The sequence below is a fragment of the Acinetobacter tianfuensis genome, assembly GCF_003611465.1.
In the GTDB taxonomy this organism is placed as follows: Bacteria; Pseudomonadota; Gammaproteobacteria; order Pseudomonadales; family Moraxellaceae; genus Acinetobacter; species Acinetobacter tianfuensis.
In genome coordinates this window covers 1-55,944 of record NZ_RAXV01000024.1, presented here as the reverse complement: position 1 = coordinate 55,944, position 55,944 = coordinate 1, and the positions used below count along the sequence as shown (strand labels likewise).

Genomic DNA, 55,944 nt, shown 5'->3' with positions numbered 1-55,944 from the left:
TATTGAAGACTCAATTACTTGGCTAAGTGGTGCAATTGGCCCCTTGATTTCGCATCCATTATTAAGAAGTTTGATTGTTGATGGTGTGATTGCGGGTGCAGGCAGCGTTCTAGCTTATATGCCTCAAATTCTTATCCTTTTCTTCTTTATTTTGATCTTAGAGGAATCGGGTTATTTGCCAAGAGCAGCCTTCTTATTAGACAAGCTTATGTCTAAAGCAGGGTTAAGCGGTCGTTCATTCATTCCATTACTTTCCAGTTTCGCTTGTGCTATTCCCGGAGTCATGGCAACAAGAAGTATTAGCTCTGAACGAGATCGTTTAGCAACGATTATGATTGCGCCATTAATGACATGTTCTGCTCGACTGCCTGTATATGCTTTATTAATAGCCGCGTTCATTCCTAATAAGTTGGTTTATGGGTGGCTCAGCTTACAAGGTTTAGTTCTGTTCGGACTTTACATGTCAGGAATCATATCTGCGCTATTGGTTTCTTTATTTTTAAAGTTAGTTCGAAAAGATAAAACTGAAAGTATTTTTATTTTTGAATTGCCGACTTACCGTTTACCAGATATTAGAAATGTGGCATTAGGCCTATATGACAGAGCAACAATTTTCTTAAAGCGAGTTGGTGGAATTATTGTCGCTTTATCAATTTTGTTATGGGTACTCGTGACATTCCCTCAGCCACCAGATAACGCCACAATGCCTGCAATTAATTACAGCCTAGCAGGGCAGTTGGGGCACATCATTCACCCTATTTTTGCCCCAATCGGCTTTACATGGGAAATTTGTATTGCGCTCATTCCGGCAATGGCAGCCCGTGAAGTAATTATTGCTGCATTAGGTGTGATTTACGCTATGTCTGGGGATGAAGATACAGTCACACAAACTCTGCTCAGTCAAATTTCTGGGCCTGATGGATGGGGACTTGCAACAGGCTTATCACTTTTGGTTTGGTTTGTTTTTGCACCTCATTGTCTTGCAACATTAGCAACAATCAAGCGTGAAACAGGTAGTTGGAAACAACCAATTATTATGGCTACCTATCTGTTTTCACTAGCATATTTCTTCTCTTTTGTTACGTATCAGATTGCTAGCCGCATATAGTTAAGTTGAATATCGAACAGCGGTGAAATTATCGCTGTTTGTATCTTCATAATTAAAGTTAGAATTTTGAAGTAGAAGTTTTATTATGAAAATGGGTATATTTGGAATTGCATATATATGTTTATTCGTATATAAATATATTCAAAGATCCTGTTGAGTTTGAGCAAATGTCTGCTACTCCAAACGTTAAGATTTATCACAATCCTGAATGTGGTACGTCACGTAATACATTGGCATTAATTCGTAATGCCAATATTGAACCTGAAGTTATTGAATATCTTGTTAATCCTCCATCTAAAAGTGAGCTTATTCAGCTGATTGCGGATGCGGGTTTAACGGTGAGAGAAGCGATTCGTAAAAATGTTGCTCCATATACAGATTTAGGAATTGATCAAGAGGATTGGACTGAAGATCAATTGCTTAACTTTATGCTTCAGTATCCAATTTTGATTAACCGTCCATTCGTGGTGACTGAACTAGGAACTCGTTTAAGTCGTCCGTCAGAACTGGTTTTAGAAATTCTGCCACTCCCGCAAAAGGGTGCTTTCACTAAAGAAGATGGTGAACAAGTACTGGATGCAAATGGGCAGCGATTGAAATAAAAATTTCATGGATATATGTGAATATTGATATATCCATATGTTTGAGTGAGTAAAAAATATGGATCAAATCAATTTTTTTAAATGCTTAGCTGATGAAACGCGATTCAATATCGTCATGTTGGTTCTTGGAAATAATGAACAGTGTGTTTGTGATTTGACTGAAAAACTAGAGTTGAGCCAACCCAAGATTTCACGGCATTTAGCTTTACTGCGTTCTTCTGGTCTTTTACAAGATCGACGCCAAGGGCAATGGGTCTATTACAGTCTCAATCCCAATTTACCCATTTGGTGCGTAGAAGTACTTAACACCCTTAAAAATGCTGATTTACAGCCAAAAGTTGCTCCATCATTTCAACAAATCAATAGTTATTGCGAGTAGAACAACATGAAATTCCTTTTTTTGTGTACTGGAAATAGTTGCCGTAGCATCCTGTCAGAAGTGCTGTTTAATAGTCGTGCCCCAGAGGGTTGGAAAGCCTTTAGTGCAGGTAGTAAGCCATCAGGGCAAGTACATCCATTGACCATAGAAACTTTAGAAAATCTAGGTCTTTCAACAGATGGTTTGTGGAGTAAAACCATTGATGACTGCGAACAATACCAACCTGACGTTGTGATTACCGTCTGTGATTCGGCAGCACAAGAAGCATGTCCACTGTATTTAGGTGGTGCAATCAAAGCACATTGGGGTTTGGCTGATCCTTCACATTTGGATTTACCTAAAGAAGAAAAGCTCAAAGCATTCCAAGTCACTGTTGATCATATCAACCGTCGCTTAGACGCTTTATTGGCACTCGATACAGCGCATATGCCTCGCCCAGATTTGATTGCTGCAATCAATCAAATTTCGCATATTGAATGAGAACATCATGGCTCAACAAAGATTATCCTTTTTAGATCGTAACCTCACGCTATGGATTTTTATTGCTATGGCGTTGGGGATTGCGATAGGCGTGTTCTTTCCGCAAGCCTCTGTCGCTTTGGATAAAATGAGTGTGGATTCAGTCAATATTCCTATTGCGATTGGTCTTATTCTCATGATGTATCCGCCACTGGCAAAAGTGGACTATGCGACGTTACCGCAAGTATTTAAGGATAAGAAAACACTGACTTTATCCTTAGTACAAAACTGGCTGATCGCTCCCGTGCTCATGTTTGCATTGGCAATCATATTTTTGCAGAGTTATCCCGAATACATGACAGGCGTAATCCTGATTGGCTTAGCACGATGTATTGCGATGGTTCTGGTCTGGAATGGTTTGGCCTGTGGTGATAACCAATATGTCGCAGCACTGGTCGCTTTTAACAGTATTTTTCAGATTTTGTTCTTTAGTACTTATGCTTGGCTATTCCTGACCTTTCTACCGCCTTATTTTGGCGTTGCAGGACAAGTGATCAATGTTGATTTCTGGACTATTACCCATGCTGTTTTGGTTTATCTCGGTATTCCGTTTTTATTTGGTTTCTTGACGCGCTTAATTTTGGTGAAACAAAAAGGCGTGGAGTGGTATCAAACCAAGTTTATTCCGAAAATCAGTCCTCTAAGTTTGATTGCTTTGCTGTTCACGATTTTGGCTATGTTTAGCCTAAAAGGTGGTGATGTTGTAAGCCTGCCAATGGATGTTTTACGAATTGCGATTCCTTTAACAATTTACTTTGTCTTGATGTTCTTTATTAGCTTCTTTATGAGCAAATGGATGGGCAATGATTATCCGAAGACAGCAGCAATCTCTTTTACTGCGGCTGGAAACAACTTTGAATTGGCACTTGCTGTAGCGATTGCAACTTTTGGTTTAGCTTCACCTGTGGCGTTTACCACGGTAATCGGCCCATTGGTTGAAGTACCAGTGTTGATTGCTTTAGTCAGTGTGTCTTTGTGGCTCAGAAAAAAGTTTTTTAAAGCAGAGGTGTAATTTCTATGACTCTCCCAAATGTAGATATGAATCTTTTGGATCAACCGACTTTAGAAAAGGTACAAGCTAAAGAGTTGGATCATCCACCACGTATTTTGCTGCTCTATGGCTCTAACCGTGAGCGTTCATACAGCCGTTTGGCCGTAATGGAAGCAGGACGTATCTTGGAGCACTTTGGTGCCGAAGTAAAAATCTTTCATCCTAAAGGGCTGCCTTTACCTGAAGATGCGGACACTGAACATCCAAAGGTTAAAGAGTTGCATGATTTACTCGCTTGGGCAGAAGGAATGGTGTGGTGCTCGCCTGAGCGTCATGGCTCCATGAGTTCAATTTTCAAATCGCAAATTGACTGGATACCATTGGCAGGCGGTGCAATTCGTGCAACGCAAGGTAAGACCTTAGCTTTGATGCAGGTCAGTGGTGGTTCGCAGTCCTTTAACAGCCTAAACCAGATGCGTATTTTAGGCCGTTGGATGCGGATGATCACCATTCCAAACCAATCGTCTATTCCCAAAGCTTTTTTAGAGTTTGAAGAAGATGGCAGGATGAAACCTTCATCCTTCTATGATCGAATTGTCGATGTCATGGAAGAACTATATAAGTTCACCTTGCTCACTCGTGGGCAGAGTCAGTACCTCACGGACCGTTATTCAGAGCGAAAAGAGTCGGCAGAAGAATTATCTAAGCGTGTCAATCAACGTAGCTTATAAACTTTAGGTGATCAGAAATGCAAAAGAGACATTCTAAATTAGTGATCTTAGGTTCAGGGCCTGCGGGTTATAGTGCTGCTGTGTATGCAGCACGTGCAAACTTAAAACCTACATTGATAGCGGGTATACAACTTGGTGGTCAATTAACAACGACCACTGAGGTAGATAACTGGCCGGGCGACCCAGAAGGTTTAACTGGTCCTGCACTTATGGAAAGAATGCAAGCCCATGCTGAACGCTTTGGTACAGAGATTGTGTATGACCACATCAATGAAGTTGATTTAAGCGTCCGTCCATTTGTGCTAAAAGGCGACATGGAAGACTTTACTTGTGATGCACTGATTATTGCAACAGGTGCGACAGCACAATACTTGGGTCTTGAATCTGAAGCTAAATTCATGGGTCAAGGTGTCAGCGCATGTGCAACTTGTGATGGTTTCTTTTATAAGAATCAAAAAGTCATGGTCGTGGGTGGTGGTAACACAGCAGTTGAAGAAGCACTTTATCTTTCAAATATCGCTGAACATGTCACCTTAGTTCACCGTAGAGACAGTTTACGTTCAGAGAAAATTCTACAAGATCATCTTTTTGCCAAAGAAAAAGAAGGCAAAATTAGTATTCTTTGGAACAATCAAGTTGATGAAGTCTTAGGTGATAATACTGGTGTTACTTCAGTTCGCTTGAAGTCAACTTTGGACGAAAGCATACAAGATATTGAAGTTCAGGGCTTATTTGTTGCTATTGGTCACAAACCGAATACAGGTATGTTTGACGGCCAACTCAACCTACGTGATGGCTACATTCAAGTACAAAGTGGTACTTCAGGCAATGCAACAGCAACTTCTGTGGCAGGGGTATTTGCTGCGGGTGACGTTGCGGACAGCATTTATCGCCAAGCAATTACTTCGGCAGGCTCAGGCTGTATGGCAGCTTTGGATGCCGAAAAGTATCTTGATCAATTGAGCAATTGAAAGGCTCATTTAAACGCTTGAAAATTTTATAAAATACGCCCAGTCTGTTGAGTAGACTGGGCGTTATTTTGATTATGACTATAAATAATAGGAGAGAAGCTTTGACTCAATTACAAACTGAAGTCGATGTAATCATTATTGGTGGTGGTCAGGCAGCCCTTGCCACAGCTTATTTCCTCAAACGTAAGAAAATTCCATTTATTATTTTAGATGACCAATCTCAGGCAGGTGGTGCATGGTCACATGCTTGGGAATCTCTTCGTCTTTTTTCTCCAAATACTTGGAGTTCATTGTCAGGTTGGATGATGCCCACAACTGAGCAGACTTACCCAACGCGAAATGAAGTGATTGGCTACTTGTCAGCATACGAGCAACGATATCAATTTCCAATTATTCGACCAATTCATGTCGACCATATAGAACAAAAAGATGGCTATTTAGATGTGTATGCTGGCGATCAATATTGGCGAGCTAAAGCGGTGGTCAGTGCTACTGGGACATGGAGTCAGCCTTATATTCCCCATTATGAAGGATATGAACGATTTGAAGGATTACAAACGCATTCAGCACATTATGTAAATCCAGAGCCTTTTATCAACAAGAAAGTGATTGTAGTTGGTGGTGGTAACTCAGGGGCACAAATTCTTGCCGAAGTCTCAAAAGTTGCAGATACCACTTGGGTCACAGTAACACCACCTCAATTTTTATCGGATGATGTTGATGGGCGTGTTTTATTTCTTCGGGCAACTGAACGTTTAAAAGCCCAACAGGAAGGTCGTGTGATTGATCAACCCGTTGGTGGTCTGGGTGATATTGTCATGATAGACAGTGTCAAAGAGGCCCGCGAACGTGGCGTACTACATAGTAGAGAGCCTTTTACCTCATTTGAGGAGCATTCCGTTGTTTGGGCTGATGGTACAAGACAAGCAGTAGATGCTGTGATTTGGTGTACAGGGTTCAAAGCTTCATTGACTCACTTAAGAAGTCTTGATGTGGTAGAGCCTGATCAGACAGTTACTGTGAATGATGGGCGCTCAGTAAAAATAAATAACCTTTGGTTGGTTGGCTATGGGGAATGGACAGGCATGGCATCCGCAACACTCATTGGGGTTTCTAGAACAGCAAGAGCAACTGTAGATCAAATAGCTGCTTATTTGGCTAGGATCAATTACTAAAGTTAAGGACTGAAGGAACTATTGGTCAAGTGATAGATCATTTAAAGACTACAAAACGGCCATTACCACCAGATCGAATAATTAGAAGGGAGGAGGAGCTTCTTTCATTTATAGATACACCTAAAGAGGAATGGTCTTCAACACTACAACGTTATAATAAATTAAGAGAAATCGAATATAAGGAAGTTATCGAGGTTACAAGGTTTATTGAAAAACAGACTCCTTTTGCAACGCAGCATAGTGTAAAGGGGGCTGAGTTTGAGAATGTATTAGTGGTCTTAGGTGGTGGCTGGAATCACTATAAGTGGCCACAGCTTTTAGAGTTACTTGAGACTAAAAAATTGACTAAAGCAAATACGAAAGGTTTTTTATAGAGCACGTAATCTTTTTTATGTTTCCATTTCTCGCCCAATGACGAGGCTAGCTGTGTTAGCTACTCAAACACTATCTGATACAGCTCTTGTAACTGTGAATAATCTATTGGGGAGTGAAAATATTGAAGATTTATGTTTTGATACATAAAAATAAAGTTTACTCCAAATTTACACCTTAACTTAATTTTTTTATTTTAAGTTGCTGTAAATTAAAGGATTATTTTATCTTGTTGTCCAATCCATCATCGGGGCAACAGAAATGCGGGGGTGGAGTTTATTTTCAATGGTATGAAGATTCGTCATTAAAAATGATGCCTCGAAAACAATGCAATGGACAATAGGGGATCAAATTGAATTTGGGAGTGTATTGAAATGGCTGGAGATGCCCTTTCAAAATAGGGCGCCATACTATCATAAAATAGGCGGATTTCGTGCGGAATTGTACAGAGCTGCAGATGCAATACGCTCTTATTTTAAATGCAGTGAATGCGGGCATTGTTTGAAAATTTATTTAAATAAATGATCAAAAAGGAAATAAAGCGCATATAGTGAATGCATCACTATAAAAGAAAGATTATGATTATTTTGCTAAGAACTAAAAAAATTAGATCATCTGCTTAGAAAATAAAGGAACGATATGTACAAAATTATTGGGGCCATAGGATTGGTATTGAGCTTAAGTTCCACCTCAGGCTGTGCTGTAGTCATGGCCAGCAAGCAGCCGACAAAGAAAAATACGGCAATGATTCAGCAGGGGGTATCTAGAAGTCTTGTTATTGCAGAGTTTGGCGCGCCTGTGACGTCGGAATTTAAAAATGGCAAGCGCTATGAAATATATACTTTTATACAGGGGTATTCGACTGCCAGTAAAATTGGCCGCGCATTTTGGCATGGGGCAGCAGATGTAGCTACAGTCGGCTTGTGGGAGCTGATTGGCACACCTGCAGAAACTGTATTTAATGGAGAAAAGATGTCTTATGAATTTATTTTTGATGAAAATGATTTGCTTGAAAGCCATAAATTATTAACTTTAGAAACTGAAAAAAATCGGCAGTAACAGAATAAAGAGGGGGCGTACCGATTTTTGTATGCATGGTAAATATGATCAGCATCAAGGTTGCTGTTTAACAGAAAAATCGCGGTGCTGTTTTATTGCTTGCCAAGCATGCCGCTAGAAAAAATTATCATCAAAGTCAATTGAGCAGTATCTTGTTTGAGCCGTGAATATTGCGCAAAGTGAGTGTTCAGCTTGGCTCATAAAAATCCAGAAAAAGAAAAAAGGATTCATAAATATGTTGATGCTTGAAGAAATTTTTAAGATAAAAAAGGCTGAAAACTCAGAGGCATTTAATTTGCGTATGATGCGCGGACTCAGCTGGCTTAAGAAAGCATATGATTTAAATGAAACACCTGATTTGCAGTACATGAGTTTATGGATTGCATTCAATGCATTATATGCACAGGGTACGAAGCCGAATGAAGAATGCTTGCCGCAGTTTTTACAGATGCTGTGTCAAAAAGATGCGGAAGGAAAGCTTGGCCAAGTTTTATGGGGGAAATTCTGCCAGCCTGTACAGATGCTGCTTCAGCGGCATGCGCTTTATCAAGGATTTTGGGATTATCAAAATGCTAAAATTTCGATAGAACAGTTTAAGGCGGAGCTGGCTCAAGATATGGAATTGCAGCGTTTAGCTATGCAGCAGCAGGATACTTCCGCGATGTTAATACTGCTGTTTAAACGCTTAAATACCTTGCATATTCAGCTGATGCAAGGCGGGATGAGTTGCGGCAGCGCCGTGAACCGTAAATATATGCAGGATTGCTGCCGTGTTTTGGACGCTTTAGTGCCAGTTATGATCCTGCTGCTGCTGGAAAATGCCAGTACGCTGGATTTAGGCAAGCCTTTTTATCCTGTTGTACAGGTCTGTTGATATGATTGTGAGCCTGCCTTTTAGATTAAACGGCGGCTTGAGCTGCGCGGTAACGCTGATCAACCACAACAAATGCTGAGGCAACCAGCACCAAAGCTGCGCCAGCCATGCAGGCAGCAGGCCAGCCGCCATGATGCCATGCATATACACCTAAGGCTGAACCGCAGGCTCCGCCAATAAAATACATGGTCATATAAATTGAATTAATGCGTGAACGGGCCTCGGCATTCAGTTTGAAAATAATATTCTGATTGCAGCTGTGCACTATTGCGAGTCCAAGGCTAATCAATGCATAGCCAAAAGTGTAGCTGATGAGAGAATGCCCGCCCCAATACAGCAGCAGCCAGCTGAAGGTTAAAATGCCGCAGCCGGTCCATGTCAGCAGCGGGTTATAGCCTCGGTCTGCAAGTTTGCCTGTCCACTGTGCAGAAAGCGCGCCAAATACACCGACAAGAGTAAGTGCGCCAACCCAAACGTCAGGTAAGGAGAACGGCGGGGCGGTAAGCAGCATAGCAATTGTTGAAAATAAAATACTCATGGCCGCAAAAACACAGCCGCCAATAATAGAGCGGAAAACTAAGCGGCGCTCTTTTAGCAGCAGCTGTCCCATTGAAGCAAAGACTTCACCGTAACTGATATGGCGGATACTGACCTTCGGCAAATGGTGTTTGAGCAGCACTGCTAAAATCAGCATGAGGACTGAACTGAAGATATAAATGACATTCCAGTGCCATAGGTTTGAAAATAAACCAGACAAGCTGGTTGAGAGCAAAATGCCGACCAGCAGCCCGCTCATAAGAAATCCGACAGCCTCGCCAGTTTTATCTGGATGTACTGAAAGCGTGACCAGCGGAATCAGAACTTGCGCTGCAACTGAAAAGAGTCCAGCAATAATGGTTCCAATCCACAGCATTGGCAGATTGACCGCAAAAGCGCAAATGCCTAGGCCAATGGCTGCACCAATCATCAGCAGCGGAATGAATTTAGTTTTGTTGACAATATCGCCCATCGGCACAATAAACAGCAGTCCTAAAGCATAAGAAATTTGCGCAAAAGTAACCGTCAGCGCCACTTGTGACAGCGGTACATTAAAGCTTTGCTGAATAGAGTAAATCAGCGGCTGGCAATAGTAGTTCGCGCCTGCACATAACCCGCAGGCAATTGCCATGAGCCATAGAAGCATGCGGTTTTGGCTGATATCTAACGTGCTGTTCATAATATTGATGCTGCTTGGCGTTGGGTGGTGTAGGGCTGTGAAATACAGGCAAGTGAATAAAATATTTTCGAAGACGGCTCAACCGTCATCATATTGCTTCTTTGAGAGTAAAGCTGCAGTACTATGGCGGCTGTACTCTCTTACCCTGTTCATTTGGCTGCGGTTTTATTTAAACTAATCATGAGTACGCCCGCAATATTCAACGCACAGCCAAACCATTGTACGGCATTTAACTGTTCACCTAAAAAAGCAACGGCAAGTAAAATGGTTAAAATTGGGCCGATAGATGCAATCATGGCGGAACGGCCAGGCCCTAAGCGCAGGATGCTTTGCATGAGTAAAAGGGTAGGCAATACTGTGACAAAAAAACCAATCGCTAAACCATAGCCAAATACACCGGCAGGCAAAGACTGCAGCAGCTGCAGCGGCGCAGGAATAGCAATAAAGAAATGCACAAGTGTCCCAATACAGGCAATACTGAGCGCCAAACCATTAAAATGCCAAGAACCGAATTTGTGCATCAGTTTAGGTGTCATCAATAAGTAAGCCGCAAAAGCAATAGCGCTGGCAAAAACCAAACTTGCACCTAGCCAAAAATTACTGTCATGTGCAGTCCCGCTCTGTTCTTGCAGCATGACAATAATGGTGCCGCCGTAACTGAGTATAATCGCGCAGATGGTTTTTAAGCTCAGCGGCTGCTTATAAATGATGCTGGAGGCAAGCACCGTTAAAGTTGGATATAAAAATAAAATAATCCGTTCAAGAGAGGCACTGATATACATCAGGCCTAAAAAATCCAGCCAGCTTGCCAAATAATAGCCCAGTAGGCCCGAAATGATCAGCAAAACCCAGTCTGATGTTTTGATCTCTGCATATGACTTGCGGGTAAACCAGCTGATGAGCAGAAAAAAAGGCAAAGCGCAGCCCATCCGAAGCGCCATTAATACTGTTGCATCTACAGCAGGGGAAAGCGCATAAGCTTGCTTAATAAAAATGGCTTTGGTGCTGAATAAAAAGGCGGCAAAAACTGCGCATAAAGCGCCAATTTGACTGCGGTTAAGCTGGAGGGCGGGCATGAAGCTCCCTGCATATATAAAAGGGCAAGCCTATTATAGGAAGTCTAGCGCTTGATATGAAACTCAAAAAATGAATCTAGTTTTAGATGAGGAGGTTTTTTACTGCCTATGATTTATGCAAATCACATAAAAAACAAAACAAAGTCTGAGCGCTGCTGTATGGCAAGCGGCAGATTATCGTCAGCAGCCATCAAAATATACGCTGATGCTGTCAATTCAATAGATATATGCACCAATGTGGTGCCAATTGTTTCATAATTGAAAAATGATTGCTATGTCTATCATGGTGCAAAATATGCTTAAAAAAAAATTTAAAAATAATTTGCATCAAATAGGACGAAAGTCGCAATAAAATGTGAGTTTTATTTTGAGCAAAAAGCAGTCATTTCTATGTTCGGGAGCCGCTAAGAGCATTGGCTGAAAAAACACAAGTCTTTAAATTTTAGGTCAATTTAGTCTAAAGCTAATTTTTATTATTTTGTCAGAAATGCCAACTGAGAAGTTTTAAGCGTTTAAATGCACTGAAATAACACAAGATTATAGGCCGAAAAAGCAATCAGAGAATGGATTTTGGGCAGATAGAAACTGTCACTAAGATCAATTGAGTCTTAATTAAGATGTAAATGAGTTAAATTGGCAGCTCCTCAAGTGAATTGTCGTATAAAAAAGATTCATACCATTAAAAATAAAAACGAATAACACCTAGATGGCATCATATTTTTTATGAATCATCAGTTCAAAATATGGGTATTTATTAAATAAATATTGGGTGGTAATTTAAAAAAGTTCAATTAGAATCCAAAAATTCTACAAAAAACATCCTGAGGGGAAGCATCGCTTTAAGCGGTGTTTACTTAAGAAAAATTAGCTTGAGGAACGCTCATGCAGATCGGAATTCCAGCCGAAACTGTCGTCGGTGAAAATCGCGTCGCTGCGACGCCAGAGACAGTAAAGAAGTTGATCAGCGCTGGTCATAATGTGGTTATTGAACGCGGAGCAGGTGTGAACGCTGCTTACATCGATAGCGCCTATGAACAGGTTGGTGCCAAAATTACAGATGATGCCTATACGGGCAGCCAAATCGTTTTGAAAGTACGTGCCCCTAAGGGTGACGAAATTCAAAAGCTAGCGCCGAATACAGCAGTCATCGCAATGTTTGACCCACACCGCAATCCAGAGTTGGACCAATTTGCTGCACAGCAAGTGTCTGCATTTGCGCTGGAACTATTGCCGCGTACTTTATCACGTGCGCAAAACATGGACGTGCTGTCTTCACAAGCCAACTTGTCAGGCTATAAATCTGTATTGTTGGCTGCGGCAGAATATCAGCGCATGTTCCCAATGCTGATGACTGCAGCAGGTACCGTAAAACCTGCGCGTGTTGTGATCATGGGTGTCGGTGTTGCTGGCCTGCAAGCGATTGCAACGGCAAAACGTCTTGGCGCAGTGGTTGAAGCAACGGATTTACGCCCAACGGCGAAAGACCAAGTCGAGTCTTTAGGCGGTAAATGGCTTGATGTGCCGATGTCGCCAGAAGAACAGCAAAAAGCTGCTGATGCTGCTAAAAATGGCTATGGCTGGATGCCGGGTGAAGACTACATCCGTGATCAAGCGATCATTGTCGATAAAGCGGTATCGAATGCAGATATCGTGATTACGACAGCATTGCTTCCAGGCCGTGACGCGCCGCGCCTGATCAAAGCTGAAACTGTTGCGAAAATGAAACCAGGTTCAGTCATTTTAGACATGGCTGTAGAAACTGGCGGCAACGTTGAAGGTTCAGTATGCGGTGAAAATGTTGTGACTGCCAATGGTGTAAAAATCCTCGGTATTCCAAATATTCCAGCGACAGTATCGACTGAAGCTTCTGCACTGTATGCACGAAATGTTTTGAATTTCTTAGACACATTATTTGATGCTGAGAAAAACTTCGCAATTAATCCAGAAGAAGAAATTCAAAAAGCCCTATTGGTCACTCACAGCGGTCAAGTGCTGTTGAAGCGCGGCTAAGGAGACTTATCATGGTTGAAACGATTACGATTTTCGTCCTCGCAATTTTCGTAGGTTACTACGTTGTTTGGGGTGTAACGCCAGCTTTGCACACGCCGTTAATGGCAGTAACCAATGCTTTATCTTCGATCATTATTGTTGGTGCGATGATTCAGACTGTCGGTCTGCCGGCAATTGGCGCAGACGGCATGGCGGCTTTCCAAAGCATTAATGTGATCAGCGTTTTAGGCGCAGTTGCGGTATTCCTTGCAAGCATTAACATTTTTGGCGGCTTCGCGGTTACTGCGCGCATGCTTGAAATGTTCAAGCCTAAGCAAAAGAAAAAAGAGGGCTAAGAGATGGAATTTATTCGTGACAATGCGGACTGGTTCTACCTGATTGGTGCAGTCCTCTTTATTATGACGCTGCGCGGTTTGTCTGGTCCCAAAACTGCAATTCAAGGTAACCGCTACGGTATGATTGCAATGGCAATTGCTGTATTGACAACATTCTTTGTAGCAGAAAATCCAGTGATCTGGATGATTGTCGGCGCGATGGCGGCAGGTGCGGTTGTGGGTATTGCCCGCGCTAAAACTGTTCCAATGACGCAAATGCCTGAAACTGTAGCGTTAATGCACTCACTTGTGGGTTTGGCTGCGGTTTTAATTGCGGTCGCGGCGATTCTGCATAACAACAAGCTATTGGAAATTGGCGCTGAAGCTTTAACTGCGAACAATATCAGCTTCCACGCTATGAGCAAAGTTCATTTGTTTGAATTATTTGTTGGCTGTTTTGTCGGTGCAATCACATTTACAGCATCCGTTTTTGCTTATGGCAAACTGGCTGCGAAAAAATGGGCTAAAACGATTTCTGGCGCATGGGTAAAACCGCTGCAAGCGCTGATTTTCATTGCAATGCTTGCTGCAGGTATTTATTTCTTCCTGACGGGCAACATGACATCTTTCTGGGCAATGACAGGTCTTGCGCTGGTATTCGGCTGGGTATGGATTGCGCCTGTGGGCGGCGGCGATATGCCGGTTGTCGTATCACTGCTTAACTCATTCTCAGGCTGGGCAGCGGCTGGTATCGGTTTCACACTCGAAAACAACATGCTGATTGTTGCAGGTTCATTGGTAGGTTCTTCGGGCGCGATTTTGTCTTACATCATGTGTAAAGCAATGAACCGTTCAATTATCAATGTATTGTTTGGCGGTACAATGGGCGCAGCGGCAGCTCCAGCAGCTGGAGGCGGCGCACAAGTACAGCGTAACCACCGTTCAGGTTCTGCAGATGATGCTGGTTTCTTAATGTCAAATGCAGACAGCGTTGTGATTGTACCGGGTTACGGTATGGCGCAAGGCCGTGCGCAAAATGCTGTTAAAGAACTTGCCAATACATTGAAAGAACAAGGCGTAACTGTCCGCTTTGCGATTCACCCTGTAGCTGGCCGTATGCCGGGTCATATGAACGTATTATTAGCTGAAGCTGATGTACCGTATGAAGACATTTTGGAAATGGACGAAATCAACTCTGATTTCCCTGCGACTGATGTTGTACTGGTGATTGGCGCGAATGACGTGGTTAACCCAGCGGCTAAAGATGATCCTAGCTCACCGATTTACGGTATGCCGATTCTTGAAGCGCATAAAGCGCGTACGATCATGGTGATCAAGCGCTCTATGGCGACAGGCTATGCCGGTTTAGACAATGACTTGTTCTATAACGACAAGACCATGATGATCTTCGGTGATGCGAAAAAAGTAGTTGAAGATATGAGTAAAGCAATTAATGGTACAGGCCACTAAGATTGAAGCTTTTGATGAGAAACCGCCTTCGGGCGGTTTTTTTATGGCAAAAAATTGCATTTTGGCTGGCTGCAAAACTTTGTTATATATCGAGCAAGAATTCTCTAAAACTGGTCGTAAGCTGACAATTTTTTGCAGGCTGTCTTATTTGTTTGACCTGCAAAGCTAGATGGCTGCTATATTTTATATGGTTGGCATTTTTCTTGCAAAACTATAAGTAATAAGCAGTTTATAACCGTAGTGAAAGACATGTTTATTCATTTGAGCAGAGGGGCGCTATGAGTACAGAACGATTAAATATTGAGAACCGCAGATTTGCAATTGCTAGCAGCTTAGAGCCTTATATCAGCAGCGCGGCTTTAGAAAATGCATTGAATCTTTGGGAACAGCGTTACAGCAGCCAACCGGTGTATGCCTTGAATCATTTTTTAAATGATGTCTGTGAAACAGATGATTTGAAGCACTGCCGCCGTCATATTATGCGTCAAATGCTGCGGGCTTTGACCAGTTTAGAACAGCGTGATTGGTAAATATTGCAAGCAATAAAAAAAGCGGTCTTATTAGACCGCTTTTTTACTATCCAGCTTTAAGCCACCGATTCAGGTGTTGTGCGCCATAAAGTTTCTAGATCATAAAATTTGCGGGCTGTAGGAAGCATTACATGAACAACGACAAAGCCAAGGTCAACTAAAATCCACTCTGCATCGCGCTCGCCTTCAACGCCAATCGGGCGGAAGCCAGCTTTGCGCGCTTCTTCAGCAACATTATCAGCAAGAGATTTGACATGACGTGTAGATGAACCGCTTGCAATAACAATAGCATCGGCTACATTGCTGATCGCGCTTACATCAATTTCGACAATTTCTTTCGCTTTTACATCTTCGAGAGCTTCACGTACGACTTGAAGGCAAGCTTGTACGTCTTTCTTAGAACTTCCAGGAGATTCTTGAAAGTTTGAAGCGCCGGGCGATGGTTCTAAATTCATGGAGTGTATATTTTCCTGACAATTATTCATCGTCTAATATAGCGGTTTTAGTGCTGAAATTCAAATCAGCCGTATGCACAATTCAGTTTGCAGAAGCAAAGTATTTGTCTTTCCAAGCAAAAGAATTTTGTGAATGAAGTTTAGGGCGGTACTCCGCGGCAATAAAGCCGATGTAGCTGCTGTGTTTGATCCAATCGAAGATCAGCGCATAGTTCATGCTGCCTGTATCTGGTTCATGGCGTCCGGGAGTGTCTGCAAATTGAATATGGCCAATATAGTCAATATTTTCTTGCAGGGTTTCTAAGATGTCTTCCCCCATCATCGACATATGGTAGCAGTCATACTGCATTTTTAAGGCTGGGTGATTTACAGCTTCCAGCATTTCTTGCGCCTGAGCGATGTTTTGAATAAGAAAGCGCGGCATATCTACGCAATTAATCATTTCAAATACAGGCTGTATCCCTTGGCCTGACAGCATGCTGCAAGCCAATCTTAAGTTAGAGGCCAATGTTTTTAGGCATGGCAGCAGATCGGCATCCATCGGCTGTTTGCCTGCTAAAATATTGACACTGGGGACATTCAGCGCAGAAGCATATTGAATTGCTTGCTCTAACGCGCGGTGAAACTCAATTTCTTGTCCCGGTATGCCAGCCAGCCCATTGCCGCCAGACATTAAATCACCCGCAGGGACATTAATCAGGCAGAGGCTTAAGTCATAGACAGTCAGCTGGGTTTGAATTTGCTCAATGCTGAGCTCGTATGGAAATTGGATTTCCACATGATCAAAACCATGCTGACGCGCAAGTGCAAAGCGTTCAATCAGCGGTACTTCTGTAAAAATCATTGAAAGGTTTACAGCGAGTTTATTCATGCGGATGCTCCTTAGCGCAAAGACAATAACAGTTTAACGTTTTTCAACGTGCTGAATAACTGTAGAAAGGTCTGCTTCAGCAAAGCCATTGTTCTGATGCGCCTGAAGCTGGCTCAGGGCTTTTTGCGCAACTGGAATGTTCAGCTGCAATGAAGCCGCCAGCTGCACAGCATTATTCAAATCTTTTGAAAGGGTTTGTACTTTCCATTGCACGGGTTCAAAGCTATGCGCAGCCATACGCGGACTTAATATTTGAAAGGGCTTAGAGTCTGCAAAACCGCCGGCAAGCGCTGGCGCCAGCAAAGCCGTGTCTACGCCTGCTTGGTCTGCCAATGCGACCGCTTCCGCAATTAATGTGCTGTTGGCTGCCACAATCAGCTGATTGCAGATTTTAGTCGCTTGACCTGCTCCTGTTTCACCCATGCGGGTGACACGCTGCGACAGCACATTGTAAATGGGATGCAGCTGTTCAATCGCGGCCGCATTTCCGCCTGCAAAAATAACCAAAGATCCTTGTTCAGCGCCAGCAGTGCCGCCAGAAACAGGGCAGTCAATCCAATATGCTTTGTGTTCTGCAGCGGCCTGAGCCAGCTTTTTTGTCTGTCCCACAGAGAGGCTGGAAAAATCTGCCAGCACTTGGCCCGCTTGTAAATGAGGCTGAATTTTTTCAAAAACGGCCTGCACGGCAGCATCATCTGCTAGGCAGAGCAGTACAGCAGGATATTGGCCAATCTGATCTAACTGTAAAGGCTGAGCGCCCATTTCGAGCAATGGCGTACAAGCATTGGCGGTACGGTTCCAGACTGCGACTTCAAAACCGGCTTGGATCAGGCGGGACGCCATGCGGCTGCCCATCAGGCCCATACCTAAGAAAGCTATTTTTGTATGTCGGTCAAAGCTCATCGCTGTATTCACTCCAATGCTTGTGTTGTGCTTAGCTTAGCGGAATTGGCGCGGCAAAAACTGAACCTCTGGGTTTTTGTCTTTTTTACGCGCCAATTTGCTGTTTTTGCCAAGCAGCAGTTTGAGCTGCCAAATTTTTTCTAGGCGTAAAGATTTTTTAGGCTGATGCTCCATGGCATCCAGTACACGTTTTGCGGCCATCAGCGCATCTGGAGAGCGTCCCAGCATTTCTTCTGCAAGGCTTTGTGCCTGAGCTAGAGGCGAATCTGTCAAGTGTGTAACCAAGCCCACACTTTTTGCATATTCGGCGTCAAAAATACGGGCAGTCAAGGTCAGCTCTTTTGCCAGATCTAGGCCGATGATGCCTTTTAATGAGCGGCTAAGGCCCATGTCCGGCACGAGGCCCCAGCGGCTTTCCATAATGGACATTTTCGCTGCTGGATGGGCAATACGGATATCTGCCGCCAGCGCAAGCTGCATGCCAGCGCCAAAACAAAAGCCTTCAATCGCTGCAATCACAGGGACAGGCAGCTCTTGCCAAATTAAAAAAGCTTTTTGAAACAGGCTTTGTCCCGGGCGGATCAGCTCCCATGCTGCATAAGCGGTGTTTTTAGGATTGTTGAGGTCTGCTAAGTCAATGCCTGCACTGAATACTTGCGCTTCACCAGTTAAAATGACACAGCGGATTGAGCGGTCTTTTTTAATTTTATTGGCGGTGCTGACCAGTTCTTTCAGCAGCGCAAAGCTCATAGCATTGCGTTTGTCCGGACGGTTAAGCGTGACCGTTGCAATGCCGTTATTTTTTTCAAATTTTACCAGTGCCATGTTAATAACTCTTTTATTTTCCTTGCTTGGAGCATAGCATGCGGCGCTTTTACAAGGATGACAGCGCAGTCACGGTTTTGTCAGAAAAGGCTTAGCTGCTGTGCTGCGCCAAAACATGCTGCGCAGCCAGTTCAACTTGCTGAATAATGGCTTTCATTTCATCAAAGCGTTTCAGCACTTCTTGCACAAAGCTGTCATCGGCTTTACGGCGTTCTTTTCGCAATGTGGAAACAAACTGTTCAAAACTGCCAGTCACTTCTTGCAGGCTTGGTGTGCCAACGTAACGGGTTGCGCCGTATAAGCGGTGCAAGACATGTTCTAATTGAGGGAAGTCTTCAAGTTCAATCAGCTGTTCAATTTCATTTAATTCCGCGGCAAAACTGTCGGTCAGCATTTTGAGCAAATCCAGCGCCAAGTCTTCTTTATTGGCCGCCAGCTGCAGCGACTGCTGCCAGTCTAAAATATTGGAATCTAAAGACTCTATAGCAGCGGTACGTTCAACAGTCGGCAGTTTCTTAAAATTCTCGGTCGTCCAATGCGTTAAAATTTGGATGATTTGTTCAATTTGAATTGGTTTGGTGACATAGTCATCCATACCGCCTTGGAGCAGTTTTTGTTTTTCATCAGATAGCGCATGTGCGGTTAAAGCGATAATCGGCAAGCGTTTATGGTCTTCAAAAGTCGACTCAAGTGAGCGGATAGCGCGGGTCGTATCTATACCTGACATCACCGGCATTTGAATATCCATAAATACTAGATCAAAGGCTTTCAGGCCTTGTGTATACCGGGATTCAATGATGTCGATCGCTTCTTGTCCGCTGAGCGCTTTAGTTGTAGTGACATTCAGCTCAGAGAGAAGGGCTTCTAGGACAATCAAATTCGGCAAATGGTCATCGACGGCTAAGATATGCAGGCCTTGGCCATTAAAGTCTTCATGGGTTTCTTCATGATATTGCATATCGTTATTCAGCAAATGCACTAAAGCGCTGCGGCTGAGCGGCTGATGCAGCGGCTGCGCGCGGTATTCATTCAGCATGTTTGGATCAAGCTGCATTTGATAGCCGTAGATGGCTAAATTGCCTGTATAGCGAGAGCGGATTTCTTTCAGCATTGCTTCAGTATCGCCGCTATGGTCAATAATGAGCCAAGTATTTTCAGCGGTTTTCAGCTGGTTCAGACGGCTGAACAAATCTAAAATAGATTGCGCTTCAATATGCTGCACTGCATAGTTTTCTAAGTAGGTGCGCAGCACATTGGCTGTAGCAGGGTGCGCCAAATACGAGACAACTTTTAACTCGCTGTATTGCGGCTGAATGACTTCTTCATCTTCATTAACGGCAAACATCGCAGTAAACCAGAAAGTTGAGCCTTTTTCAGTCGGAGCGCGTTCTTGATTGTCTTCAAAGCCAATGTGGCCGTGCATCAGATTGACCAGCTGCTTGGAAATTGCCAAACCCAGTCCTGTGCCGCCAAATTGGCGGGTCACTGAGGCGTCACCCTGTGAGAAGGATTCAAAGAGTTTTTTACGGTCTGTGCCGCTTAATCCGATGCCGCTGTCCTGTACACTGAAATGCAGCAGGCATTGCCCGATATCATCATGTTCCATACGCACACGGACAATGATTTCACCGTCCGGGGTGAATTTAATTGCATTTGAAATAAGATTGGTTAAGACCTGTTTAAAACGCAAGGCATCGCCAATGACATGCACAGGGACGTTATCTGCATAGTAGAAAGTCATATCAATATGTTTCTGCGCAGCCAGCGGCGACAGCATGTCCATGACATCAAAGACAGCTTCTTCAAGATCAAATGGCGCTGTTTCCAGTTCGAGCTTTCCTGCATCAATTTTTGAAAAGTCCAAAACATCATTAATCAGCGCAAGCAAGTGTGCAGATGATTTGCGGATCGTCTGCAAATAGAGATTCTGTTCATTGCTCAAGTTGCCTTGGCGCAGCAGCAGATGAATAAAACCGTCAATACTATTTAGCGGTGTGCGTAATTCATGTGAAATATTGGCTAAAAATACCGATTTAGATTGATTGGCATGAATGGCTTGGTCACGCGCCTGACGGTAGGTGATGTTTTGCACTTCTAAAGTATCGAGTGTGCGGCGCAGGTCATCTTCAGTTTGTTCAGTATGTTCGCGCAGCTCTAAAAAGCTGAAATGCAGGCGTTTCACGACATTGGCAATATCGCGCTGCAGCAGGCGCAGCTCGCCAGTACTATTAATGACCATATGCTGATCGAGTGTGTCTGCATTTAAGCGCTGCAGCTGCATGCGGATTTCATACATCGGCGCAATCCAGCGCCGCGAATAGAAATTCAGGCAGAGCAAAAGCAGCAGTAACGTCAGCAAGCCAGTTGCAATCAACACAATTAAGACCCGATAGTGGGCAATTTCCAGCGGCTGGTTATCCAGCTCAATGATCAGCCAATAAGGTGTATTGATGTTGTCACTGATTTGCGTAGCATATACATTGTTTTGATTAAATTTAATGGGGCCAATATAAGTGTTCTTGGCGGCTTTTAATGCCGGCCAAGGATCTGTGTCCTGATAGCCGATGCTGATTTTATTTTGGCCCTTGGAGTCTAAAATGGCCGCTCTGAGTATGTATTTTTCGCTCAGCATATTCTGCAAAGAATTGCGCGCTTGATCAAACTGCCATGGGTACTGCGAGAGTAAGTTGAGCGCGCCTTCCGCTGTCGGCTGGAAGCGGGTTAAAATCGCAATGGCCATTTGCCGCTGCTGCGCCTTAGCGGCATTGGAGGTTTCTGTAATTACCAGCATTGCGCCTACACATGCCAAAATTGTAATCGGCACGAAAATGAGTGCGATCAGCTGTCCATAAGCATGATTTAAGTGCAGGCGTTTAAAAAGCTTTTTGCTGATATTTGACATGGTTTAAGCAGTTTATTCCTTATGCTCAGCATATTAGCATGCTTTATTTGAAACTGATTGCGCTTTAATCACTTTCGAGAAAAAGCCTTGCAAATGGGTGCAGGGAAAGACATTTTTTCATACAATAGGCGCACCTCGATATAGGTGCGAATAATGAGCAACACAACCCCTGATTTTCAAACAGATGCATTTTTGCTGGACAGCTATGTAGGCAAAACGCCTTTAGTCCGCTTGCAGCGTCTGGCAAGTCACACTCAAGCAACTGTATTAGCAAAACTGGAAGGCAATAACCCGGCAGGTTCGGTAAAAGACCGGCCAGCCTACAATATGATTATGCAAGCTGAGAAGCGCGGTCAAATTAAACCAGGCGATACATTGATTGAGGCGACGAGCGGAAATACAGGAATCGCATTGGCGATGGTGGCCGCCATGCGCGGCTATCAGATGAAGCTGATTATGCCGGCAAGTTCTAGCCAAGAGCGTAAAGATGCAATGCGTGCTTATGGCGCAGAGCTGATAGAGTCTGCAACGATGGAAGAGGCGCGTGATATGGCTGCGCAAATGCAGTCTGAGGGTGTTGGCCTTGTGCTCAATCAATTTGGCAATCCAGATAACTCTGAGGCGCATTATTTAACGACTGGCCCTGAAATTTGGCAGCAGACTGGCGGTAAAATTACCCATTTTGTCAGTTCAATGGGAACGACTGGCACGATCATGGGGATTTCTAAATATCTGAAAGAAAAAAATCCAGACGTTCAAATTGTGGGCCTGCAGCCGTCTGAAGGTTCAAATATTGCAGGGATCCGCCGCTGGCCAAAAGAATATTTGCCGACAATTTTTGATGCAAGCCGTGTAGACCGCATTATGGATATTCCGCAAATTGAAGCGGAAAAAACAGCGCGTAAATTGGCGCGTAAAGAAGGGATCAGTGCCGGCACTTCATCAGGCGGTGCAGTTTGGGCATCCGTCAAATTGGCAGAAGAAAATCCGGATGCAGTGATTGTCTGCATTATATGTGACCGCGGCGACCGTTATTTATCTACGGGCCTGTTCTCTGTTGTCGATCCTGAATAATCTGCCGTGAGGCTGAGCAAAGACTTATGCGTTTACCTGTTTTAACTTTTGATATTGAAACCTTAACTGACTTAAAATCGGGTGCGCATTTGCATGGACTGGATTTGCCTGAAGCAGATTTAGAATCTGCATTGGCAAAACTGCGCAGACAAGAGTCCGGTACAGATTTTCAGCGCTTGCCCTTGCATGAAATTGTCTGTATTTCAGGTCTTTGGCTGGATGAAAATGGTTTGAAGCTGTTTTCATTTAGCCGTGAGCAGTATTCTGAGGCAGAAATATTAAGACGCTTTTTTTCTATTTTTGATAAGCGCAATCCAACACTTGTGAGCTGGAATGGTTCACAGTTTGATTTGCCTGTGATTTTATTCCGCGCCATGTATCATGGACTTTCTGCAGTAAGTTTGTTCGATCAGGGCGAGATTGATACGCAAAAGCGTTATAATAACTACCAGAATCGTTATCATCAGCGCCATGTTGATGTGATGGATGTGATGGCAATGTTTAATGGCCGCAACTTCCTGAAACTGGATGATGCTGCGCATCTGCTGGGTTTTCCCGGCAAACGCGGTGATGGCGCTTATCGTGTGCCCGAGTATGTGCGTGAGCAGCAGTGGCAAAAACTGACCAGTTATTGTGAAGGCGATGTGCTGAATACTTGGCTGATTTATTTACGCTTTCAGTTGCTGAAAGGGCAAATTTTGCCGGCAGATCATCAGCATTTGATCCAATCTACGATTCAGTATTTATATACACAGCCGCAGCAGGCAGCGTTTTTATCTGTTTGGCGTGAAACCTCTAAACAGACCGATTTTACTCAATTTGATTTTCCATCTTCCCCCAATTAGGTCCGCATGAAACATAGAGCCAAGCCCCCAAAAGCACCGCAGCCAAGTTACATTTTTCAGGTTGAGTCGCTGTCACATGAGGGGCGCGGCATTGCTCACTACGGCTCACATCCCGATCATCCTTTGGAAAAGCATGGTAAAAAAGTATTTATCCGTTATGCGCTTCCGGGGGAAACTGTACGCGCTGTTATTACGCATGCGGTGAAACGTTTGGAAGAAGCGGATTGTTTGGAGCTGCTCAGTGAGCCTTCTGCAATGCGTGTTCAGCCTGCATGTGCGCATTTTGGCACCTGCGGGGGCTGCAATATGCAGCATATCCATCCTGATGAGCAAATCCGCCTTAAGCAAAATGTATTGAAGTCGCATATGACGCATTTTGCAGATTTAGAGCCTGATGAATGGCTGGAGCCGCTGCGTTCAACCCGTGAAGATTACCGCCGTAAAGCCCGTATTGGTGTACGTTATCTACCTGCTAAAGATAAATTAGTGGTTGGTTTCCGTGAAAATGCCAGCAATAAATTAATCTCAATTGACCGCTGTTTGGTACTTGATCACGCATTTGGCTCAATAACCCGTCTGAAGCAATTACTCCAAAGTCTAAAAGGCAAAAGGGATATTGGTCATATAGAATTAGCAATGGGTGATACACAAATCGCGCTGCTGGTTCGTCACACAGAAAAATTGTGCAATAGTGATGTCAACGAATTACAAAAATTTGCGTTACAGAAACAGTGGCAGCTATATTTACAGCCAGAAGGTCCTGAAAGTTTAAGCCGTCAGGACGGACAAGCCGGTGAGATGCGTCTGCATTATGCACTGCCTGATTTTGATGTGAACTTTGGATTTAATCCCTTGGATTTTACGCAAGTAAATTCAAGCATTAACCCGAGAATGGTCAAACTGGCATGTGATTTGCTTCAATTGAAGCAAGGTGAGCGGGTATTAGATTTATTCTGCGGATTAGGGAATTTTTCATTGCCGCTTGCGCGCTGCGTAGGTGCATCAGGACGCGTTGCGGCTGTAGAAGGCAGTGAAGAAATGGTCAAACGCGGGGCAGAAAATGCTTTAAATAATGGCATTTCTTGGCTCGATTTTTATTCACAAGATTTAACAAAAGATTTTTCGCATCATTCTTGGGCAAATCAGGGATTTGATGCATTATTGATTGACCCGCCGCGCTCCGGTGCGGAAGAGGTAATGCAATATTTGCCTAAATTTGGTGCAAAAAGAATCGTTTATGTATCGTGTAACCCCGCCACGCTAGCGCGTGATGCAGGTATTTTGGCACAGCAAGGCTATCGTTTAAGCAAAGCAGGCGTGATGGATATGTTTACCCATACAGGACATGTCGAGTCGATTGCATTGTTTGAGCAAGCCGGACAAGACAGCCAAATAAACGATTAAAGCCGTAATGAAGAGTAAAAAAATTAGGAGTAGGGTATGGTCACAGTACGGGAACAACTCCCGGGACGTCTTAATGAGCTGTCTCAGGAAGCGACTGTAGAACATGCCGATCAAGCGCTGCAGGATTTAGACGAATGGCTGAATCGTGTTCGCGGCATATTAGACGGTGAAGCGCTGACGCAGCTTGAAGAAGTTGCGCATCTGACACTGCAAAAAGAAATGGAATCTACCGTCAGCCATCGTTCAAATACCTTTTATACGGGTATTGAAATGGCCGATATTTTGGCGCATTTGCATGTCGATGAAGATACCTTGTCAGCAGCAATGCTGTACCGCTGTGTGCGTGAAGGTGTAATGCCGCTGGACGAAGTGCTGGAAAAATTTGGCGAACAAGTGCATGCCTTGGTAAAAGGCACGCTGTCCATGGGTAAGCTGTCTGAACTGATTGAACAAAATAAACGCTTAGAAGATCATTTTAATAATAATCAGCGTGAGCATTTATCAGGCATTTATAAAATGCTGATTTCAGTGACGGAAGATGTCCGTGTTGTATTGGTCAAACTGGCTGAACGTACCTATGCGCTGCGTGAGCTGGCGCATTCATCACGTGAGCGTCAGGAACGTGTTGCGCGTGAAGTGTTAACTATTTACTCACCGCTTGCGCACCGCTTAGGCATAGCGCAGCTGAAGTGGGAGCTTGAAGATTTAGCCTTCCGTTATCTTGCGCCTGAGCGTTATAAAGAAATTGCTTCTTTATTGAATGAAAAGCGTTTGGAGCGTGAACAGTACATTCAGTTTGTTATTGAAAAACTGCGCAATGAACTGGCAGAGCATGATATTGAAGCCGAAATTAACGGCCGGGTAAAGCACATTTATTCGATCTATCGAAAAATGAAAAGTAAAAACCTGAGCTTTGATCAGCTTTATGATATCCGTGCGCTGCGTGTACTGGTGAAATCGGTGCCGGAGTGTTATCACACTTTAGGTATTGTGCATCAAATCTGGCGTCATATACCGCATCAGTTTGATGACTATATTACCAATCCGAAAGCCAATGGCTACCGTTCGCTGCATACAGCGGTGATTGCAGAAAACAAATCTCTTGAAGTGCAAATCCGGACCAACAGCATGCATCAGGAAGCAGAGCTGGGTGTATGTTCGCATTTTAACTATAAAGAGGGTTCAAAAAATACCGACCAGTCTTTTAATCACCGTTTACATTCATTGCGTTCAGTTTTGGAGCACTACCAAGAACGCAATGATGCCAGCGCGCATAAAGACGAAGAAAGCACTGAGAATTTTGAACAAATTCAAGATTTTGAAGGCTTTGAAAAGATTTATGTATTTAGCCGTGACGGCGATATTAAAGAATTGCCCCGCGGTTCTACAGTATTGGACTTTGCTTATCACGTGCATACGCAAGTGGGCAACAAGTGTTATGCAGCCCGTGTAAACCAGCGTTATGTGCCGCTGACTTATACGCTGAAAACTGGTGAGCAGGTTGAAATTCTGACCAAGAAAGACCGTGAACCAAACCGTGACTGGCTGGTGAACTCGCTGGGCTACATTAAAACTGCCCGTGCGCGAGACAAACTGCGTCACTGGTTCCGTCAGCAGGACCGCAGTAAGAATTTGGAAGTGGGCCGTGACCTGCTGAACAAAGAGCTGGCGCGTTTAGCGATCCACCCGAAAAGCATTGATTTAAGTGATTACTGCAATCACTTCAATGTGAAATTGGGTGAGGACATTCTGATTGGCTTAGTGAATGGCGATATTAGCCTGCATGCGCTGATTAATCAGGTCAACCGTCATATGCATTTGGATCAGGATGAGCCTGAACTGGTGCTGAAGCCGACACTCAACCCGCGCGCCAGCCATACCTTGTCGGCGCATGGTATTTTAATTGACGGTTTAGATAACGTAGAACTGCATATCGCGCAGTGCTGCCAGCCTGTGCATGGCGAGTCGATTGGCGGCTACATTACACTGAATCGCGGTGTGAGCATTCATAAGGTGGCTTGTCCAGATTATGTACGCATGATCAGCCAAGAGCCTGAGCGCGCTGTTGAAGCAGATTGGGAAATGCAGCCGACACGCGGTCAAAGCGTGCAGATAGTGGTGGAAGCGTATGACCGCCGCGGCTTATTGAAAGATCTGACTCAAGTGATCTTCTCTGATCAAATTAATATCCGTCAAGTGAACACTATTTCAGAGGCGGACGGCATTGCGAATATGAAACTGCTGATTGAAGTCAAAGGTTTGGCGCAGCTGTCGCGTTTGTTGGCCCGTCTTGAGCAGCAGCCGGGTATTATCAGTGCGCGCCGTTTGGTTCAAGGTAACTGATACGGCAGCCAAAACTGTAAATAAAAGACCCGCAATTTGCGGGTCTTTTATTATCTATATATTTTAATGAGCATAAAAAACCCATCCGAAGATGGGTTTTTATAAAGCGGTGTTTGAATTAATGAGGAATTTCTTCTTCTTCATCAAACTCAGGCTTCACTTGAACAATAAAGTCTTGACGGTTTAGACCGCGCCATAGCGAGAATGCAGTACCGATATAAATAGACGAATATGTGCCGACAAAAACACCGACAAACATTGCGATAGAGAACCATTTCAGACCTTCACCGCCAAAGAACATCATTGCAAGCACCACCAGCAATAGTGTCATTGAGGTATGAATGGTACGGCGAAGTGTTTCCGTCAATGCAATGTTGACGATTTCCAGCGGTTCTGCACCGCGGATTTTACGGAAGTTTTCACGGATACGGTCCGAGACCACAATATTATCGTTCAGTGAGAAGCCGATAATTGCCAGTAATGCCGCCAGTACCGTCAAATCAAATGGCCATTGCATAAGGGCAAAAATACCCAGAGTCACAATAATGTCATGGAATAATGACAGTACAGCGCCAATAGCGAGTTTAAATTCGAAACGGATCGTGACGTATACCAGCATCAGCAGTAAAGCAAGCGCTACAGCCCCGCCAGAACGCATATACAGCTCATTGCCGACTTGGCCGCCCACAACATCAACCTTGTGTACTTCTGCGCTGTTTCCAGGCAGCTGTACGGCCGCTGTAATTGCTTTAGTCAGATCAGCAGCTTCTGCATTTTCCTGTACAGGCATACGGACCATCAGATCACGGTTCGAACCAATCGTTTGTACGACAGCATCATTAAAGCCGGCTTTGGCTAAAGACTGGGTAACATCCGAAGCTTTCACCGGCTGACTGTAGTTCAGCTCAGCAGAAATACCGCCAGTGAAATCTAGACCAAGGTTTAGGCCTTTAGTCACAATGAAAAATAAGCTTGCCACAGTCAGCACAATGGAAAGAATGGCTGCCGGCAGGGCAATCTTCATGAACGGAATGACCCGCTCATCTTCTGGACGGCCGTATTTTTTAGGATTAAGTTGAGTATTATCAGTCATCATCGATCTCCTAAATGCTCAACTTTTTCAGGTCGCGTTTTTTACCATAGATCAGCTGTACGATTGCGCGTGTTACAGTAATTGCTGTAAACATTGAGCAGACGATACCGATCATCAGTGTAACGGCGAAGCCTTTAATTGGACCTGTACCAATTGCGAACAGAATAAACGCAACGAGGAATGTGGTTAAGTTTGAGTCGAAAATGGTGTTGTAGGCACGGTCATAACCAGCAACAATGGCTTGCTTAGGCGACGCCCCCCATTTCATTTCCTCTCTGATCCGCTCACATATCAGTACGTTGGCATCGACTGCCATACCAATTGTGATGACGATACCCGCAATACCCGGCAGGGTAAGCGAAGCGCCAATCCAAGACATGACGGTTAAAATCATGGCCAAGTTCATCACTAATGCAAAGTTGGCAATTAAGCCGAATAGACGGAAGAAAACCACCATCCAGATTGCAACCAGCAAGAAACCGAGCTGTGTCGACATGACGCCTTTATCAATATTTTCTTGACCTAGGCTTGGACCAATTACACGCTCTTCTACGAAGTACATTGGCGCAGCTAAAGCGCCTGCACGCAGCATCAGCGCGAGTTCTGCCGCTTCTTGCGGAGAGTCAAGGCCGGTAATTCGGAATGATGAACCCAGTACAGCCTGAATCGTTGCCGCATTAATCACGACTGATTCTGTGTATGGCGTACGGACTTCAGTTTGTGTTCCTGTCGCCGGGTCAGTTACATAGCTGATTTTTTGTTTATTTTCAATAAACAGCACCGCCATACGTTTGCCTACAGCTGAACGTGTCGCTTCAGACATCAGTTTGCCGCCGGCAGTATCCAAAGTAATGTTTACTTCGGCGCCGCCAGTGTCTTGGCTGAAACCGCTAGAGGCGTTTTGAACACGTTCACCTGTTAAAATACGTGTACGGTTCAACAGCAATTGGCGGCCGCTGTCTAAAGACTCATAAGCAAATACTTCAGTGCCTGGCGGTACGGAACCTTTTGCTTGACCTGTATAAGGGTCAATGTATTGGTCGTTCAGATCAGATACAAGACGGAATTCTAAGTTTGCAGTACGGCCTAAAACACGTTTCGCTTCAGCGGTATCTTGCACACCCGGAAGTTCAACCACAATGCGGTTGCTGCCTTGAGTTTGCACCAATGCTTCGGCAACGCCTAACTCGTTAATACGGTTGCGCAGCGTTGTTAAGTTTTGGTTAACGGCATAGGATTCAATTTCTTGCTTGCGGATGTCCGTGTAGTTCAGGCGCAGGCTGGCGCCTTCGCTGGTTGCAATCGCTTGCTGTGTATATTCATTGCCATTGCTGCGCAAGAAGTCCATGACTGCGGCGCGGTCTGCATTGTTTGCAAACTGCATCGTAATGGTGTTGTTATTCAGTGTCAGGCTGTTAAATTTCAGCTTGCTGTCACGCAGCTGACGGCGCAAGTCTGCAGCAGATGTTTCCATACGCTGTGAAATGGCTTTGTCCATATCGACTTCAAGCAGGAAGTGAACACCGCCGCGTAAGTCTAAGCCTAATTTCATTGGCTTAGCGCCAATTTTTTGCAGCCATTCTGGTGTAGTCGGCGCAAGGTTTAAAGCAACAACATAATCATCACCTAGACCTCGGCGCAAAGCATCTTTTGCTTTTAATTGGGCTTCGCTTGAGTCTACACGCAGTAAAGCGGCATTGTTTGTGAAGCTGTTGTCATGTGTTGCAATGTTATCACTTTTTAAAATCTGCTCTGCTTTTTGCACGATGCTCTGGTCAATTTGAGTACCGGCTTTGGCACCCGAAATTTGAACAGCTGGTTCATCTGGATACAAACTTGGCAGGGCATATAATGTGCTGATCACTAGAACCACAAGGATCAGCAGATATTTCCATGCTGGGTAACGCATCTGTTTTCTTCTTAAAATGAAAAAAGTCGTGCAGAAGCACGACTGTTTTTTGATTAAAGGTTGTTTAAAGTGCCTTCAGGGAGAACTGAAATCACACTTGCGCGCTGAATTTTCACTTCTACACCGCGGCTTAACTCAACCACTGCAAAATCACCTTCAATTTTGATGATTTTGCCCATTAAACCGCCGGCAAATACAACTTCGCTGCCTACACCTAGGCTTTCAACTAACGAGCGGTGTTCTTTTGCACGTTTTGCTTGAGGGCGCCAGATTAAGAAATAGAAGATTGCTACGAATACGGCAATCATCAAAAGGTTCGCCATCATGCTAGGCTGTTGTGCAGCTTCGCCAGCGGCGTGGGCAGTAGAAATAAAAAGGCTCATCGGTATTTCCTAAAACGAATAAAATTGTATATCAATTACATGACAATAAATTAGCTTGTTCTGCAATTTACCTTGTCTTTTTCTTCAGTGCAAATACTGACTGAATCAATCTTCAGGACAAGGCGGCACTTCTAGTCCGCGGCGTGCATAGAAGTCAGCAACAAAATCATCAAAAGTGCCGTTGTCTAATGCATCACGCATCATTTCTGTCAGGCGCAGGTAATAACGCAAGTTATGGATTGTGCCCAGCATAGATCCCAGCATTTCACCGCATTTTTCTAAATGGAATAAATACGAGCGGGTAAAGTTCTGGCAAGTATAGCAATCGCAGTGCGGATCTAATGGGCGCTGGTCATGGCGGTACTGGCTGTTGCGGATACGCACCAAACCGTCAGTGACAAAGTAGTGGCCATTACGCGCATTGCGGGTCGGCATCACGCAGTCAAACATATCAACACCGCGGCGTACCGCTTCTACGATATCTTCTGGTTTGCCTACACCCATTAGGTAGCGAGGTTTATCCGCAGGCATTTTCTCTGGAAGGTAATCAAGAACTTTGATCATCTCTTCTTTTGGTTCTCCTACAGACAGGCCGCCAATGGCATAGCCGTCAAAGTCGATATCCAGTAAGCCTTTTAAAGATTCGTCACGCAGGTCTTCGTACATGCCGCCTTGGATAATGCCGAATAGGGCATTGCGGTTTTTCAGTACTTCATGATGCTGGGTTTTACAGCGCTTCGCCCAGCGCAGAGACAGCTGTAAAGATTTTTGAGCTTCTTCATGTGTTGCAGGATAGGGTGTGCATTCATCAAAAATCATCACAATGTCAGAATTCAGCGTATGTTGAATATCCATTGAGATTTCAGGAGATAAAAAGACTTTTGAGCCGTCAATTGGGGAGCGGAACGTTACGCCGTCTTCTTTAATTTTACGCATTGCGCCTAAGCTGAAAACTTGGAAGCCGCCTGAGTCCGTTAAAATAGGTTTGTCCCATTTCATGAACTGGTGCAAACCGCCATGTTCTTTAATCACATCTAAACCTGGGCGCAGGTATAAATGGAAAGTATTGCCTAAAATGACTTGTGACTTAATTTCTTTAATGTCACGAGGCAAAACGCCTTTAACCGTGCCATAAGTACCTACAGGCATGAACATTGGCGTTTCAACGACACCATGTTCAAGCGTTAAACGCCCACGGCGGGCACGGCCCGACTGAGCTAATTTCTCAAACTTCATAAAAGGTCCAAATCAAGGCGAAAAAACAGTTCGCTGATCGATAGTGCTAAAAGTACACTATTTTCCTTGATTCTGACCTTAAACGCCAGCTTTGACGTGTGCTGCCTCTGTAATTTTCTTAGATCGAGTCAGCAGACTGCTGCGCAAAGTATGATTCATGATAGAACTGGCTGATGCGGGACAAAATTTCATGCTTTTGCATCGCGCAGTTGCCTTTTTCACCAGAGGGCATGGCTGCAATGGTTTGCACCAATTTCTGAATGTAGATATTGCAGTCTACAAAATGCGGTTCCAGTGTAAGTAAATAGGCAGATTGCGCAACTTGCAGATAATCATAAGGTTCAACTTCTGCCAGCTGAGCCAGATCGATCAGCATGTCTTTATCTGTTTGAGACAGGCGGAAACGCTTATTCTGCTCTTGCTTCTCTGTGATTTTCGGTTCTTTTATTTTTAAAAAGTTTAAAAATAAGCGGTTTTCAGGATTCAGAAAGCGGGCAGACTGAATTTCAATTTCAGGCTGCGACGGCAGGCTGATAAAAAATAAAATTTGGTCAATGTCTAAACCATAGGAGTCAACCAGCGCTTCTTTAGCTTGCTTAAAGGCATTCAGCAGTACATCTAAGTTGTTGTGCGCATCGATGCTTGGCGTGTCTAGAAGAGGATTGCCAAAACTGTGCTGTGACTTGAAATAGTCAGACAGAATAAACTTGAATTTCGTCAGGCCAGAGTCTAAAGATGGGCTTGAGCGGTAGCGCCATTTTCGGACATTCCATTGGTCTTTAGGCGCAAGATACTGTTTGCGGTCTTCTTCTTCTGAAAAAATACTGCGTTTGGTCGATACCGCTAAATAGTCAATCAGCATGTATTTGTTAAAGACCAATGTGCAGGCGTAGATCTCGTCTTCATAATAATAATCATAGAGCTGGTAAAACTCTTGGATCAGCGCATTTTTTAGAATATCGATATGTTCAATCATAATATTTTATTTTCTTTTGCGGGCATGCTTGCACATGCCGGATTATTTTTAAGTTTTAGTGTGATGCAGCGGGTATTTTAAAAATTAGGCTTGTAGTCGAAGTTTTGAGCGGCTGCTGCATCGCGAAATGGACGGATGGCTTTTTTGCTCAGTGTCATGGTGTTCACAATGTTGTTTGGAAATATCTGAATGTGGTTGTTAAATAACTCGACATTGCGGTTAAAAATCGTAATCGCCGCACCGACATTTTCATTTTGTTCTTCAATTTCACCCATCATTTTGAGATAGATTTCATTGGCTTTTAATTCAGGGTAATTTTCAACGACAACATTGAGGCTGTGCATCAGTTCTTTATTTAAAGATTCAATGCGCTGCAGCTGAGAGACGTCTGTATTTTTCAGGTTTAAATTTAAAATGTTTTGGCGCAGTTCAGTCACTTTTTCCAAAGTGCCTTTTTCGAAGCTGGAGTACTGTTCGACCAGCGGCTGCAAGCCATCTAAAATTTTAATTTTTTGGCGTTCATACGTGGCGACATCTGACCAAGCGCGGATGGTCGCATTATGGTGACGCACAATGTTGTTGCGGATCACGATGCAGGCAATGGCCGCAGCGCAGATCAGCAGGAAGAAGATCAATAAACCCATAGACTTATAACCCCGTTGAATAAGCCGTTATCATTTTAAAAACAGCAGCAAATCGCGCTGTAAATTTTCTAATGCAATTAATTTAAATGTTCTGAGATGTCCGCGCAATTCAGAAATGTCATGTATAGACTTTGCTCTGCTGCTGATTTGAAACAAATCCTGAGAACCAATATAACATAGCATTTTGTTATGCGGATGGAATAATAAATCGCCCTCACGCTGCTGGAAAAAGTCTGCAATACGCAGCACAAATCCTGGCGTTAACAGTTTAGCGGTATTCATTTCATCGCTGCCATAAAACTTTAGGCGCTGATTGATTTGAATGTCGCTGCTATTCCAGGGGTAACTGTATGGATAATAAAACTTTTTATTGCTGGAAGTAATGGCTAAGCCTTGGGTTTCAACATCAAAAATGAATACGCCCCACAGGTCTTTATGCACTTCTTTAACTTTGGTTTCGTTGCCGTCTTTGTCGCGCATGCGGATTTCAGACGCATAGTGATATTGAAACACCATCACTTGATGCAGCTGCCCATTTTCATCTGTCCAGACGGTGCTGGCAAAGCGGGTGATGTCATTGGACAAACTGCCCTGATTGAAAACAGGGAACAGCTGTTTCAGCTGGGCAATAAAATGCAATGTATTCAGCGGTACGCCAATGTGCTGCGGCTGCCGGTTAAAAGACAGCTGGTATTTATGGCCGATGCTTAAATTTTCTAGGTGTTCAATGACTTCATCAATTGGCTGCTGCTGTTCATAGCTCAGGTAGGCCCAGCCTATAATGAGCAGTCCTGCCAACAGGCAAAGCTGAGACCAGATATTTTCAGGCGCAATCCATAGCGGCAGAAAAAACAGCAGGCCAATGCAGCCTTGCAGCCAAGGCAGCACATTTTCAAAACGCAGTGTAATAGGCGCATTCCAAGGATGCAGGCCGTCTAAAATAGATTGATAGTCTGGCGCAGAGCGGCCGAGATCCCATAGCCGGGCAATGTTCTGAAAAACAATGTCATTTTTTTTCCTGCGGATGTGGAAAGAATGTTTTACGGCATCAATCGGCATGGGAAGTCTTTTTTATTATGTGTTGATATTGTCAATCAGCATGGCATCGCCATAGCTGAAAAAGCGGTATTTGCTGTCTACGGCATGGCGGTAGGCATTTAGAATATTATCGCGGTTTGACAGCGCGGATACCAGCATCAGCAGAGTAGATTCCGGTAAATGGAAGTTGGTAATCAGGCGGTCTACCACTTTGAACTGATAGCCTGGATAAATGAAAATTTGAGTATCGCCAGTCCAGCCTTTCAGTTCGCCGCCGTTGGCTTGCGCTGCGCTTTCTGTTGCGCGGGTCGCTGTCGTGCCTACAGCAATGACTTTATTGCCGCGCGCTTTAGTTTCACGGATTAGTGCCATGGACTCATCTGATACATCACACCATTCGCTGTGCATAATGTGGTTTTCAATGTCTGCTGTACGTACAGGCAGGAATGTGCCTGCACCGACATGCAGTGTGACAAACGTTTTGTTAATGCCTTTGGCTTCGAGTTTTTGCAGTAAGTCTTCATCAAAATGCAGACTGGCTGTAGGAGCTGCCACAGATGCTAATTTGGCTGGGTCGTTGAATACTGTTTGATAGCGAACAGTGTCGATGTCTTCCGCTTCACGGTTGAAGTAAGGCGGAATTGGCAGCGCGCCGTATTTGTCCAAGACATCTAAAATAGGCTGTGAAAATTCGATAATAAATAAATTTTCATGGCGGCCTTTCACCGTAACTTTTACTTCGTCAGGGCCGATAAATAGTTCAGCACCTTCTTTTGGTGTGTTGCTGGCTTTGACATGACAGTGAGCAATAAATTTATCCATCATGCGTTCAACAAGCACTTCGACTGCGCCGCCTGTTGCGCGTTTGCCTTTCAGGCGCGCTTTCATCACTTTTGTATCGTTCAGTACCAGTAAGTCACCAGGTTCCAGCAGTTCTAAAATGTCTGTGAAATGGCGGTCGCGGTATTGGCCGGCAGTATCTAAATGCAGCAGGCGTGAAGCTGTACGGGTTTCAAGAGGAAAGCGAGCAATCAGCTCATCTGGGAGATCAAAACTGAAATCAGAAAGTTGCATGAGAAATGTTTAAAACAGTCGGGGATAAAATTGTGCTTAGTATATGCTTTTTTCTGTTTTTAGGCTGATTTTGCTTAATTTTAAGTCGAAAAAATAATGTTTGTTTTAAAAATAACCAAAAAATAATCTTGTATGTTGACTCTGTTGAGAAACAGCGTATTATAGCCCTCATCCACTCCCGAGGTGGTGAAATTGGTAGACGCGGCGGACTCAAAATCCGCTGTCAGAGATGACGTGTCGGTTCGAGTCCGACCCTCGGGACCAGAATTTAGAATAGAAATATTCTCAAAAGCCCCGAAGCCTTTATATGACAAGGTTTCGGGGCTTTTTCGTTTCCGGCGTTTGGGTTTTTTTCAGGTATTTTCGGGTAATTTCAGGTATAAGTTTCCACACATTTTCCACATTTTAAATATGTGTTTTTTTAATCTAAGTTATTGGGTTTGCTAAATTTTATGAGCTTATCTATTTATCAGCAAAAAAATGGAAGCTGGAGAGCTGATTTAGAAGCCTATGGCCAAAGAAAAAGTAAGGTTCTTAAATCTAAGGCTGAAGCTAAAAAATGGTCAGAAATCCAAGAGCGTGAATTCTTTTTAAACTTTTCAACTGACCAAGCGCTTAATAGAGATATTGTCATCACTGTTCATGAAGCATTGAGCAGATATGCAAAAGAAGTATCTTTTTATAAAAAAACCGCAAAAAAAGAGATCCAGCGCATAAGGTATTATCAAAATCATTTACCGTATGTTGATTGGCCACTAGCTCATTATAAATCTGAGTTTTTGAAGCAATGGGAAAACTCAGTTATGAATAGATCCATTAAGCCGCTCAAGGCTTCTAGCATTTTGAGAGACTATTCGACACTATCCGCTTTCTTTAACTGGTGCAGAAAAGATAAAAATTGGATTGATTTTAATCCCGTGGAAAATGTACGTAAGCCCAAAAAGCCGCCGCATCGTGAAAGACGGACTGAGCTGGAAGAATTGCAAGCTATTTTGGCTGCTTTAAAATATTTGCCAGGATCTGTACCTGAAACAAAGATGCAAGAAGTTGGTTTAATTTGGCTTATTGCAATGGCTACAGGGATGCGGTCGGGTGAAATAGTAAATAGGCCGCTGGATGAGGTTTTTCTGCAGAAACGATATATTCTTTTGCCAAATACCAAAAATGGCACATCTAGAAAAGTTCCGCTGGACGATTTTGCGCTGCAGCTATGGACATTGGCCACTAAGATTGAAAGAAAGTCATCTTTAAAAGTTTTCACAATCAATGATTCTTCAAGGGATACTTTATTTAGGAAAGCCCGGAAGCAAGCGGGGTTGGAAGGTGCCGATATCACATTTCATGATTCACGGCATGAAGCTGCAAGTTTAATGGCCAGACGCGTAAAAAATGCATTAACGCTGTGCAAAATTTTTGGCTGGAAGGATCCTAAACAGGCTTTGATTTATTACAACCCTACGAATGATGAAATTTTAGAAGAATTAAATATGTCGTCCGGGTTAAGTAAACTAATGTCGTAAAAAAGCCACCTTTTGGTGGCTTCTTTTAATGATACTGGAGTGTTTTTTTATCAAAGGCCATGCCAAAATCTATGACATCTTTTGCTTTCCAGCGAGAAACTGTTCGTTCGCCATCTTTGGAGGTTGGCAGCTGCCGGCTTGGCGGGAAGTATGGGTTTGAGATGATATTTTTCTTTGTATAGTCTTCTGAATAATTAAAATATTTAGCAATATCTTTTTCGCTCCATAGTTGATGCTCGATAGGTAACACCAATTTTGCGTCAAGATGCTTCATTATTTTTAATAGGGTCTTTTCTAAAATAGTTTCATTCATCACGCTACCTGCTGATCTTTATATTGATCGATCGTTTCATTCAGACTTTTGATACCTTCTAGCCCGCTTTTACGAATGACTCTTTTTACAAAGTTAAATTCTTTTAGACAGTTATAGTCGGTGAAACCTGTCCAACACGTCAGCTTTGCATCACTGCGGACACGATCGAAGCCTACTGGGACTTCGGTAAGAATGATTTCATTGAGTTCATCATTGATACCACGCCAGCGAGTTTTTAAACCATGGCCACGGTCGACCGCTAATTTGCTGCCGAACTTGAACTCGTTAAAGTTCATTTTTGGCATTTGAAACTGCACCGGTACAGTCATGACTTCATCCGTTTCTGGATTGTAATAATGACTGTCTATGCCAAGATGCCATTCCTGGTCTAATGGAATCAGGATGTTTTTAAGGCAGATAATCAGGTCACCGTGGTACACAGAATAAGCGACATGCTCCGGAGTCATTTCTGTGTCTTCTAGATTGTTCTCTTCGCGGTGGTTTTCAACAACAGTATTCACCTCGTCAACACAAAACGTCATGCTGAGTTCATATGGCCCAGAGGCCGCCAGCAGTTGCTGGCGATGGGTTTCAGCAGCACGTTTGGCTTTTAGTGCTAAAAATTTATTTTTATTCATGGGTTTTTTCCAAGCATTAAAATTAGAGAGGAAATCAGGCAAGAAAAGACCAGGTTCAAAAACAGGGCATTTTTAAAGTTGAAATTCATAGGTTTTGCTCCTGAGGTTCTTTAATTTCTTCAATGCGGTAGTAGGTTGTACAAGCGCATCGAGGGCAAACCAATTCATTTCCATAGCAGCCATATTTGTTGGATGGCTTTTTGACACGCTCGCTTTCAAGATGCTTGTTTCTGCAACGGCAGCATTTAACTAAATAATCAGCCATGGTTTATGCTCCTAAAACTGCAGTACTTGGAATGTTGGCCAACATTGAAAATTGACGATTAGCCCAGCGTTTGCGGTGTTCTATTTCGTATTCAGAAAGTTGCACTAAAGAACTCAATTGAGCTGTGAACTTACGACGCTTACGATTGGTACAAACGTGCGGCAGTTTTTTATTTGCTTTGAAAAAGTTTGGGTGGATCTGCTCTGGTGTTAAAACTGCATTGGATAAGTAAGGCCCATTTAGCATGACTGAACCTCCAGTTTTACTGGCTCGAATTCAAATGCATCATCGTCAACATAATTGTCGAAATTCAGTTTTGTAATTTCAAAAGATTCATGCCCCCAACCTTCTTCATGAAAAATTGAGTTGATTCCCCAATTTGAAGCATGATCCGAACTGACAACGTCTTTCCCTCCATAGCAAGCCCAAAAAACTTTTCGGCCGATCATTTTTAAAATGACAGCAACGATATCGCCATTATTTTTTTTGAGCCGGTATTCACTGTTTGACCAAAAATTATTGTGTTCATGAAGTTCTTCATCTGTACATTTGATGACGATGGTAAATTCTAGATCACAAGTAAATTCATGAACTGAGTCTAATTTCACGTTATAAGTACGTGGTTCACACTGCAGATAAGCTGGAATTTCCGCTTGTGGTGTTTCTACGTTAGAATCGTTTTGCATAATTGCTCTCCAGTAGTTGTGTGACACATACAGAAGTGGCCGCTTCTGTATGTGTGCTTGAGTTACAGCTGTTGAAATAACTGTCTGTAGTAAATTTGGTTATCAATATCCAAACCTAATTTTTCAAATAATCGGCTTTTGTTTTCGTGGTCAAGTTGATCGAGTGCCCATGCAAATGTTTGATATTTATTATCCATTTCAGATAATCGATTGATTTTGGACTGAACGTATCCAGTATCATTCGGAAACTCTTCTTGGAGTACTTCAATAATTTTTTGACCTACATAATCAAGGTCTTGCTTGTTTGACATAGTTTTTTCCTTTTTTAAATGGGACTAGTGTTGTTGGTAAGGGTTGGTGAATATCCAGCACTTGACGTTACGCTCACTAATTTCTAAAACACTGGTGTCGTCTTTTGCTGGATGATTTTTAGTTTTTACTTGTTTGTTCAATTCAATGAACTTGTATTTGCGGCTTGAGCGCAAAAGGGTGCGCATATCGTTGATGTCAGGCAGAGACTGAAACTTTCGAGCTGCAGCTTGATAGACTTCATTCAGGTTGATAGCAACATGACTTGGGTCTTTATCGTAGTAATAATTAAGATTGAAAATGCCAGTACGGGATGAGTTGATGTACTCGAAGGCTTCCCAGAATTGCTTCACAAAAATATGGTCATCAGAAATATCTTCCATGCGTTTCAAAGCCATCTGCTCGAGCATTTCATGGCTGTTAACAATTTCTTCAAGATCAATAACATCATTTAAGACATGCTTTGCCAGCGCTTCAATCATGGCTGCAACTTGTGCATGGCAAAGCGCAATACGCGTGTGTGTAATACCGCACTGGTGATAAAGCTTTTCAATTTCGTGGCATTTTTCAAAGAAGGTCTTTAGAATTTTTTCTTCATTGATCAGGCAATGAGTCATGAAGCGGTTCGCATCATCAAATTCAATGCCATACAATTTGTTGGCAATCATTTTCTTTTCGTATGTATGGCCTTTCATATCGACGATAATTTGCAGCGTACGACTTAGAATCGCTTCAGACGCTTGCATTGGATCGTTTTGGCTGATCATGATAGAACCGCGGAAAGGCGGTTCATAGGTTTCATTCCCCGATGTTTTTAAGCCGCGGCTACGGATATTCTGACCATTGAAGGCATCCTTCAGCTCATCCCAATCAAATTTTTGTTTTTGCTGTTTGTCGCCAGATTTACGGTCACCTTCAAGAAATACAATCGGCAGATTTGAGACCTGAGCCATGCTGCGGTGAACTGCCACCATAGATGAACTATTTGGGTTAATTCCTTCTTTGCGATCGTTCCTGCCAGAAAGTCTCCATAGGAAATCAATGTACGATGATTTTCCTGATCCAGCTTGGCCAACGTATTCTAGAAATGGATAAGAGCTATGAACTTCACGGATTTGCTCAGCAAAATATGATCCAGCCCACCATGCTAAAATGATAAGTCCTTTTTCACCGTTAATTTTATAATTATCCTGCCACCAGTGAGGTCGAAAAGGCTCTTTATTTAATGTGATAACTGGCGTAGCCGCCAAAGTTTTCAGTTCATTTTTTCCTGCATTGAAATAGTCATTATTATTAATGTGGATAAGTTTGCCTTTATACACAGCATGATTTTTGAATAGGTACGTTGAATATTCTTTGCTGTAGCCTATGTAATCAGTCGTTTTGACTTCTTTTAAGCGCTCAGGATTAATTTCATTTTTTAAAATAGTCTGCAGCTGTTTATCAGATCCAGTCCACCAGACTCCGGGAGAGATATCGAGCAGGCGGTTGGTAAAGTTTGCTTTCGAAGTCAGCTCTGCTGATGTAAATGTTTCCTTGATGATGTCACGATGGCCACGCTGTATTTTGAAATAATACCAAGCCTCGTTTGTCGCAATATTACGCTGAAAATAGAGGCCTTTTAGTATTGCATCACAGATCATTTCAACGTTGCTGACTTTTTTTGTTGCTTCTATTTTTGCTTCTTCGCTGGAATCGGCAAGTTGCAGCTGAATGTCATATTCAGTTTGAAACTTGTCACTGTTCAGTGTGAACCAGTAGGTTTTGTAGTGATGGATAAAGTAAAAGCTGTTTTTATCATTAAACATGTGAATGAGCAGTGCAGCTTCACGCGGTGTTTTTGCAACATGCACCTGCCCAAAATGTTTGTAGCGTTTGATTTGTGCCTGATCTTTTAATAAATCCCGTTCGTAGAGGTCATTCCAGTCTAAGTCGTATTCATTATTTGAAGAAATAGGCAGAGCAGCGCTGGATTCCCAGCCTTCTTTTACTGCCCGGTTATGAAATTCAATGGCTGCATCTTTGCCGGCGATATCATTATCAAAGGCCCATACTAGAGCGGGCAGCTTTTTTAAGCCTAATTCTTCTGACCGCTTTTTAATTTGTGCAAGCAGCTGAGTTGGATAATTGTTTGATGATAGTGTTGCTGCTGATGTCAAACAGCTAAAACTGAGTGCAATGCTATTGAAGATGCCCTCAGTTATCCAGACCTCTTTAGAAATACAGAGATCATCGAATTTATCGTGATATGTCCAATACAGCCCTGTAATTTTTCCTGAGATATTTGCTTTTTGGCGACCAAAACGTTCAGGCCTGTCAATTAAGCGCTCCCAAAATATACCTTCTGCAATTTTAAAGCGGACCGTCGCACTGACTTGACCAGGATATTTATATTCGTTGTGGAAAGCTTCTTGAGTGTATTTTCCAGCCAATTTTTTAGTATCAAAACCGCGTGCTTCTTTTATATAAGCATCTGCAGCAGCATGCGGATTATCAGATGACTTTGGATAATCTTTCGACCAATCTTTAAATAAGTCTTCACAGATATCTTTGATGTGTTCTTCGTAACCGCATTTGTTTATACGCCCACATTTTACAACACGTGGATTTTCCGCATGTACGTATAACTCTTTTTCAGAGCATTTAGGACATACGCCTTCGCGCAGCCACGTACCTCGTTGTTTAAATTTGAATGACTTATTCAAATAATCGACTATTCGGTGTTGCATGCTCATGTTTTAGGCCTTAAAGCAGTTTAATTTGTTTCAAGCGTTGGCGGTAAATAGTTGCTCGGGTTAAGTCAATTGTTGAAGAATGGAATAGTGCAGAGATGAATCCTTCTATATAGACTTTTTGTGCTTCATTAATTTCAAGCTGGGTTTCGATACTGGCCAAATGATGTTCCAGCTCTACTTCCCATTGGCGCTTGTGAAGCGGCAGCCCAGTCACAATTGCAGGATCTGGATTAATACTGTTTTGAATTGGGCGAACCATTTCTAAGCTTGCTGCAAAACTGGCAAGGCACTGATCATTCCGACAAGAAACAATTAATTCGTGCAGCAGCGGGGAGGGCTTTTTTCTACTGGATACATGCATTCGGATGCCGCAATGCGGACAGTAAAAGCCAATTGATTTACTCATGCGTACCTCTGTGTTGAATTAAGTAATTGTTGCTCCCGACGCCAAATACTTAACTTTTCTTACGAAATAAGAAATTGCAAAGAAATGTAAATGAAACCCTGCAAATCTGTGATTGGCTGAAAAGGTGTGCCTTAAGATGATTTTGTTTCTTGAGATGATTTGTCCAGTTCAGCTTCAACTAGGCTTTTAATCCATTCGTTCAGTGACATGTTGACCTTCGCTGCTTCAATGCGGGCAAGGCGACGGTTTTCTGGTGTAGTGCGAAAGCTGATCTGTACTTCTTTTTGAGACTCTTGAGTCGCCATGTTTGTTTCCTTTTGAAGCCACAGTTATTAAACTGTGGTGAATAAAGAACTTTGTTAAAATGGTAATAAGCAAAGCAATATTATCCCAATTGGGATAATTAATATATGGATTTATCCCAAATGGTAAATGAGAATAACGATCAAAGAGGCGAACGCCTTCGTCAGGAACGATCACGCTTAGATCTGTCGCAAAAAGATTTTGCTGCGTTATTTGGTAAAAAAAACATGGCTGTAATGCGCTACGAGAAAGGTGAGCGCGTTATGGGGCAGGAGGATTTAGAAGCACTGCATAAAGCAGGTGTGGACGTTTGGTATTTGATCACTGGTGAGCGTACGCAGCCTGATCTGCTTTCTGATGAAGCTAAAGAGTTACTGAAGTATTGGGATCAGGTCGATCTTGAGCAGCGACAGACGCTAATGACTTTGGTGAGAAATTTTGCAGAGAGTTTTGGGAAAAATAAGATTGATTAATTGGCTTTAATTATTAAAACTAAATCTGATAAACTCTTAACAAATAAAGCAATTTAACATTGTTAAGAGTTTTGGTATGGATAAATTAAAATTAATTGAAGAATTAACTGAACTACAAGTGCGATTAAATACTGAAGTTCGTCAGGCTCATGCTCAAGATTCATCATTGGGAGAAGAGCGTTTACAGTCTTGGTTCCGGGCTGCAAAAAAAATATTGAATCCTTACTCCGCTGATTTGTATCAAAAGCTTGTGAAAAAACCTATTATTCCTATGATTTTTTCAGCTTATGATTATTCTGCTTTAAATGATTTTGATGAAAATACTCGAGAACCACTATGTGCATTTATTGATTCGTTAATTCGGGATATTGAGAATGATGAATTTGAATGGATTGAGGAAAAAGTTGTTAAACCTAAAAATATTGAAAATAAAAGCTTATTGAAAAAAGCTTTTATTGTTCATGGGCATGATAATGCAACTAAAGAAAGAACTGCTCGATATTTAGAAAAGTTAGGATTTGAAGCAGTAATTTTGCATGAACAAGCTAGTGGTGGAAAAACGATCATTGAGAAATTGGAACACTATACTGATGTTGGATTTTGTATAGTTTTATATACCCCTGATGATGAAGGATCTGTAAAAGATAAAAAAGACTATAAGCCCCGTGCTCGGCAAAATGTTGTTTTTGAACATGGTTTATTGATTGGGAAATTAGGTAGAAATCGTGTTTTCCCATTAGTTACTGATCATAGTGTTGAATTACCTGGTGACATCAACGGCATGGTTTATTTATCTGATAGTAGCTGGGAACTTCAGCTAGCTAAAGAAATTAGAGGAATAGGATTTGAAGTCGATATGAATAAAGTTATTTAAAAGTAAGCCCTCCTAAGAGGGCTTTTTTATTACTCTTTATCTACAGCTTTTTGAATCTGCCGTACCTGTTCCTGAATAATAAATAATGTCGCAGCCACCGACTCTCCAGTTAAAGATTCACAGCTTTCCGTAGACTCAATGAGTAAAGATAAGTGTCGATCTAATAACGATAATCTTGCTTGGATATCCATCTTATTCCCCTAGGAACGGTTAAAACCGTTATTTATCAGGTCGGTCAGTTCATTGAAGAATTGCCAGCTTTTTTCTGTATTTTCTAATATCAAAATGGCCTGAACAGCACAAATAGAAAGGTTGTAGGTCTCATGCTGCTCATTGAAATGGTAGTCGATATCTTCACGAAGGCGAGACCAGCTAATGTTGGTTTCAACAAAAGTTTTATAGGAAACATCGGTTTCCAGTAAGCGGTACAAATGCTTTGAACTGATAAAGAATTTACGCTTCTTCGTACTTGGCTCTTGTAGGCGCATAACATGCTTTTCAATACCCATGATCAGTCCCTCGTAAAAATTCGGTTGGTAATATTTGTTCAGGCGTGTGCCATTGCCACCTGTTGACGTTTAGCCGTGTTGGTGCTGAAGCGGTATAGGTAATTATTTTTCGGGTCTTGTTAAGCCACTGGTGCAGCCGTGGATCGTTATGGGCAATATCCAGTTTGTACTGGCGAAGCTGCAAATACAGTGAGCGATAGTCGCTATGAAAGACTGATAAATCTTCTTTTGTTGCAGCAGGGTGGATCGGAGTATTCGTCCCTTTGATTGGCTCAGCAGGAGGCGGAGTACCAGGATCTTTTTTAGTTGGCTGCGATATGCCAATGTTAAAGAGCTGCTTTAGTTTTTTATAGTTGATGGTGTAGTAATTCACCCGCATAGACTTAATTTTTGAAAGCTTATTGATCTCGATTAAGCCGAGTTCCTTGAGTTTGGCCACAGCTCTTTTGATGGTCGAAACGCTGAATAAACCAAGTGTCGACTGCCATTCTTCAAAGGTATGAAACCACCACTTACGATTTTGGTGGACAGTAAGGTTTTTCTTCTGCTTGTACTTGCGTGTTTCGCTGATGAGGAAATGCAATTTCTGTAAGAACGTGGCTGCAGCCGTCCCCAGCTCTTTAGCGAGCTGAGGGGATGCAATGAGGGGATATTCTTGATGTTGAAGGAGGATATTTTTCATTATCTAGTCCCTCGGTAAGTTTCAACGTAGCAAGCCTTGCAGCGGCCAGTCCACTGTTGAACACCACGTTTGAAGCCATTTTTATAAAAGAAATCTTCGTCCAGCGGGTAATACTCACCACACAATGGACATAGCTTTTCATGGCCTAGTTCTGTGTAGATGTGGATCATTCGTGGCTACCTCCTGAAATGAAGGTAACAATCAAAATGACAAAAAATATGAATGCGATAATTGACGGGTGTACAAATAATTTGAATGAGCGAGAAGCAGGATATTTTTGTTGGGCAGTTTGATTTGTTAAAACGTGCTGCAGCACTTCACGTGGGTGAATTGGACCAATAAATTCAGGGTGCAGGCGTGTGCGAACAGGATGCACACTTTTTGAAGAAGTGTTCATGTTTAAGTCCTTGTGAGTAAGTATTAAACCCACCAGCATCCTTCCTACGGGATGGTGGCAGACTAAGCAGGGTGTAGGAATACCGCTCACAAGGTTGCGGCCAGCACGAAGCTGCCCTGCCTAGCCTACCATTACGGATAGACCTAAACAGTCAGGCAAAAAAAATGCCGCATAAGCGACTTTGATTTGCGCCTTGTGATATTACAACAGGTTCCTACGCCTGCTCACAGATTTTGCTGTGATTTTCAGAATATAACTTTGTTGAATTGTGGAGTCAAGATAGAATCTACGCAAATTATTTTTCATGGGGGTGAAAATGTTTGAATTAATTGTGATTTTATTTGTTGTATGGTGTATCTACTGTTTTGCTACGGGTAAATTTAAACCAGAAAATCAAGCAAAAAACAAAGAAGAATTAAGAGAAGCTTTGAAAAAACTATTTCCTCAAACTGCTGTAAAGACAGAGACCGATTCTATAAAAAAACTTAATCCGAGCAATCAGGATTATGTAATTCATTATGAAGACTTTAAACAAAATTTTTCATTCAGAACCATTACGATCAATCGGCTGTATAAAGAAAATAGGCATTGGTATGTTGATGCATATTGCCATAGTGCTGGTGACGACCGAACTTTCAGAGTTGACAGAATTCAAAGTCTAGTGACGGAAAAGAATAATTTCACCTTGACCAATACCAATGAAATTTTAAGTTATTTGAAAAAATATTTTTAGCATTCTTTTATAACTCTATTCTTTATTCTATTTATATATAGAAGAAAAGTTCTTTTTGATACAATGCTTTGGCTCATTGTGAGCTAATGGATCGGGTCATGTTGGAACGATGCATGGGGGCAGCTTGGATGAATGTGTTATGACGCAAACAGCAGAGTTATTGACTGAAGACAATAACTCGAAATTTATAGAAATAATTGATACATATCAATTGATAGCTATACAACTAATTGATATTTTTAAATCTTTAAATGAAAAAGAAGAAAATTTTTATAGAGAATTAAATCCTAGAATTATAAATAACTTGATACAAGAAAGTAGATATTTTTCTGATAATTTGTTTAAGTTTATAAGACTTGAAGAAAATAAAAAGTATTTATTTTTAAGTGTAGGTGGTAATACATTAATAAATAGATTGGAAAGATTATTTTTAGTCTTTTCACGCCATGATGAAATACTCATGGGTGAAAGAAGTAGAGTTATGCGAATAGATAATAACTTACATAGCTTTTTTTCTTGGTTTAAAATTTATGAAGATTTAGTCTCAAAACAAAAGGAATCAGATAAATTAGTAAGTGAATTAACCAGTAGTGTTAATCAAGCAAAAAATCAAGCAAAAAATTTAGAAACAGCAATTCAAGCTATAAATGGGCAAGAAGCAGAAATTATTTATTCAAGTGCAAGTATTAAATTCGTAGATAGTGCTAGAAAATATGAAGTACTTTTTTATCTCATATTAGGTGGGGCAGTATTATTTACTACTGTACATTTATGTTATGTACCTTTCAAAAGTAATGAAGTTAATTTTATACTTGTAAAAATTTTAACTTTTTCACTTGTCTTAACCTTAGGGACAATTTTTTTACGTAAGGCTGCTCATCTTCGAAAGCTCTCTGACCAAGCCCAGCAGACCTCATTGGAACTAAAAGCATTACCGCTATATTTAAAGAATGTAGATACAGAACATCATTCTGAAATTTATAAAGAGTTGACCGGAAAATATTTCGGAAAAGATGTAGATCAAACGCAAAATGATAAAATTGGTGATTTGATGAAAGATCAGCTTGCTGCTGGTACTGAGTTGATTAAGGCAAGTGCTGAGTTGGTGAAAGCGAAGAGTAGCTCTACACCGCCTACGTAATGTTAGGACAAAGAATATTCAAAGCTCTCCAGTGGAGGGCTTTTTTAAGACCTAGTCATAAAATTAAGATCAACTTTGTTATTTGAAAAACTTTGTGAAAATGATATAAAGATACTAATTTTAAAAAAGGTATAAATAAGTGTCTGATTTGAAAATTTTTCTCAGTTATTGTCATGAAGATGAAGATACTAAAAATAAATTACTAAAGTATTTAAAGCCTGTATTAAAAGGCCATAATGTAGAGCTTTGGCACGATAGTGAAATACTTACAGGGGAAAGTCTACAAAGGTCGATACAACAAGCGTTAAGTGAAAGCACTATCTTCATATGCTTAATTAGCTCTGACTATCTAGCATCAAACTATTGTATAGATGTTGAGTTAAAACATGCCTTAGATCAGCACAAAATTGGTAAAGCAAATATTTTTCCTATTATTGCTCGTAAATGTTCATGGACACACACAATTTTTTATGATTTAAAGTGTCAGCCAAAGGATGCCTTACCTATAGTCAAATGGCCTGATGAAGATGATGTTTTTACTGATATTGCAGATGAGTTAGCTAAGGTTTTAAAGTCCTTGGATACTGATAATCAAAAAAAAAAGCAAATTTAAATCCTGTTCCTTTTGATATTGTAAATTCTAATTCAGAATTAGAATCATATTTAAATAATCTTGGAGTGACTATTAGGCACTCCAAGAAAGACTATGTAAGCCTTGATGATATCTTTGTCTATCCAGATATTAAATGTCTGGATGGTGATTTAACGATAAAAAAATATAAGTGGACTGTAAAAGAGATTGTAAATAAATATAACTATATCTATTTTTTAGGTAGTGAAGAGTGTGGAAAAACTACACTTATGAAGAAATTAGCAATGGATTGCTTAGAAGAAGGTTTTAACTCTATTGTTTTAGATGCTTCTGAATTAAACAATATTGATCTAAATATCCTTGTTTCAGGGTTTAATAAAAAATATGGTTTAAATGTTTCGTTAGAGGACTCTAATAATGTTCTTTTTATTGATAATTTTTCAAAACAGAGATTTAAAGATAGCTATTTAGATAAATTTTTAAAAGAAGTAACTGAAAAGTTTAAAAAAGTTTATATTTTTGTTGATAAAAATAGTTTTTATACAGGTAGTAGTAAGTATCTTAAATTTAATTTTCAGGATGTGGAAATACTAAATTTTGGATATTCTAAAAGGAATGAGCTTTATAAAAAATGGTACAGTATTGGTGAGGATGTAGATTTTATTCAAACTGACAACAACTTTTATTCTAAAATTGATGCATTATCTACCCATTTTGATGCTCTGATGAAAAAGAATGTAATGGATTCTCGTCCTATTTATATTTTGACGATTATTCAGACTTTAGAAAATATGAGTAATAATAATAGTTATCAGTTAACGTCATATGGCCAATGTTATTATGTTTTATTAACAGGTATGTTAAAAAGAGCTAATATTTCATTAACCAATGATTTAGATGGTTTTTTGAATTTTTTATCATTTTTAGCCTATTATCTATATCAAAGTAATCTAGAGTCATTGTCTAACGAAGATTTTTTTGAAGTAATAAAAATTTATGATGCTAAATACATTGCACCTAAAAATATTAAAGAAGTTTTACTTGATTCAGGAATATTAATTACCCCAGATAATGATTCTCTACAATTTTCTCAGAAATATTTATATTATTTTTGTTGTGCTAAGTATTTGTCTGATAATGCAACTGATTTATCTCATGAAATAACATTAATATGTAAGAATATGCATAATGAAAATAAAGCTAATATTTTAATATTTTTGGTTCATCATTTGAGATCTACTGATATTTTGCAAGAAATACTGAGTCATGCTATATGTTTGATGGATGGAACAAAACCTTTCGAAATGAGTTTAAAATCATATACTGATTTTAAGAGCTTATTAGGGGATGAAATTCAAAAAATAGTTTTTGAAGATAAAAACTCAGAAGAACAACGTAAAATAATGTTTGATAAAATGGATCAATTAGATGAACAGATGGAAGATCCAGACTTTTTTGATATTTCTATTGATGAAAAAGATTTAGATATAACAAAAAATGAACTTGAACAAAGGATTGATTTTGAATTGTTTCAGCAATCAACATCATCAATTAGAAGTATTGAGGTGCTAGGACAAATCGCAAAAAACCGTCACTCATCAATTAATAGAAGTGATTTAAATGATATTCTAATGGTAGCGTATGATAACGGGTTAAAAGTATTAAATTTTTATTTAAGTATCTTTAAAGATACAGAAAAAGATTTAAAAGATTTTATAAAATCTATTATTGCTGATAAAAAGCAGGTATCGCCTGATGACGCAAAAAAGATGGCAGAAAAAGTAATACACCAAATTTGCTTTAGTGTGTGTTTGTATATAATTCAGTTGATTTCAAAATCTACTGCACATACGCAACTTCTTAAAATATCAGAGAATCTAACGGAAAATAAAGGTTCACCAGCCTATTATTTGGTGGATTTATATTCTAGATTAATTATATCTAAAGAGTTACCTAAATCGTTAATTAAGAAAATCAAACAAGAAAATTATGGAAATTCACTTGTTTATTCTTTACTCCAGCAATTAGTGATTGGGCACTTATATTTGCATAATGTTGATTATAAGGATAAACAGTGGATACAAGATCATCTTGAAATTAAGGTCGCTGATCAACTAAGAGCGGCTAGTAATACAGCTCTGAAGCAATTAAATTAGATTCAATTAATTTATTTTTGCCTCTAAATTTAATATAGTAGTCAACCCGCCACTTTTAGCATAGCTATGAGTGGCTTTTTCAACAATCCATTTCAGCTTATCTACCTCAGTCTTAAAGCCTTCTAATTTGATTGGAGACTCAGTACTGATCTCAGGTAGTCCATAGGCCAAATTAATGCTGAATTTCGCCATTTGACGCTTAATCTCAGCCATCTTTGCAGCACTGGCACGTTCTGCTTCAGCTTTATTGGAAAACGTCCCTTTTAAGTGTTTGACCTTGCCTTTATCTCCAGCCACTACCTTTTCACGTTTGGCTTTGCCTGTATCCTGATAACTGGCTGATACACCCGTATGGTCAGACTCACGATCCTGCTCACTGTAACGGAATTGGTCGCCACTGTTCCTGGTCAAAGTGATCGTCGGTAAATCTTTACCTGAAGCGGTTTTGGCACTGCCTGCGGTAAAGATTAAAAGACGATCTTTTTTCACCGCCATCTCTGCACCATTTTGTTTGGCCAGCCGCTGCAGCAGGTTGAGATCAGACTCATTGGTTTGGTCAATATGGCTTAAAGAAATCGCCTTCAGAGCTGCTGTCATGACCAAAGTTAGTTCATGGTTTTGCGCGATTTCAGTCGCAATTTCTCCAAAGGTTTTGCGGTGGTAAGACTTAGACTTGGCTTCTTTGATGTTGCTTTTAAAATTTGCACTGGATGCCTTAATGGTGATCTGATCGGGTGTACCTGACCATTCAGTCTCATCGACAATAAAGTCGCCTTTATCGTGTAAGCCTTCGCCCTTAAAACCCATTTGACAATTGAGACGTACACCACGTTTGGGCAACTCTAATGCGCCATCGGAATCATCTAAAACAATACTCAGTTCATCTGCTTCATTGGCGCGGTTATCTGTCACAGTAACGCTTAAAATGCGCTTAGAAATAATCGAATTTAAAGGCTTATTGTTTGCTGTGATAATGCAGACTGGAGTTTTAATCATGCCGCACCTTCATTTGCAGGAGCAGATTGAGTTTCTACCCGCTCATCATCAACACGGCTCAACTTGAGGGTGTAATCCACCTTACGCGGGACACCGTTGTCCATCAAAATGGATTTGGTTTCGTCGATGTTGTCGATGACAAAGACACCATATAAATAACCTGAGCCATCCATCAACACATAGCCTTGTCCTGTGTCGGCCATGCTTGCCAATTCATCCAGCGCAAAGCGTGTACCGAAGCCATATTCTTCATAAATGAGACCAGGCAAAGTTACAGTATCTGCACCTGCACCAGTGAACTGCTTTTTCGCACGTCCATTGGCCACGGCATTTTCGGCATAGCTCCATGAGCGTTGGCGTTGGATCTCTTGAAAGGCCAATGTACTGGTTTGAAAAATGAATTGTCCTAAACTCATCAACATGATTGTCCCCTTAATCTTTGTCGCTATAGCTGCGGACATTGCTTGGCTGCTGCATGCGCTGCGCCTTGGCTACTTCCATTGCCACCAATTGTGCTAACGCATTTTCATCCATACCCGGTGCAGCATAAATATTAAAAATTTGCTGCACTGGAGCTGCTGTTGCCGAGACATTTTTGGTACTGGCTGAAATAGATGGACGTTGGTCAAAACTGAAAGCACTGGTATCAAAAAAGCCCAACATATCCTGACTTGCTGTGCCGATTGCATTGCTGGCCAGATGGCTATTGTTTGAGATCCCGTTCGCCAAACCTTGCATGTTGTATGCCCCCAACTGCGTAAAAACACGGGAAGGGGAGTGGATGCCAAAAGCACCTTTTACTGTATTGGTGACTTGGGCTGCAGCAGCTTTGGCTTTGCCAATCACACCCGCAATGCCATTACTGATTCCGTTGGCCAGTCCTTGCATGAGCATTTGGCCAAAGCCTGTGAAAGTGCTTGGCAATTGCACCCCAAAGTAATTCATCACTGCAGCAAAGGCGCGATAAAACAGTCCGATCGGAGACCAATTGATAATGGTTGCACTGATATTTGTTATGCCACTGCTAAAGAATGTTTTAATCTTTTGCCATAGTTGAGATGCACCATTTGCAATGCTGTCAAATAGAGGTGCAAATAATTCTTTAATCGCTCCCCAATTTTGGTAGACGGTAAATGCTAGGACTGCTAATGCTGTAATTAAGGCAATAATGGGATGTGCTCTAGCAAGAACAAATAAAACTTTGAGTCCTGAGCCGATCCATTTCAAAGCGCCATATACGCCACTCAGCATTTTAATGAGTCCTAGCCCTTTAACTCCAAGTACACCAAAAGTCAGACGTAGTAAAGCCATTGGGCCGAGTAGGGTCACCAATGCAAGGGATAGCGCACTAAAGGTGGCTAAAAGAATGACAATAATTGCGATGGTTTTCATAATTGTGTTAGAAAGTTCAGGATTCGCTTTTGACCACTTTCCAATACTCTCAGAAACATCGGTTAACCATAAAACTACTTGCTTAATTTCTGGTGCAAGTGCAGCGCCAAAGTTAACCATAGCACTGGTAAATGTACCTGAAGCCGCATCCCATAAATTTTTTAATGTGCCGAGCTGCTCATTAACACGTTTCTGCAGATCCGCCTGAGCCTTCATTTTTGCTAATGTTTCATCATAGCCAGCCTTGCCTTTATCAATCAAAAGATTAAGTGCATTAATCGTGTCCCCATCCTCGCCAAACATATCTGATAAGATCGGTAGCCTTTCTTCAGTGGTTAGGCCTTTGAGTTTTTCAAGCTGCTTGAACATATTGTCCAGTCCACCGAACTCACCTTTACCGTCGGTGAAATTCATTGAAAACTTGGAGCCTTTAAGGGCTTTTTTAATGCCTTTGCTGTCCATCATCGATGCAAAAATTTTACTGTAGGCGTTACCTGCAGTCTCTCCAGCCTGTGCTGCTTGGTCTGCCATGATAAGTAAAGGAGCTACAGCTTTTGCTCCTTCTAAACCCTCGGCTTTAATGGTTTTCATGCCTGCTGAGATTTTAGAAAAACCTTGCAGCATGTTGGTGGAGTCGACACCCAAGTAATACGATCGCTGAATCGTATCCATTAAACTGAGCATGTCTTTTTCTGAGGTTTTGGTGGCATCCTGCATTTTTGCTGCAAACTCGGCAGCATCTTCAAAAGGCATTTTCAGTTGTACGGCCAAATAGCCCGCAGCCTGACCAACACCGCCAAGAATGGCTTTATAGCTGATACCTTGCTGGACGAGCTTAGCCATCATTAATTGGAAGTCTGCTGTTGTACCAGGAAGCTGTGTGCCTAACTTATTGGCCAGTTCATTGATGGCTGTAAATTCTTTGGCCACTTGGCCATTCGATTGCATCATGGAGACTTTTAACGTCGTCGCTGCATCTTCGGCTTCAGCAAAAGCTTTGATAGGGACACCTAAAGCACCCGCACCGACTGCAGCTGCAGCACCTGCACGTACTCCAGTATCAGAAACTTTGCCAATCAAGTCCTGTGCATTTTTATGTTGCTGAACGAGGTCATTAAGCCGTTTTTGACTTGCAGCCTGTTTATCGAGTTGAGTTTTTTTGCGCTGTAAAGCTTGGGTTGCTATATCTACTTTGGCCTTTAAGTCACGTTCATCACGACTCAAGGATTTGGTACTGATACCTGCTTGATTTAAGCCCGTACGAAGCATTTGCAATTGCCGCAGCTGATCTTGCTCTGCCTGTTTTAAATCCTTAACCGTTTGTTTGGCTTTTTCAAATTCTTTGGTCATTGCCCGAGTCGGTTTGGCAACGTTGGCATGCTCTTGAGCAAGTTGAGCAACTGTCTGCTGTGCCGATTCTAAGTCCTTTTTAGTGCCTTTCAGCGCACTGGATAAACGACGGAAAGATGTGATATCAGATTGAGACTTGCTCAATTTATTTAATTCTTCACGTTGGGTACGCAAGGCATCAGAGGTCTTTTCACTCGAACCCATGATGTCTTTAAGTGGGGCAGTGGCTTTGTCCACCAGTTCTAACATGGCTTTTAGGCTAATTTGACTCATTTGCTTTCTGTTTCCCAACGTGCCCGCGCACGTTCATGCCATTCCATCAATTCATCCAGTTCATAGTCATCGCAGTCAGCGGGTGTCCAATGGAACACCACGGCTAAATCTGCAATGACTTCATCGGTACTTATTGGAAGTCTTCGTCCTCGGCTTTCACAAAAAAACCAATCACTTCCTTTGACAGCTTGGTGAGATCCGAAGGTGCCAGTTCATAAACGTCATTTTCAGTCATGGTTGGCGTGGTAATGCGTGGAGCCAGTTTTGCCAAAGTGTCGACGTCCAGTTGCAGCACGTTCACCAATGTCAGTCCACGAAGGGCACGGGTTTTGGGTTTACGGATCACAATTTCGGTGATGGTCTGTTCACCGCGTTTAAAGCCTTCATCAAAAGTGATGGTGCGGAGGTTTGGGTCTTGAATTGCGTCTTGGTTTTGTTGCTGTACTTCAGGTGTCATGTCATGTGCTCATTATAAATATGGGGGAGGGAATGCCTGGTCTTATAGACCAAGCAATGCTTTGATGCTTTGTGCTAAATTTGTTTCACCGAAACGCTCAACACCATTAATGAAGTCCAGTTCCACTTCGACTGCACCATCCACTTCCATGCGGTAATAGGTATAGTTGTAAGACATTTTGATTTCAGTCTTTTCGCCATTTTTTGAGTCACCCGGATCAATTTCAATCGCCTGGCCACGGGTATAAATTTCCACGATCTGCGATGTGCAATTGTCTTGACGCTCATACATCCCAACAAAACGAACAGGCAGATCAGAAGTGCCACAGACACCCAGCTGGCGGTATTGTTTGACATCAAAGCCTGCATAAACCACTTCACCTTCAAGCTTTTCATAGCCAAACGACAAAGCGATATCACCAATCATGCCTGCACCACGAAAGTCCTCGGTTTTTTTGGTAATTTTTGGAATGGTGACGCTTTCTGCGACACCTGCCCATGAGTGTGTATCTATAAACACATTAAAATTTTTCAAAACACGTGGAAGCATTGCATCCCGCTCCTGTACGTTATGCCGCGTTATTAATTAGCTGACCAAAGTCGACCAAATAACGGTCGGTAATACGCTGGTTTAGCCCTAAATTTTCCAGTGTTGGAACTGGGGTGTAGTCATAATCAATCCACATTAAGCCTTGCGACAGGCCTTCCGTTGTATTTTCAGCTGGGTCATACCAAACGGAGGCACCAATCAAATGCTTAGCATTTACATTCTCAGTTAACTTGGCATTAATTGAATCAATAATGTCTTTAGCCAAAAAAGGCGTTAGAGGCTGATCAACGAATGGAAAACAGCCGTTAATGATGGTGTCCAACAAGAACTGTGCAGTTCGAGTCGCCACTTCAAAAGCAAAGCGCGGATCATCAGAACAATTGCGATTACCCCAAAAGCGTGGGCCATTGTGAAAAATCATTGTTGTGATGTCATTGCTGTTGAGATAGCCTGCATCGGTATCAGGATCTTCTAAATCCCATGTAATCGGCTGACTGATTCCTGTCGGGCCAGTGACAGCAATATTTGAAAGTGATTTATGCCAGCCGACCTTTTTATCAGTCTCGGCACGCAGCGCCGCTGCAACGACGACAGCTGTTAAAATGCCTGATCCATATACAAGATTCATGCTTCATCCTCCTCATTTGTACCTAAAAATACATTGCCGCTTGTCCATTCTGGCCAAATGAGTTCAATTTCACGGAAAGCCAGTTGTTTACGAAAAGCAGCAACAGACTCAGCGGTCGGAAGCGTTTCTCCAGTCTCGTCGCGTGGAGTGATGTATGCATATGCGCGGAGCTTTTTACAAATAGCACCGAGTGCA

Annotated in this window: 62 protein-coding genes, 1 tRNA gene and 1 pseudogene (1 of these 64 only partly in view); 27 read left to right on the top strand and 37 right to left on the bottom strand. The window is 42.1% G+C overall.

From position 1 onward, the window contains the following. The 11 genes from feoB to D7V32_RS11380 form a co-directional block, all read left to right on the top strand. Nucleotides 1–1,108, top strand: the 3' portion of a protein-coding gene (gene feoB, locus D7V32_RS11430) for a ferrous iron transporter B (protein WP_120403001.1). The gene continues 722 nt to the left of window position 1, outside the view; 1,108 of the gene's 1,830 nt are visible here — the last part of the coding sequence; its start codon lies beyond the left edge, outside the window; the stop codon is at nt 1,106–1,108. A 167-nt stretch (nt 1,109–1,275) separates the two neighbouring features. Beyond that, the gene (gene arsC, locus D7V32_RS11425; protein ID WP_087550548.1) at nt 1,276–1,710 is read left to right on the top strand and encodes an arsenate reductase (glutaredoxin); all 435 of its coding nucleotides are present in this window, start codon (nt 1,276–1,278) and stop codon (nt 1,708–1,710) included. Between the two features lie 58 nt (nt 1,711–1,768). Then, nucleotides 1,769–2,089 (top strand): metalloregulator ArsR/SmtB family transcription factor, encoded by a 321-nt coding sequence (locus D7V32_RS11420; protein ID WP_087550549.1) that lies wholly within the window; start codon nt 1,769–1,771, stop codon nt 2,087–2,089. 6 nt (nt 2,090–2,095) lie between these two features. After that, a complete protein-coding gene (locus D7V32_RS11415; protein ID WP_120403000.1) occupies nt 2,096–2,569 on the top strand; it encodes an arsenate reductase ArsC in 474 nt (157 codons plus the stop codon). Between the two features lie 7 nt (nt 2,570–2,576). Next, nucleotides 2,577–3,620 carry an ACR3 family arsenite efflux transporter gene (gene arsB / locus D7V32_RS11410; protein WP_120402999.1) on the top strand — a complete coding sequence of 348 codons (1,044 nt, stop codon included), beginning with the start codon at nt 2,577–2,579 and terminating at the stop codon, nt 3,618–3,620. 5 nt (nt 3,621–3,625) lie between these two features. Then, entirely contained in the window at nt 3,626–4,330 is a 705-nt protein-coding gene (arsH, locus tag D7V32_RS11405) for an arsenical resistance protein ArsH (RefSeq protein ID WP_120402998.1), read from the top strand. Nucleotides 4,331–4,347: 17 nt separating this feature from the next. Then, complete coding sequence (gene trxB, locus D7V32_RS11400; RefSeq protein WP_110975201.1) at nt 4,348–5,301, top strand: thioredoxin-disulfide reductase; 954 nt, start codon at nt 4,348–4,350, stop codon at nt 5,299–5,301. A gap of 101 nt (nt 5,302–5,402) precedes the next feature. Beyond that, nucleotides 5,403–6,476, top strand: a complete 1,074-nt coding sequence (locus D7V32_RS11395) for an ArsO family NAD(P)H-dependent flavin-containing monooxygenase (RefSeq protein WP_004644575.1) — start codon at nt 5,403–5,405, stop codon at nt 6,474–6,476. Nucleotides 6,477–6,505: 29 nt separating this feature from the next. Then, nucleotides 6,506–6,850, top strand: coding sequence for a restriction endonuclease subunit S domain-containing protein (locus D7V32_RS17615; RefSeq protein ID WP_004723194.1), 345 nt, complete (start codon nt 6,506–6,508; stop codon nt 6,848–6,850). Between the two features lie 637 nt (nt 6,851–7,487). Then, on the top strand, nt 7,488–7,907 hold the full coding sequence (locus tag D7V32_RS11385) for a hypothetical protein (protein WP_120402997.1): 420 nt from the start codon (nt 7,488–7,490) through the stop codon (nt 7,905–7,907). A gap of 235 nt (nt 7,908–8,142) precedes the next feature. Further along, nucleotides 8,143–8,781: a hypothetical protein gene (locus tag D7V32_RS11380; protein WP_120402996.1), complete on the top strand. Its 639-nt coding sequence runs from the start codon at nt 8,143–8,145 to the stop codon at nt 8,779–8,781. Between the two features lie 25 nt (nt 8,782–8,806). On the opposite strand, the gene D7V32_RS11375 is transcribed toward D7V32_RS11380, so the two are convergent. Then, nucleotides 8,807–9,997 (bottom strand): MFS transporter, encoded by a 1,191-nt coding sequence (locus D7V32_RS11375; protein ID WP_120402995.1) that lies wholly within the window; start codon nt 9,995–9,997, stop codon nt 8,807–8,809. Nucleotides 9,998–10,146: 149 nt separating this feature from the next. Continuing rightward, on the bottom strand, nt 10,147–11,073 hold the full coding sequence (locus D7V32_RS11370) for a DMT family transporter (protein ID WP_120402994.1): 927 nt from the start codon (nt 11,071–11,073) through the stop codon (nt 10,147–10,149). Between the two features lie 882 nt (nt 11,074–11,955). On the opposite strand from D7V32_RS11370, the gene D7V32_RS11365 reads away from it, so the two are divergent. From D7V32_RS11365 to D7V32_RS11345, 4 genes are all read left to right on the top strand, one after another. Then, a complete protein-coding gene (locus tag D7V32_RS11365; protein ID WP_120402993.1) occupies nt 11,956–13,083 on the top strand; it encodes a Re/Si-specific NAD(P)(+) transhydrogenase subunit alpha in 1,128 nt (375 codons plus the stop codon). 11 nt (nt 13,084–13,094) lie between these two features. Then, entirely contained in the window at nt 13,095–13,418 is a 324-nt protein-coding gene (locus D7V32_RS11360; RefSeq protein WP_120402992.1) for a proton-translocating transhydrogenase family protein, read from the top strand. 3 nt (nt 13,419–13,421) lie between these two features. Then, on the top strand, nt 13,422–14,867 hold the full coding sequence (locus tag D7V32_RS11355) for an NAD(P)(+) transhydrogenase (Re/Si-specific) subunit beta (protein WP_120402991.1): 1,446 nt from the start codon (nt 13,422–13,424) through the stop codon (nt 14,865–14,867). Between the two features lie 278 nt (nt 14,868–15,145). Then, nucleotides 15,146–15,397, top strand: coding sequence for a hypothetical protein (locus D7V32_RS11345; RefSeq protein WP_120402989.1), 252 nt, complete (start codon nt 15,146–15,148; stop codon nt 15,395–15,397). Nucleotides 15,398–15,453: 56 nt separating this feature from the next. On the opposite strand, the gene rsfS is transcribed toward D7V32_RS11345, so the two are convergent. From rsfS to D7V32_RS11320, 5 genes are all read right to left on the bottom strand, one after another. After that, complete coding sequence (gene rsfS / locus D7V32_RS11340) at nt 15,454–15,852, bottom strand: ribosome silencing factor (protein ID WP_120402988.1); 399 nt, start codon at nt 15,850–15,852, stop codon at nt 15,454–15,456. Between the two features lie 82 nt (nt 15,853–15,934). Next, complete coding sequence (locus D7V32_RS11335) at nt 15,935–16,723, bottom strand: hydroxypyruvate isomerase family protein (RefSeq protein ID WP_120402987.1); 789 nt, start codon at nt 16,721–16,723, stop codon at nt 15,935–15,937. A gap of 33 nt (nt 16,724–16,756) precedes the next feature. Beyond that, nucleotides 16,757–17,626: an NAD(P)-dependent oxidoreductase gene (locus D7V32_RS11330; RefSeq protein ID WP_120402986.1), complete on the bottom strand. Its 870-nt coding sequence runs from the start codon at nt 17,624–17,626 to the stop codon at nt 16,757–16,759. Nucleotides 17,627–17,662: 36 nt separating this feature from the next. Further along, complete coding sequence (locus D7V32_RS11325) at nt 17,663–18,451, bottom strand: crotonase/enoyl-CoA hydratase family protein (RefSeq protein WP_120402985.1); 789 nt, start codon at nt 18,449–18,451, stop codon at nt 17,663–17,665. Nucleotides 18,452–18,542: 91 nt separating this feature from the next. Then, nucleotides 18,543–21,353, bottom strand: a complete 2,811-nt coding sequence (locus tag D7V32_RS11320) for a GacS-like sensor histidine kinase (protein ID WP_120402984.1) — start codon at nt 21,351–21,353, stop codon at nt 18,543–18,545. Nucleotides 21,354–21,506: 153 nt separating this feature from the next. On the opposite strand from D7V32_RS11320, the gene cysM reads away from it, so the two are divergent. Genes cysM through D7V32_RS11300 form a run of 4 tightly spaced genes read left to right on the top strand, consistent with a single transcriptional unit; the run spans nt 21,507 to nt 27,019 of the window. Next, a complete protein-coding gene (gene cysM, locus D7V32_RS11315) occupies nt 21,507–22,427 on the top strand; it encodes a cysteine synthase CysM (protein ID WP_120402983.1) in 921 nt (306 codons plus the stop codon). Nucleotides 22,428–22,453: 26 nt separating this feature from the next. Then, complete coding sequence (locus tag D7V32_RS11310; protein WP_120402982.1) at nt 22,454–23,272, top strand: 3'-5' exonuclease; 819 nt, start codon at nt 22,454–22,456, stop codon at nt 23,270–23,272. A 6-nt stretch (nt 23,273–23,278) separates the two neighbouring features. Then, complete coding sequence (gene rlmD, locus D7V32_RS11305; protein ID WP_120402981.1) at nt 23,279–24,676, top strand: 23S rRNA (uracil(1939)-C(5))-methyltransferase RlmD; 1,398 nt, start codon at nt 23,279–23,281, stop codon at nt 24,674–24,676. A 36-nt stretch (nt 24,677–24,712) separates the two neighbouring features. After that, nucleotides 24,713–27,019, top strand: a complete 2,307-nt coding sequence (locus tag D7V32_RS11300; RefSeq protein WP_120402980.1) for a RelA/SpoT family protein — start codon at nt 24,713–24,715, stop codon at nt 27,017–27,019. Nucleotides 27,020–27,137: 118 nt separating this feature from the next. On the opposite strand, the gene secF is transcribed toward D7V32_RS11300, so the two are convergent. The 8 genes from secF to queA all read right to left on the bottom strand — a co-directional run bounded on the left by secF (nt 27,138) and on the right by queA (nt 35,372). After that, the gene (gene secF, locus D7V32_RS11295) at nt 27,138–28,115 is read right to left on the bottom strand and encodes a protein translocase subunit SecF (RefSeq protein WP_171407646.1); all 978 of its coding nucleotides are present in this window, start codon (nt 28,113–28,115) and stop codon (nt 27,138–27,140) included. A gap of 7 nt (nt 28,116–28,122) precedes the next feature. Beyond that, nucleotides 28,123–30,021, bottom strand: coding sequence for a protein translocase subunit SecD (secD, locus tag D7V32_RS11290; protein WP_120402978.1), 1,899 nt, complete (start codon nt 30,019–30,021; stop codon nt 28,123–28,125). 53 nt (nt 30,022–30,074) lie between these two features. Then, nucleotides 30,075–30,404: a preprotein translocase subunit YajC gene (gene yajC, locus D7V32_RS11285; RefSeq protein ID WP_120402977.1), complete on the bottom strand. Its 330-nt coding sequence runs from the start codon at nt 30,402–30,404 to the stop codon at nt 30,075–30,077. A 105-nt stretch (nt 30,405–30,509) separates the two neighbouring features. Then, nucleotides 30,510–31,640, bottom strand: a complete 1,131-nt coding sequence (gene tgt / locus D7V32_RS11280; RefSeq protein WP_120402976.1) for a tRNA guanosine(34) transglycosylase Tgt — start codon at nt 31,638–31,640, stop codon at nt 30,510–30,512. Between the two features lie 118 nt (nt 31,641–31,758). After that, nucleotides 31,759–32,616 carry a DUF4303 domain-containing protein gene (locus D7V32_RS11275; protein ID WP_120402975.1) on the bottom strand — a complete coding sequence of 286 codons (858 nt, stop codon included), beginning with the start codon at nt 32,614–32,616 and terminating at the stop codon, nt 31,759–31,761. A gap of 77 nt (nt 32,617–32,693) precedes the next feature. Continuing rightward, nucleotides 32,694–33,260 carry a LemA family protein gene (locus tag D7V32_RS11270; RefSeq protein WP_120402974.1) on the bottom strand — a complete coding sequence of 189 codons (567 nt, stop codon included), beginning with the start codon at nt 33,258–33,260 and terminating at the stop codon, nt 32,694–32,696. A gap of 30 nt (nt 33,261–33,290) precedes the next feature. Beyond that, the gene (locus tag D7V32_RS11265) at nt 33,291–34,319 is read right to left on the bottom strand and encodes a hypothetical protein (protein ID WP_120402973.1); all 1,029 of its coding nucleotides are present in this window, start codon (nt 34,317–34,319) and stop codon (nt 33,291–33,293) included. 15 nt (nt 34,320–34,334) lie between these two features. Next, nucleotides 34,335–35,372, bottom strand: a complete 1,038-nt coding sequence (gene queA, locus D7V32_RS11260; protein WP_120402972.1) for a tRNA preQ1(34) S-adenosylmethionine ribosyltransferase-isomerase QueA — start codon at nt 35,370–35,372, stop codon at nt 34,335–34,337. A 177-nt stretch (nt 35,373–35,549) separates the two neighbouring features. Between queA and D7V32_RS11255 the strand changes: the two genes are divergently transcribed. Further along, a tRNA-Leu gene (locus D7V32_RS11255) sits at nt 35,550–35,636 on the top strand. Nucleotides 35,637–35,824: 188 nt separating this feature from the next. Continuing rightward, a complete protein-coding gene (locus tag D7V32_RS11250; protein WP_120402971.1) occupies nt 35,825–36,892 on the top strand; it encodes a tyrosine-type recombinase/integrase in 1,068 nt (355 codons plus the stop codon). A 25-nt stretch (nt 36,893–36,917) separates the two neighbouring features. On the opposite strand, the gene D7V32_RS11245 is transcribed toward D7V32_RS11250, so the two are convergent. The 9 genes from D7V32_RS11245 to D7V32_RS17315 all read right to left on the bottom strand — a co-directional run bounded on the left by D7V32_RS11245 (nt 36,918) and on the right by D7V32_RS17315 (nt 42,549). Then, nucleotides 36,918–37,205, bottom strand: a complete 288-nt coding sequence (locus D7V32_RS11245; protein ID WP_120402970.1) for a hypothetical protein — start codon at nt 37,203–37,205, stop codon at nt 36,918–36,920. Beyond that, nucleotides 37,205–37,843, bottom strand: a complete 639-nt coding sequence (locus D7V32_RS11240; RefSeq protein WP_228200211.1) for a hypothetical protein — start codon at nt 37,841–37,843, stop codon at nt 37,205–37,207. Before D7V32_RS11240 ends, D7V32_RS11245 begins: the two co-directional genes overlap by 1 nt. Before the next feature lie 85 nt (nt 37,844–37,928). Then, a complete protein-coding gene (locus D7V32_RS11235; protein ID WP_120402969.1) occupies nt 37,929–38,108 on the bottom strand; it encodes a hypothetical protein in 180 nt (59 codons plus the stop codon). Between the two features lie 3 nt (nt 38,109–38,111). Next, on the bottom strand, nt 38,112–38,354 hold the full coding sequence (locus D7V32_RS11230) for a hypothetical protein (RefSeq protein WP_120402968.1): 243 nt from the start codon (nt 38,352–38,354) through the stop codon (nt 38,112–38,114). Beyond that, complete coding sequence (locus tag D7V32_RS11225; protein ID WP_120402967.1) at nt 38,348–38,794, bottom strand: DUF2528 family protein; 447 nt, start codon at nt 38,792–38,794, stop codon at nt 38,348–38,350. Before D7V32_RS11225 ends, D7V32_RS11230 begins: the two co-directional genes overlap by 7 nt. Nucleotides 38,795–38,856: 62 nt before the next feature. Then, complete coding sequence (locus D7V32_RS11220; protein ID WP_120402966.1) at nt 38,857–39,105, bottom strand: hypothetical protein; 249 nt, start codon at nt 39,103–39,105, stop codon at nt 38,857–38,859. A gap of 24 nt (nt 39,106–39,129) precedes the next feature. Further along, the gene (locus tag D7V32_RS11215; RefSeq protein WP_120402965.1) at nt 39,130–41,838 is read right to left on the bottom strand and encodes a toprim domain-containing protein; all 2,709 of its coding nucleotides are present in this window, start codon (nt 41,836–41,838) and stop codon (nt 39,130–39,132) included. Nucleotides 41,839–41,848: 10 nt separating this feature from the next. Next, nucleotides 41,849–42,244 carry an ogr/Delta-like zinc finger family protein gene (locus tag D7V32_RS11210; RefSeq protein ID WP_120402964.1) on the bottom strand — a complete coding sequence of 132 codons (396 nt, stop codon included), beginning with the start codon at nt 42,242–42,244 and terminating at the stop codon, nt 41,849–41,851. A 131-nt stretch (nt 42,245–42,375) separates the two neighbouring features. After that, nucleotides 42,376–42,549, bottom strand: coding sequence for a hypothetical protein (locus D7V32_RS17315; protein ID WP_171407645.1), 174 nt, complete (start codon nt 42,547–42,549; stop codon nt 42,376–42,378). A 105-nt stretch (nt 42,550–42,654) separates the two neighbouring features. Between D7V32_RS17315 and D7V32_RS11205 the strand changes: the two genes are divergently transcribed. Together D7V32_RS11205 and D7V32_RS11200 are read left to right on the top strand one after the other, a co-directional pair. Next, nucleotides 42,655–43,020, top strand: coding sequence for a helix-turn-helix domain-containing protein (locus D7V32_RS11205; RefSeq protein ID WP_120402963.1), 366 nt, complete (start codon nt 42,655–42,657; stop codon nt 43,018–43,020). Nucleotides 43,021–43,096: 76 nt separating this feature from the next. After that, nucleotides 43,097–43,894, top strand: a complete 798-nt coding sequence (locus D7V32_RS11200) for a TIR domain-containing protein (RefSeq protein ID WP_120402962.1) — start codon at nt 43,097–43,099, stop codon at nt 43,892–43,894. A gap of 29 nt (nt 43,895–43,923) precedes the next feature. Here the strand turns inward: D7V32_RS11200 and D7V32_RS17310 are convergent, their stop codons facing one another. From D7V32_RS17310 to D7V32_RS11185, 5 genes are read right to left on the bottom strand one after another with little or no spacing between them, the layout of a single operon-like run. Beyond that, nucleotides 43,924–44,085: a hypothetical protein gene (locus D7V32_RS17310; protein ID WP_171407644.1), complete on the bottom strand. Its 162-nt coding sequence runs from the start codon at nt 44,083–44,085 to the stop codon at nt 43,924–43,926. 9 nt (nt 44,086–44,094) lie between these two features. Further along, a complete protein-coding gene (locus D7V32_RS11195) occupies nt 44,095–44,403 on the bottom strand; it encodes a hypothetical protein (protein ID WP_120402961.1) in 309 nt (102 codons plus the stop codon). After that, nucleotides 44,393–45,085 (bottom strand): hypothetical protein, encoded by a 693-nt coding sequence (locus D7V32_RS11190; RefSeq protein ID WP_120402960.1) that lies wholly within the window; start codon nt 45,083–45,085, stop codon nt 44,393–44,395. The genes D7V32_RS11195 and D7V32_RS11190 overlap by 11 nt, the downstream gene beginning before the upstream one ends. Continuing rightward, nucleotides 45,085–45,255, bottom strand: coding sequence for a hypothetical protein (locus D7V32_RS17305; RefSeq protein WP_171407643.1), 171 nt, complete (start codon nt 45,253–45,255; stop codon nt 45,085–45,087). Before D7V32_RS17305 ends, D7V32_RS11190 begins: the two co-directional genes overlap by 1 nt. Then, nucleotides 45,252–45,482: a hypothetical protein gene (locus D7V32_RS11185; protein WP_120402959.1), complete on the bottom strand. Its 231-nt coding sequence runs from the start codon at nt 45,480–45,482 to the stop codon at nt 45,252–45,254. The genes D7V32_RS17305 and D7V32_RS11185 overlap by 4 nt, the downstream gene beginning before the upstream one ends. A gap of 316 nt (nt 45,483–45,798) precedes the next feature. Here D7V32_RS11185 and D7V32_RS11180 point away from each other — a divergent pair, with 316 nt between their 5' ends. The 4 genes from D7V32_RS11180 to D7V32_RS11165 all read left to right on the top strand — a co-directional run bounded on the left by D7V32_RS11180 (nt 45,799) and on the right by D7V32_RS11165 (nt 50,104). Further along, a complete protein-coding gene (locus tag D7V32_RS11180) occupies nt 45,799–46,215 on the top strand; it encodes a WYL domain-containing protein (RefSeq protein WP_171407642.1) in 417 nt (138 codons plus the stop codon). Between the two features lie 139 nt (nt 46,216–46,354). Beyond that, nucleotides 46,355–47,356 carry a hypothetical protein gene (locus tag D7V32_RS11175; RefSeq protein WP_147394222.1) on the top strand — a complete coding sequence of 334 codons (1,002 nt, stop codon included), beginning with the start codon at nt 46,355–46,357 and terminating at the stop codon, nt 47,354–47,356. Between the two features lie 139 nt (nt 47,357–47,495). Then, on the top strand, nt 47,496–47,969 hold the full coding sequence (locus tag D7V32_RS11170; protein WP_120402956.1) for a toll/interleukin-1 receptor domain-containing protein: 474 nt from the start codon (nt 47,496–47,498) through the stop codon (nt 47,967–47,969). 65 nt (nt 47,970–48,034) lie between these two features. Continuing rightward, nucleotides 48,035–50,104 (top strand): NACHT domain-containing protein, encoded by a 2,070-nt coding sequence (locus D7V32_RS11165; protein ID WP_120402955.1) that lies wholly within the window; start codon nt 48,035–48,037, stop codon nt 50,102–50,104. Between the two features lie 6 nt (nt 50,105–50,110). On the opposite strand, the gene D7V32_RS11160 is transcribed toward D7V32_RS11165, so the two are convergent. The 8 genes and pseudogenes from D7V32_RS11160 to D7V32_RS11125 form a co-directional block, all read right to left on the bottom strand. Next, a complete protein-coding gene (locus tag D7V32_RS11160; protein ID WP_120402954.1) occupies nt 50,111–51,100 on the bottom strand; it encodes a contractile injection system protein, VgrG/Pvc8 family in 990 nt (329 codons plus the stop codon). Beyond that, nucleotides 51,097–51,522 (bottom strand): phage tail protein, encoded by a 426-nt coding sequence (locus tag D7V32_RS11155; protein WP_120402953.1) that lies wholly within the window; start codon nt 51,520–51,522, stop codon nt 51,097–51,099. The genes D7V32_RS11160 and D7V32_RS11155 overlap by 4 nt, the downstream gene beginning before the upstream one ends. 10 nt (nt 51,523–51,532) lie before the next feature. Next, nucleotides 51,533–54,115: a phage tail tape measure protein gene (locus D7V32_RS11150; RefSeq protein WP_120402952.1), complete on the bottom strand. Its 2,583-nt coding sequence runs from the start codon at nt 54,113–54,115 to the stop codon at nt 51,533–51,535. Next, nucleotides 54,112–54,231, bottom strand: a complete 120-nt coding sequence (locus D7V32_RS11145) for a GpE family phage tail protein (RefSeq protein ID WP_120402951.1) — start codon at nt 54,229–54,231, stop codon at nt 54,112–54,114. Before D7V32_RS11145 ends, D7V32_RS11150 begins: the two co-directional genes overlap by 4 nt. 14 nt (nt 54,232–54,245) lie before the next feature. Further along, nucleotides 54,246–54,572: a phage tail assembly protein gene (locus D7V32_RS11140; protein ID WP_120402950.1), complete on the bottom strand. Its 327-nt coding sequence runs from the start codon at nt 54,570–54,572 to the stop codon at nt 54,246–54,248. Nucleotides 54,573–54,614: 42 nt separating this feature from the next. Further along, nucleotides 54,615–55,121 carry a phage major tail tube protein gene (locus D7V32_RS11135; protein ID WP_120402949.1) on the bottom strand — a complete coding sequence of 169 codons (507 nt, stop codon included), beginning with the start codon at nt 55,119–55,121 and terminating at the stop codon, nt 54,615–54,617. Nucleotides 55,122–55,140: 19 nt separating this feature from the next. Next, the gene (locus D7V32_RS11130; RefSeq protein WP_120402948.1) at nt 55,141–55,749 is read right to left on the bottom strand and encodes a phage tail sheath subtilisin-like domain-containing protein; all 609 of its coding nucleotides are present in this window, start codon (nt 55,747–55,749) and stop codon (nt 55,141–55,143) included. Then, nucleotides 55,746–55,944: pseudogene (locus D7V32_RS11125) on the bottom strand (hypothetical protein); the annotation flags it as partial. The gene D7V32_RS11130 and the pseudogene D7V32_RS11125, both read right to left, overlap by 4 nt.

What these genes read in the sequence shown, in the direction of transcription:
- D7V32_RS11225 (WP_120402967.1), bottom strand. Translation starts at nt 38,794, where the DNA reads ATGCAAAACGATTCTAACGTAGAAACACCACAAGCGGAAATTCCAGCT.
- D7V32_RS11325 (WP_120402985.1), bottom strand. Translation starts at nt 18,451, where the DNA reads ATGGCACTGGTAAAATTTGAAAAAAATAACGGCATTGCAACGGTCACG.
- D7V32_RS11215 (WP_120402965.1), bottom strand. Translation starts at nt 41,838, where the DNA reads ATGAGCATGCAACACCGAATAGTCGATTATTTGAATAAGTCATTCAAA.
- D7V32_RS11420 (WP_087550549.1), top strand. Translation starts at nt 1,769, where the DNA reads ATGGATCAAATCAATTTTTTTAAATGCTTAGCTGATGAAACGCGATTC.
- D7V32_RS11360 (WP_120402992.1), top strand. Translation starts at nt 13,095, where the DNA reads ATGGTTGAAACGATTACGATTTTCGTCCTCGCAATTTTCGTAGGTTAC.
- D7V32_RS11240 (WP_228200211.1), bottom strand. Translation starts at nt 37,843, where the DNA reads ATGAATAAAAATAAATTTTTAGCACTAAAAGCCAAACGTGCTGCTGAA.
- tgt (WP_120402976.1), bottom strand. Translation starts at nt 31,640, where the DNA reads ATGAAGTTTGAGAAATTAGCTCAGTCGGGCCGTGCCCGCCGTGGGCGT.
- D7V32_RS11300 (WP_120402980.1), top strand. Translation starts at nt 24,713, where the DNA reads ATGGTCACAGTACGGGAACAACTCCCGGGACGTCTTAATGAGCTGTCT.
- arsC (WP_087550548.1), top strand. Translation starts at nt 1,276, where the DNA reads ATGTCTGCTACTCCAAACGTTAAGATTTATCACAATCCTGAATGTGGT.
- D7V32_RS17305 (WP_171407643.1), bottom strand. Translation starts at nt 45,255, where the DNA reads ATGATCCACATCTACACAGAACTAGGCCATGAAAAGCTATGTCCATTG.
- secD (WP_120402978.1), bottom strand. Translation starts at nt 30,021, where the DNA reads ATGCGTTACCCAGCATGGAAATATCTGCTGATCCTTGTGGTTCTAGTG.
- D7V32_RS11270 (WP_120402974.1), bottom strand. Translation starts at nt 33,260, where the DNA reads ATGGGTTTATTGATCTTCTTCCTGCTGATCTGCGCTGCGGCCATTGCC.
- D7V32_RS11250 (WP_120402971.1), top strand. Translation starts at nt 35,825, where the DNA reads ATGAGCTTATCTATTTATCAGCAAAAAAATGGAAGCTGGAGAGCTGAT.
- D7V32_RS11370 (WP_120402994.1), bottom strand. Translation starts at nt 11,073, where the DNA reads ATGCCCGCCCTCCAGCTTAACCGCAGTCAAATTGGCGCTTTATGCGCA.
- D7V32_RS11375 (WP_120402995.1), bottom strand. Translation starts at nt 9,997, where the DNA reads ATGAACAGCACGTTAGATATCAGCCAAAACCGCATGCTTCTATGGCTC.
- D7V32_RS11320 (WP_120402984.1), bottom strand. Translation starts at nt 21,353, where the DNA reads ATGTCAAATATCAGCAAAAAGCTTTTTAAACGCCTGCACTTAAATCAT.
- D7V32_RS11130 (WP_120402948.1), bottom strand. Translation starts at nt 55,749, where the DNA reads ATGAATCTTGTATATGGATCAGGCATTTTAACAGCTGTCGTCGTTGCA.
- trxB (WP_110975201.1), top strand. Translation starts at nt 4,348, where the DNA reads ATGCAAAAGAGACATTCTAAATTAGTGATCTTAGGTTCAGGGCCTGCG.
- D7V32_RS11195 (WP_120402961.1), bottom strand. Translation starts at nt 44,403, where the DNA reads ATGGGTATTGAAAAGCATGTTATGCGCCTACAAGAGCCAAGTACGAAG.
- yajC (WP_120402977.1), bottom strand. Translation starts at nt 30,404, where the DNA reads ATGAGCCTTTTTATTTCTACTGCCCACGCCGCTGGCGAAGCTGCACAA.
- D7V32_RS11385 (WP_120402997.1), top strand. Translation starts at nt 7,488, where the DNA reads ATGTACAAAATTATTGGGGCCATAGGATTGGTATTGAGCTTAAGTTCC.
- D7V32_RS11220 (WP_120402966.1), bottom strand. Translation starts at nt 39,105, where the DNA reads ATGTCAAACAAGCAAGACCTTGATTATGTAGGTCAAAAAATTATTGAA.
- D7V32_RS11205 (WP_120402963.1), top strand. Translation starts at nt 42,655, where the DNA reads ATGGATTTATCCCAAATGGTAAATGAGAATAACGATCAAAGAGGCGAA.
- D7V32_RS11150 (WP_120402952.1), bottom strand. Translation starts at nt 54,115, where the DNA reads ATGAGTCAAATTAGCCTAAAAGCCATGTTAGAACTGGTGGACAAAGCC.
- D7V32_RS11415 (WP_120403000.1), top strand. Translation starts at nt 2,096, where the DNA reads ATGAAATTCCTTTTTTTGTGTACTGGAAATAGTTGCCGTAGCATCCTG.
- D7V32_RS11365 (WP_120402993.1), top strand. Translation starts at nt 11,956, where the DNA reads ATGCAGATCGGAATTCCAGCCGAAACTGTCGTCGGTGAAAATCGCGTC.
- D7V32_RS11210 (WP_120402964.1), bottom strand. Translation starts at nt 42,244, where the DNA reads ATGAGTAAATCAATTGGCTTTTACTGTCCGCATTGCGGCATCCGAATG.
- D7V32_RS11160 (WP_120402954.1), bottom strand. Translation starts at nt 51,100, where the DNA reads ATGATTAAAACTCCAGTCTGCATTATCACAGCAAACAATAAGCCTTTA.
- secF (WP_171407646.1), bottom strand. Translation starts at nt 28,115, where the DNA reads ATGATGACTGATAATACTCAACTTAATCCTAAAAAATACGGCCGTCCA.
- D7V32_RS11265 (WP_120402973.1), bottom strand. Translation starts at nt 34,319, where the DNA reads ATGCCGATTGATGCCGTAAAACATTCTTTCCACATCCGCAGGAAAAAA.
- D7V32_RS11345 (WP_120402989.1), top strand. Translation starts at nt 15,146, where the DNA reads ATGAGTACAGAACGATTAAATATTGAGAACCGCAGATTTGCAATTGCT.
- D7V32_RS11190 (WP_120402960.1), bottom strand. Translation starts at nt 45,085, where the DNA reads ATGAAAAATATCCTCCTTCAACATCAAGAATATCCCCTCATTGCATCC.
- rlmD (WP_120402981.1), top strand. Translation starts at nt 23,279, where the DNA reads ATGAAACATAGAGCCAAGCCCCCAAAAGCACCGCAGCCAAGTTACATT.
- cysM (WP_120402983.1), top strand. Translation starts at nt 21,507, where the DNA reads ATGAGCAACACAACCCCTGATTTTCAAACAGATGCATTTTTGCTGGAC.
- D7V32_RS11235 (WP_120402969.1), bottom strand. Translation starts at nt 38,108, where the DNA reads ATGGCTGATTATTTAGTTAAATGCTGCCGTTGCAGAAACAAGCATCTT.
- D7V32_RS11245 (WP_120402970.1), bottom strand. Translation starts at nt 37,205, where the DNA reads ATGAATGAAACTATTTTAGAAAAGACCCTATTAAAAATAATGAAGCAT.
- D7V32_RS11335 (WP_120402987.1), bottom strand. Translation starts at nt 16,723, where the DNA reads ATGAATAAACTCGCTGTAAACCTTTCAATGATTTTTACAGAAGTACCG.
- D7V32_RS17315 (WP_171407645.1), bottom strand. Translation starts at nt 42,549, where the DNA reads ATGGCGACTCAAGAGTCTCAAAAAGAAGTACAGATCAGCTTTCGCACT.
- D7V32_RS11185 (WP_120402959.1), bottom strand. Translation starts at nt 45,482, where the DNA reads ATGAACACTTCTTCAAAAAGTGTGCATCCTGTTCGCACACGCCTGCAC.
- D7V32_RS11135 (WP_120402949.1), bottom strand. Translation starts at nt 55,121, where the DNA reads ATGCTTCCACGTGTTTTGAAAAATTTTAATGTGTTTATAGATACACAC.
- D7V32_RS11310 (WP_120402982.1), top strand. Translation starts at nt 22,454, where the DNA reads ATGCGTTTACCTGTTTTAACTTTTGATATTGAAACCTTAACTGACTTA.
- D7V32_RS11275 (WP_120402975.1), bottom strand. Translation starts at nt 32,616, where the DNA reads ATGATTGAACATATCGATATTCTAAAAAATGCGCTGATCCAAGAGTTT.
- D7V32_RS11175 (WP_147394222.1), top strand. Translation starts at nt 46,355, where the DNA reads ATGACGCAAACAGCAGAGTTATTGACTGAAGACAATAACTCGAAATTT.
- D7V32_RS11155 (WP_120402953.1), bottom strand. Translation starts at nt 51,522, where the DNA reads ATGTTGATGAGTTTAGGACAATTCATTTTTCAAACCAGTACATTGGCC.
- D7V32_RS11355 (WP_120402991.1), top strand. Translation starts at nt 13,422, where the DNA reads ATGGAATTTATTCGTGACAATGCGGACTGGTTCTACCTGATTGGTGCA.
- D7V32_RS11380 (WP_120402996.1), top strand. Translation starts at nt 8,143, where the DNA reads ATGTTGATGCTTGAAGAAATTTTTAAGATAAAAAAGGCTGAAAACTCA.
- arsH (WP_120402998.1), top strand. Translation starts at nt 3,626, where the DNA reads ATGACTCTCCCAAATGTAGATATGAATCTTTTGGATCAACCGACTTTA.
- D7V32_RS11140 (WP_120402950.1), bottom strand. Translation starts at nt 54,572, where the DNA reads ATGACACCTGAAGTACAGCAACAAAACCAAGACGCAATTCAAGACCCA.
- D7V32_RS11330 (WP_120402986.1), bottom strand. Translation starts at nt 17,626, where the DNA reads ATGAGCTTTGACCGACATACAAAAATAGCTTTCTTAGGTATGGGCCTG.
- rsfS (WP_120402988.1), bottom strand. Translation starts at nt 15,852, where the DNA reads ATGAATTTAGAACCATCGCCCGGCGCTTCAAACTTTCAAGAATCTCCT.
- D7V32_RS11200 (WP_120402962.1), top strand. Translation starts at nt 43,097, where the DNA reads ATGGATAAATTAAAATTAATTGAAGAATTAACTGAACTACAAGTGCGA.
- queA (WP_120402972.1), bottom strand. Translation starts at nt 35,372, where the DNA reads ATGCAACTTTCTGATTTCAGTTTTGATCTCCCAGATGAGCTGATTGCT.
- arsB (WP_120402999.1), top strand. Translation starts at nt 2,577, where the DNA reads ATGGCTCAACAAAGATTATCCTTTTTAGATCGTAACCTCACGCTATGG.
- D7V32_RS11180 (WP_171407642.1), top strand. Translation starts at nt 45,799, where the DNA reads ATGTTTGAATTAATTGTGATTTTATTTGTTGTATGGTGTATCTACTGT.
- D7V32_RS17310 (WP_171407644.1), bottom strand. Translation starts at nt 44,085, where the DNA reads ATGGATATCCAAGCAAGATTATCGTTATTAGATCGACACTTATCTTTA.
- D7V32_RS11230 (WP_120402968.1), bottom strand. Translation starts at nt 38,354, where the DNA reads ATGCTAAATGGGCCTTACTTATCCAATGCAGTTTTAACACCAGAGCAG.